Genomic DNA, 56944 nt, shown 5'->3' on the forward strand with positions numbered 1-56944 from the left:
CCACCGAGCCCTCCTGGGCCGGCGGGGCGATGAACTTCTGGCCCGCCGCCGCGGCCTGCTGCCGCGCCGCCGCGAGCTTCTTCGCGCCCTCGGCGGTCTTGTCGGCCATCACCTTCTGGAGTTTGGCCGTGTCCTCGTCGGTGCCGCCGGAGACGTACTCGGCGACGGCGATGTCCTCCAGGTAGGCGTAGGAGGAGAACGCGATCGACTGGCCGGCCCTGACCGCCGGCTTCTCGCTCGGGCGCACCAGCAGGTGCAGACCGATGGAGCGCTGGAGCGAGGTGGCGGCCTTGGCGAGCTGGATGGCGTAAACCGTACGGCCGTAGCTGGTGATGTTGCCGGTGCCGAGGCCCAGTTCGTTGGAGAACTCCATGAGGGAGTGCTGGACCAGCACATAGCCCTCTTCGGTCGCCACGGGGCCGCCGTTGCGGCCGGTCTTGTCGGGCGTCTCGACGCCCGCCGTGTACGCCGTCTTGCGGATCGTGTCCAGCTTGGGCTCTTCCGTGCGGAAGAGCCGCAGCCGCCGCTCCAGACCCTCGTCCTCGGGCATGGAGGCGACGGCGTGGTCGAACGTGGCCTTCGCGGCGTCGGTGGCCGCCCTGGCGTCCACGACGACCTTGTCGTCGCGCTTGTTCGTCAGCAGGGGCTGGGCGGTGAGGTCGCGCTCGTTGAGCAGGGCCTGGCCGTAATCGGACGCCGCCCGCACCACGAGCGCGGTCCGCTCCGCGTCCTGCGCCTCCTGCCAGGTGTCGATGGAGCCCTTGACCTGAAAGCCGCCCGTGACGAGGCCGACGAGCACGGGTATGAGGAGGATCGCGTTCAGCCGGGTCGGAACCCGCCAGTTGCGCGGGGACAGCCGACTGCCGCCGCCGGGTACCGGGGGCTTCCCTGGTGCGTCCGCAGGCGGCGCCGCTGTACGCCGCGGCGGGGTGAAGTTGCCCCGCGCCGCCTGCTCCGCGGAGCTCGTCTTCCTACGCCTCACTCGACCAACAACCTCTCGGCGTCGGCACCTACGTACGCTGTGCCGTTTTTCGTTCAGGTCCGCACTACTGGGGAGTTCAGGGAATTCCAGCACGTGAGGCGGTCCCGTTCCAAACAGTGGGAATCAGCCATTCCGAGTGGTCCATACCTCAGATAAAACGGGCATAAAGAACGAGCCCCGCCAAAAGGCAAGGGCGATGTGAGCGCAGGGATACCACCCGAACGCGTCGAGTGTTCGAGCGGCGTGAATTCTCTTTCGAAATGTTATGAACACCGGTGTGGGCTATGTCAAAAGACACAGCCCACACCGGGTCCGCGCTACGGCAACTGCCGTACGGAATCGTCTACTTGAGGCGAGCCATGAGTGCGTGTTCGACCAGAGTGATCAGCCCGCTCTTGGCATCGGCGCGGTGCCGGGCGTCGGTCGTGATGATCGGGGCGTCCGGGCCGATCTGGAGCGCTTCGCGTACTTCCTCGGGCGTATAGGGCTGGTGTCCGTCAAAGCCGTTGAGGGCGATGACGAACGGAAGTCCCGAATTCTCGAAGTAGTCGACGGCCGGGAAGCAGTCGGCGAGACGGCGGGTGTCGACCAGTACCACGGCGCCGATCGCGCCACGTACGAGGTCGTCCCACATGAACCAGAAACGGTCCTGTCCGGGCGTACCGAACAGATACAGGATCAGGTCCTGGTCGAGCGTGATACGGCCGAAGTCCATAGCCACCGTCGTGGTGGTCTTGTCCCCGGTATGAGTGAGGTCGTCGATCCCGGCGGAGGCGCTGGTCATGACGGCCTCGGTACGCAGCGGGTTGATCTCCGAGACGGCGCCGACGAACGTGGTCTTGCCCACGCCGAACCCACCCGCCACCACGATCTTCGCGGAGGTCGTCGAGCGCGCCGCTCCGCCGCTAGAGCTTGCGAAGTCCACTGAGCACCCTTTCGAGCAGTGTCACATCCGGCGTGCCGCCGGCCTCTCCGTTACCCGGCTGGTGGATGGCCACCATGCCTGCCTCGGCCAGGTCGGCCACGAGGATGCGCGCCACACCGAGCGGCATGGACAGCAGTGCCGACACCTCGGCGACGGACTTCACCTCGCGGCAGAGATGGCAGATCCTCTGGTGCTCGGGGAGCAGCCCGGCGAGATGAGCCGGATCGGCCGTCGTACTGACCAGTGCCTCGATGGCGAGCTGGTACCGCGGCCGCGTCCGGCCGCCGGTCATGGCGTACGGACGTACCAACGGCTGGTCGCCCTCATGTCCGTAGGACGCGTCGACTGAGGCGCCGTACGGATCGTGAGAGGCGGGTGGCGGGGTCATGAATCCTCCGGGCGTGACAGCAAGATGTCTGCGTGCCGTCCGACTGGGCCGGGGTGGGGCCGGTTCGCGGCCTGACGGTGGTTGGCGCTGTGGGCGGTACCTGGAAGCCTCAGTGCAGCAGGCTCCCCTGGAGCTCGGCGCGCAGGTCCGGTGTCAGTACCGTGCCTGCCCGGTCGACCAGGAGGGCCATCTCGTAGCCCACCAGGCCGATGTCGCAGTCGGGGTGTGCGAGCACCGCGAGTGAGGAGCCGTCGGAGACGGACATGAGGAAGAGGAAACCGCGGTCCATCTCCACGACGGTCTGGGTCACAGGCCCGCCCTCGAAGATCCGGGAAGCTCCCGCGGTCAGTGAGGTCAGACCCGACGCGACGGCCGCGAGTTGATCGGCACGGTCACGCGGGAAACCCTCGGACATGGCCAGCAGCAGGCCGTCGGCGGATACGACCACTGTGTGGGACACCCCGGGGGTGTTGTCCACAAAGTTGGTGATCAACCAGTTCAGATTCTGCGCCGCCTGGCTCATCGGACTCAACTAACGCTCCTGCTGGTGAGAGGGGCCGAGGTTGAAACTGCCGGTCGTCGAGCTGTCGGCGGTACGGCCGCCGGCCTGACGACCCTGCTGAATTCCCCGGCGAAGGTTGGTCAGCCGGCCGCGTACGTCATCCGGCGAACGCGAGACCTGCGGACCGGTCTGGTTGCTCTGCTCCTGAGCGGTTCCCGGTACCAGGTTGGCACGCGGGACCCGCCGAGGCAGACCTGAGGTGGTGATTCCGCCCGCGGCGGGTTTCTTGACCCGCTCGGCCTGGCGTACCAGCTCGTCATTGGGTGACGTGCGCCAGGAGGACGTGACGGCGCCGTTGCCGTTCGCGTCGCCGTTCGCCGGCTGCCGCTGCGGCATCGGCGGAGGGGAGACCGGCCGGTCCGGCATCCCCTGCGGGGCCTGCGGCTGGAAGGGCTGTTGCTGGAACGGCTGCTGCTCGGGCGGTGCCGGTACGCCGGGTACCTCGGGCTGCGCGGGGCGGCCGGGGCCGCCGCTCTGCTGCCCGTGGAACCAGTTCGTCTCCAGCGTGTCGAACAGCGGCGTACGGCCGTCGCCCGGCCCGGCCGGGGGCAGTGCCTCCGGCTGCGGCTGCTGGGGAAGCGCGCCGACCGGCGGACGCGGTGCGCCGAAGTCGGCGCGGTTCGGGCCGTTCTGGCCGAAGTCGGGACGGCCCTGGCCCTGGTCCAGGCTCGGACCGCCTTGTCCGGGCGGCGGGTTCTGGCCGAAGAGATCGGGGTTCGGGGCGCCGGGCGCCGCGGACGGCTCCGGGGGACGGGGCGCGTTGAAGTCCGGCCGGGGGAACTGTTCCGTGGACCCCTGGTCCCGGCCCTGACCCTGCCAACCGGCATTTACGTCGCCCGAGTTGGGGATCGGGTGGGAGCCCGTGTCGCTGTATCCGCTGCCGCCGCCGAAACCGCCGGGGGCGGCGTTCAGGTCCGGCCTCGGACCGTCGAAGTCGGGACGCGCGAACTCGGCGGTGGAGCCGGGCCCCTGGCCCTGGCCCGCCGACGGCCTCGCGAACTGACCGGTGTTCTCGGGCTCCTCGTGGCCGCGCGGGGTGTCCGGCGAGAACCGCCCCGGTGCGGGCTGCGCGGGCTGCTGCCCCGTACCCCAGGTGGTCGTCGCACTCGTCCCGGGACGCTGCGGGCGCTGCGGCGGCTGCGGGTTGCCCCCCGGCAGCTCGGCGCGCGGTCCGCCGGGCGGCGGCAGCTGACGGCCGCGGTCCACCGGCGGCGGTCCGCCGGCCGGCCCCGTCGCACCCTGCGGGAAGGCGCCACGGTCGCGGTTGCCGGGGCCGCCCCGTCCGTTCGGGCTGGAGAGGCTCTGACCGGGCCGGGCGAGCCGGCCACCGGCCTGCGGCACCGGACCCGACGGCCGGCCGGGGCCCGGCTGGGCCCCCTGACGGCCCGGACCCTGCTCACGGGGACTCGTACCGAACAGGCTCGGCTGTCCCGGCCCCTGCCCGGCACCCTGGCCCGCGCCCGGCCGCTGCTGATCCTGCGGCGGACCGGACTGCGGCCTGGTGGGCAGCCCGCTCTGCATCCCGTTCCTGGCCGGCAGCGCGGCACGCGGCCCCGTACCGGCACCGACCTGGCCGCGCGAGGGCGGACCGGCGAGACGTCCGCCGCCGCCCGCGCCCGCCTCACGGGCAGCAGCGCCGCCCGCGAGCCCAGCGGCGATACCGGACTGGCCGCCACCGAGGGCGCCCTGGCCGCCGGGCGACTGTCCGCCCGCGCCGCCCTGCGCGCCGGCGCCGGGGCGCGGCGGCATCTTCTTGCCGCCATTGGCGACATCGACGGGCAGCATGACCAGCGCGGTCGTGCCGCCGGAGTCGGAGGGGCGCAGCTGAATCCTGATGCCGTGCCGCAGGGAGAGCCGGCCGACCACGAACAGACCCATGCGGCGCGAGACCGAGACATCCACGGTGGGCGGCGACGCGAGCCGTTCGTTGATCGCCGCCAGGTCCTCCGGCGAGAGACCGATACCGGTGTCGTGGATCTCGACGAGCACGCGCCCGTCGGGCAGCGCGTGACCGGTGACGCGGACCTTCGTCTGCGGCGAGGAGAACGATGTCGCGTTCTCCAGCAGCTCGGCGAGCAGGTGCACGAGGTCGTTGACGACGCGGCCTGCGACCTCGGTCGTGGGCACCGAGGCCAGTTCGATCCGCTCGTACTGCTCCACCTCGGAGGCCGCGGCACGGAGCACGTCGACCAGCGGGACGGGGCGGGTCCAGCGACGGCCCGGTTCCTCACCGGCGAGGACCAGCAGGTTCTCGCCGTTACGGCGCATACGGGTCGCGAGGTGGTCCAGCTTGAAGAGCGAGGAGAGCTGGTCCGGGTCGGCCTCACGGGACTCCAGCTCGGAGATCAGCGAGAGCTGACGCTGGATCAGACCCTGGCTGCGGCGCGAGAGGTTGGTGAACATCGCGTTGACGTTGCCTCGCAGCAGCGCCTGCTCGGCGGCCAGTCGGACGGCCTCGCGGTGCACGTCGTCGAAGGCCGCGGCGACCTTTCCGATCTCGTCCCTGGAGTGCACACCGACCGACTCGACGGAGGTGTCCACGTCCTGCGGGTCGGCCTCGGAGAGCTGCTTGACCAGCTCGGGCAGCCGGTCCTGGGCGACCTTGGTGGCCGTCTCCTGGAGGCGCCGCAGCGAGCGGATCATGGAGCGGGCGACGACGAAGGCACCGACCAGCGAGACGCCGAGGACGACGAGGATCAGCGCACCGTTGATGAGCGCGTCCTGCTGCGACTTCTCCTTCAGCTGGCGCGCCTTGTTCTCCATCTCACCGAGCAGCGTCTGCTCGATGATGTTCATCGCGTTGATCTTGGCGGACGCCTGGTCGGTCCAGTCGAGGTACGAGCGGTTCGGCCGCCCCTCCAGACCGCCGGAGATGCCGAGAACCCGCTGCGCGTACTCGTCGGCCGCGTTGATCTCGGGGTTGCCCTTGCCGCTGAGCGGCGCCGTCAGCTCCTCGGCGTTGCCGCCCATCGACTCGTACAACGCGTCGAAGGAGGCGAGGGCGTTGTCGCCCTTGGTGGCCGCCGCCAGACCGTACAGCCGGTCGTTCTCGTTGAGATCGCCCTTCTGCTTCGGGTCGGCGGGGAGCGCGGAGGCGATGATCGCGCGCTGGATCGACGCGTACTCCTTGGCGGAGGAGAAGGCCGCCAGGGCGCGGGTCCGCTTGATCATGTCCGGGTTGCTGGTCGCCTGCGCCATGTCCTGGGAGAGGCTCAGCAGCGAGTCGATGAGACCGCTGTAGGCGTCGACCGTCAGGGAGTGCGTGGCGTCCGTGTCGTACGCGTCCTTGCGGATTTCCTGGATCTTGTTGACCTGGGTCGCGATCTGGCTGACGTTGGCGCGGATCGACTCCAGCGCCTGGTCGCCGTCGGTGTTCCCGATGTCGACGGTGGCGCCGAGGAACGCCTTCTTGGCCCGGTCCGTCTTCGTACGACGGTCCTGCACCTTGAAGTCGTTGGGGTTCGCGCCGTTGGTGAGCGGACCTGCCGACTCGTCACGTTCCGCCTGGAGCGCGGCGGCGAGGCTGGTCGCCTCCTTGGTCATCTTGGTCAGCAACTGCATGTGCTCCAGCTGCTTCATGTCGTTCATGGACTCGTTGATACGGAGTCCGCCCAGCGTGGTGGCCGCGACCACCGGCAGGGTGAGCAGCGCCACCAGGCGTGTGCTGATCCGCCAGTTGCGCAGAGCTATTCGCGAACCCGCGTCCGTGGACTGCGACTTGGGCGCGGTCTCCGGGGCGTCGCCACCAGGCGCCGCACCGGTCTTGGCACCCCGATCACCACCCTCGCCGACCGGACCCGGGCCCGGGTTCTGGGTGTGCTGGGGCGAGGAGCCGCGGTCGGTTCCGCCGCGGGGCTCCTGCTCCGCCGCAGCGCTGCTATCCCTCTTGAAACGTCCCTGCACTAGCGTCGCAACCTCTGGACCAGGCGTCCCCCCGCAGAACGGCGGGACGGTGTCGGCGTCGTGGAGCGCAGAGTGCGCTCCAAGGTGGTCGTTGAGTGACCGGCGATGCTCCCCTTCCCCGCATGCCACTCGGCGCCGCGTCGCGCCCTTACGCGCCGTCCTGAAGAACCCGCGGCGGTGCGTGGAATTTCAGCACAGAGCAGGATCTCCAACAAGGGCCGTGTACCTGGCTGTGACCTGTGTGACACGTTGTGAGTGACGCGTGACGATCGGTAGAAGGTGTTCGGGGAGGAAACGGACTTCCCGGAACGAGTCCCTTGTGGGTGCGGGGTGCCCCAGTCCTGATGATCAGGAGAGGAATGGCGGGTTCGGTAGCGCATTGTCCGTTTCCACCGGTCTCGACCACTGTCCCTGATGGGCGAATTGCCCGGCAGGTCGTGAGCAAACTCACATGGAGATCGCTGCTGCCTCCGGGCTTTCGCGGGGAATTAGGTGTTTAGCCTGACGCTTTACAGAGACGGCACATTCGACAACCGGCGCTCCTGAGCACCCGTACCCCGACAAGGTCTGAAGCAACCCATGAAGACGACGAAGATCTTCCGCAACACCGCCAACCCCCGCCGCACGACGCTGGCGAACCTCGACGACGCCGGGGAACTCCTCCCGCCCGTCGAGCGGGAACACTCCGTCGACCTGCCGGTCCGCACGGCCAATCCGCAGCGTACGACGCTGATCGACGCCCCCGTCGCACAGTAGGGCACGCCGCCCGGCGGCCACGCACCGCGTCGGCCGCCGCCCCTCACCGCGCCAGGCTCTAATCTGGGACGTCAGTCTCCAGTCAGCCAGCCAGCAGCAAAGTAAGGGGCGACAGCAACCCGTGCGCATCGCCAGATTCTCCATCGACGGCAATGTCGCCTTCGGCGCGGTCGAGGAGGACGGCACCGGCGGTACGGCCGCCGGCCTCGTCCTCGACATCATCAAGGGCATTCCGTACGCCGACTTCGAGCTCTCCGGCACCAAGGTCCCGCTGAGCAAGGTCAGGCTGCTCCCGCCCGTGCTGCCCAACAAGGTCGTGGCCGTGGGCCGCAACTACGCGGCGCACGCGGCGGAGCTGGGCAACGAGGTGCCCGAGGCGCCGATCACCTTTTTCAAGCCCACCACCTCGGTGATCGGCTCCGGTGACGCCATCGAGTACCCGTCGTTCTCATCGGACGTCCAGTACGAGGCCGAACTGGCCGTCGTCATCGGCCGTATGTGCCGCGAGGTCCCGCGCGAGCGCGTCAAGGACGTGATCCTCGGGTTCACCTGCGCCAACGACATCACCGCCCGCGACACCCAGCGGCGCGAGAAGCAGTGGGCCCGCGCCAAGGGCTTCGACACCTCCTGCCCGCTCGGCCCCTGGGTGGAGACCTCCATCGGTCTGCCGGCGGTCGCCGACGGCCTCGCCGTCCAGTGCACCGTCAACGGCGAACAGCGCCAACTGGGCAGCACCCGCGACATGATCCGCTCCGTCGAGGACCTCGTCGTGCACATCACCGAGGCCATGACACTGCTCCCGGGCGACGTCATCCTCACGGGCACCCCCGCGGGGGTCGGCCCCCTCAACGTCGGCGACGAGGTCGCCGTCACCATCGAAGGTATCGGCACTCTCACCAACAAGGTGATCAAGCGTGGCTAACGCGACCGTCCGCGTACGTTTCTGTCCATCGCCGACCGGCAACCCCCACGTGGGCCTGGTCCGCACCGCCCTCTTCAACTGGGCGTTCGCCCGCCACCACGGCGGCACCCTGGTCCTGCGCATCGAGGACACCGACGCCGCGCGCGACTCCGAGGAGTCGTACGAGGCGCTGCTCGACTCGCTGCGCTGGCTCGGGCTCGACTGGGACGAGGGCCCCGAGGTGGGCGGCACGCACGCGCCGTACCGCCAGTCGCAGCGGATGGACATCTACCGGGACGTCGCCGGCAAGCTGCTCGCCGCCGGCCACGCGTACCACTGCTACTGCACCCCCGAGGAGCTGGAGGTCCGCCGTGACGCCGCGCGCGCCGCGGGCCGCCCCTCCGGGTACGACGGCCACTGCCGGGACCTGAGCGCCGAGCAGAAGGCGGCGTACGAGGCGGAGGGCCGCACCTCCATCGTCCGCTTCCGGATGCCCGACGAGCCGATCACCTTCACGGACCTGGTCCGCGGCGAGCTGACCTTCACGCCGGAGAACGTGCCCGACTACGGCATCGTCCGCGCCAACGGGGCGCCCCTCTACACCCTCGTCAACCCCGTCGACGACGCGCTGATGGAGATCACCCACGTCCTGCGCGGCGAGGACCTGCTCTCCTCCACGCCCCGTCAGATCGCGCTCTACCAGGCGCTGATGGGGCTGGGCGTCGCCCACTTCGTGCCGCAGTTCGGCCACTTGCCGTATGTGATGGGCGAGGGCAACAAGAAGCTCTCCAAGCGCGACCCGCAGGCCTCGCTCAACCTCTACCGCGAGCGCGGCTTCCTGCCCGACGGGCTGCTCAACTACCTGTCCCTGCTGGGCTGGTCGTTCTCCGCCGACCAGGACGTCTTCTCCCGCGAGGAGATGGTCGGCGCCTTCGAGATCACGGATGTCAACGCCAACCCGGCGCGTTTCGACCTGAAGAAGGCCGAGGCGATCAACGCGGACCACATCCGGCAGCTGGACGTGAAGACCTTCATGGAGGCCTGCGCCCCGTGGCTGCGGGCCCCGTACGCCAACTGGGCCCCGGAGGACTTCGACCAGGCGGCCTTCGAGGCGATCGCCCCGTACGCGCAGACGCGTGTGACGGTGCTGTCCGACATCACGGCCAACGTGGACTTCCTGTTCCTCGACGAGCCGGTCGAGGACGAGGCGTCCTGGACGAAGGCGATGAAGGGCGACCCGGCCGCGCTGCTCACGACGGCCCGCGCGAAGCTGGCGGACGCGGACTGGTCGAGCGCCGAGTCCCTGAAGAACGCGGTCCTCGCGGCCGGTGAGGAGCACGGCCTCAAACTCGGCAAGGCCCAGGCCCCGGTCCGCGTCGCGGTCACCGGCCGCACGGTGGGCCTGCCGCTGTTCGAGTCCCTGGAGATCCTCGGCAAGGACCGCACCCTGCACCGCATCGACACGACGCTGACGAAGCTCACGCGGTAGCGCTCCGGACAGACGACAAAGGGGTGGCGCCCGACGGGGAGCCACCCCTTGGCCGCGTCCTACGGCGCCAGGCGCCGGTCGGAGGGCCACGAGATCGACGACGTTGATCACGACGTGCCGGTTCGACACGACGTACGTCACGAAGCCACCGGCGAACGCCGCCGACCAGCTGTTGTCGCGGTTGCTCGTCGCGGGCGGGCCGAACGGATTGACGGCGAGCCGTTTCTCCAGCACGGAGAGGGCGTCGCGTTGAGGCGCGGTCAGCGCGGCCTTGCAGCGGGCCGCCCGGTCCGCGTACCGGATCGCGTACGCGCTCACCCGTGCCCCCTCACGTCCACCGGGTTGTTCTCCGCGTCGTAGGCGTTGCCTTCCTCGTCCCGGAAGACCATGCCCTCGGTGTCGCCCTCCGACATGCGCTTGATCGTGTGCTCCACGTCGTCCAGATAGCCCGGGGTCGCGCACGCGCAGGCGAACGGGAACCACTTGTCGACGACGCCGGCCAGCGCCGCCTGGTCGAAGTCGGCCGCCGCGCTGAGCCAGTCCTGCTCGAACGCCCGCAACCAGTCGGGACGCCGCTGCAGCGCCGTGCGCACTGCCTCCGGAGTTCTCTCGCAGGCCTCCGGGTCCACTTCAGGGACCATGATCAACTCCCTCGGCGGGTGGGGGCGACGGGACGGCCATGCTAGGGCCTGCCTCCCGCGGCGCACGCTGCCGCGGAGACATCGAACCCGTACGAGTGGCCGGTACCTTCGGGGTATGCCGATCCGCGCCGTCGTCTGGGACATCGACGACACCCTCTTCGACTACACCACCGCCGACCGCGCCGGTATGCGGCTGCATCTCGCGGCCGAAGGGCTCGCCGGCCGATTCGGCACCGTCGACCGCGCCCTCGCGTACTGGCGCGAGATCACCGACATCCAGTGGCTGCGGTTCGCCGACGGCGAGACGACCTTCCAGGGGCAGCGCCGCGACCGCGTCCGGCAGTTCCTCGGTACGGAGGCGCTCGGCGACAGCGACGCCGACGCCTGGTTCGACCGCTACGTCACGCACTACGAGTCCGCCTGGAAACTCTTCCCCGACGTCCTCGCCGCACTGGACACCCTGGCCCCCGACTACCGCCAGGCCGTCCTGTCCAATTCGAGCATCCACAACCAGGACCGCAAGCTCCGTGTCCTCGGCGTACGGGACTACTTCGAGGCCGTCCTGTGCGCCGCCGAGCTCGGCGTTTCCAAGCCCGACGCCGCCGCCTTCCACGCGGCCTGCGAGGCCCTGGAACTCGACCCCTCCGAGGTCGCCTACGTGGGGAACGAACCGGACATCGACGCCGGCGGCGCCACCGCCGCCGGACTGGCCGGAGTCTGGCTCGACCGGGGGCGGCTCGGCGGCCGCCCCGAGCTCGTGACGATCACCGATCTGGGCCGCCTTCCCGCTCTGCTGCGCGGTGATACTCGTTTTGGAGCGCCGTCCCACATCGGGTAATGTTCTTCCTGCGCCACCCCAGAGACCGCGAGGTCTGGCCGGAAGGCGCAAAACCCAAACAAAACCCCCATATCGGGGGTTGAGTTTTGGTGGGCTATGGTGTAATTGGCAGCACGACGGTTTCTGGTTCCGTTAGTCTAGGTTCGAGTCCTGGTAGCCCAGCGCAGAGTTCTTCTGCAACGCCCCCGTTGTGTAGCGGCCTAGCACGCCGCCCTCTCAAGGCGGTAGCGCCGGTTCGAATCCGGTCGGGGGTACAGATCCTTCTCTCCGATTTCTTCGGGTCGCACCCGGACATGTCGATGCAGGATCGCTAGGGCCCCCGTTGTGTAGCGGCCTAGCACGCCGCCCTCTCAAGGCGGTAGCGCCGGTTCGAATCCGGTCGGGGGTACGCAGAACGCAAGGCTGAACCACCCTTGGGCTATGGTGTAATTGGCAACACGACGGTTTCTGGTTCCGTTGTTCTAGGTTCGAGTCCTGGTAGCCCAGCTCAACTCAACGCTCCACCTGCTGGCCCCCGTTGTGTAGCGGCCTAGCACGCCGCCCTCTCAAGGCGGTAGCGCCGGTTCGAATCCGGTCGGGGGTACGTGACGAAAAGGCCCTCCGCAATCGCGGAGGGCCTTCTCTCTGTCCCCAGCTCTGTCCCCGTCCCCGGGGCCGTTCGTTCGGGCGCCCTCAACTCCCGCGGCTGTATCGCCGGTTGGACTCCTCCGCCTCCGCCAGCCGGCGCAGGCTGAGCAGCACCGGCTCGTACAGCACCGTGAGCGCCACCGCCGCCTCCACCTGCTCGTACGGGTCCCCGTACCGCTCCACCATGTCGATGTCGGTGACGCCGAGTTGGTCGGCCAGCCGCCCGTACGGCAGCAGGTCTGCCAGCTCGCACGGATAGCCGGTCCTGGCCAGTCCGGCGATCGCGCCAACCAGGACGCGATACGCGGCCTCCGCGGCGCCCGACGCCAGCGCGAATGTCCAGCCCAGTTCCTCGAACAACTCGTCCGCCCGGCGCCGGGCGGCCTCCGTCTCCTCGTCCAGTTCACCGGACTCGAAGGCGGCGTCCAGCGCCCCGTCGTTGGGCAGCGCCCTGATCGCGGAGCCCAGACGCGCGTGGTGGTCGATGGACTCGTCCTCGATGGCGCCGAGGACCTCGCGCGCGGTCGCGACCGGCATCCGGCCCACCTGGATCAGCGCGCGGACGAGACGCAGCCGGCGCAGGTGCTCCTCGCCGTACGTGGACTGCGTGGCGGTGACCCGGTGGCCCGGTCTGAGCAGCCCCTCCCGCAGGTAGTACTTGATCGTGGCGGTCGGGACCCCACTGCGCTCGCTCAGCTCCGCCATGCGCATACCGCTTGCACCTTCCCTTGGAGAGTGCCACTATCTAATCATGGATAGCGGCACTCTCCAACGGGGGTGCCGCCCGTACGCCGCCGCCGCGCGGCCGTAATCAGCTGGAACGAACCGGAAGCAACCGGAACCAAGGGGGATCGTCATGCGTACAGAACTGATCGACGGCCGGATGACCGCGGACGCGAAGGGCGACGTCGTCGTCTTCCTCATCGGGATGCGCGTCAACAACTTCCGTGCCCTGCGCAGCTGGTGGCCCGTGTTCACGGCCATGCCGAGGATGCTCAAGGAGGTGTCACGGGACAAGGACAGCGGGATGATCGGCCTCCAGACGCTGATGGGCTTCCCGCGGGTGCTGTACGTCGTCCAGTACTGGGACTCGAAGGAGAAGCTGCTCGCCTACGCCTCCGCGCCGGACAGGCAGCACCGCCCCGCCTGGGCGGAGTTCAACCGGCGGCTGCGCGCCGGCAAGGGCAAGGTGGGCTTCTGGCACGAGACGTACGTCGTCCCGGCGGGCTCGTACGAGAGCGTCTACATCAACATGCCGGCGTTCGGCCTCGGCGCGGCCACGGAGGTCGTCCCGGTGGGCCGTCGCGGCGAACGGGCGGCCGACCGGCTCGGCGGGTGAGTGCCGGCGTGGTGAACTCTCCAGCTCCGTCAACTCCCCGAACACGGGGCCGGAGTTGGGGGTTCCGCGGTGCGGTGAACCGTCGGCGGGCGCGGAGCCCGGCCCCGCCCCGGTGAGCCGCCCCGCGCGGCCGATCAGCCGGTACGCCGCAGCGCCTCCGACAGCCGCCCCGCCGCGTCGATGATCGCCTGCGCGTGCATCCGGCCCGGGTGCCGGCTCAGCCGCTCGATCGGCCCGGACACCGAGACCGCCGCGACGACCCGGTTGGAGGGACCGCGCACCGGCGCCGAGACCGAGGCGACGCCCGGCTCGCGCTCACCGATCGACTGGGCCCAGCCCCGCCGCCGTACCCCGGAGAGCGCCGTCGCCGTGAACCGCGCCCCCTGAAGCCCGCGGTGCAGCCGCTCCGGCTCCTCCCAGGCCATCAGGATCTGCGCGGACGAGCCCGCCTTCATGGTGAGCGTGGAGCCGACGGGCACCGTGTCCCGCAGTCCGGACAGCCGCTCGGCCGCGGCCACGCAGATCCGCATGTCGCCCTGGCGCCGGTAGAGCTGCGCGCTCTCCCCGGTCACGTCCCGCAGATGTGTGAGCACCGGCCCGGCCGTCGCCAGCAGACGGTCCTCCCCGGCCGCCGCCGCCAGCTCGGCGAGGCGCGGGCCCAGGATGAACCGGCCCTGCATGTCCCTCGCCACCATCCGGTGGTGTTCGAGGGCCACGGCCAGCCGGTGGGCCGTGGGCCGTGCGAGCCCGGTCGCAGCGACCAGCCCTGCGAGGGTGGCCGGACCGGACTCCAGAGCGCTCAGTACCAGAGCCGCCTTGTCGAGAACGCCGACGCCGCTAGAGTTGTCCATGCAACGATACTCACGTCTCACTCTGTGAAACGCAAGTTCAATTTTCCGGGGAACTTGCCAACCTGTACGCATGGGCCCGCACCCGAACCGGGCCCGCAGCCGACGCGGGCACGGGGGACCGGCGTGGGCCCCACATATCTCCAGGACTGCCGGCGGCGCTGCCGGCCGAAGGGAAAGCGATGGGTAGGACACTCGCGGAGAAGGTCTGGGACGACCATGTCGTCCGGCGCGCCGAGGGCGAGCCCGACCTTCTCTTCATCGATCTGCACCTGCTGCACGAGGTCACGAGCCCGCAGGCGTTCGACGGCCTGCGCCAGAACGGCCGGCAGGTGCGGCGGCTCGACCTCACCATCGCGACCGAGGACCACAACACCCCGACGATCGACATCGACAAGCCGATCGCCGACCCCGTCTCCCGCGTCCAGCTGGAGACGCTGCGCAAGAACTGCGCCGACTTCGGGGTCCGGCTGCACCCGCTGGGCGACGTCGAGCAGGGTGTCGTCCACGTCGTGGGCCCGCAGCTCGGACTGACCCAGCCCGGCACCACCGTCGTGTGCGGCGACAGCCACACCTCCACCCACGGCGCCTTCGGCGCGCTCGCCTTCGGCATCGGCACCAGCCAGGTCGAGCACGTCCTGGCCACCCAGACGCTGCCGCTGGCCCGCCCCCGCACCATGGCCATCACCGTCGAGGGCGAACTGCCCGCCGACGTCACGGCCAAGGACCTGATCCTCGCCGTCATCGCCCGCATCGGCACCGGCGGCGGCCAGGGTTACGTCCTCGAATACCGCGGCTCCGCCATCGAGAAGCTCTCGATGGAAGCCCGCATGACCATCTGCAACATGTCGATCGAGGCCGGCGCCAGGGCGGGCATGATCGCCCCCGACCAGACCACCTTCGACTACCTTCGGGGCCGCGACCACGCCCCCGACGGGGCCGACTGGGACGCCGCCGTCGAGTACTGGCGGACCCTGCGCACCGACGACGACGCCGTCTTCGACGCCGAGGTCTTCATCGACGCCACCGAACTGGCCCCGTTCGTCACCTGGGGCACCAACCCCGGCCAGGGCGCGCCGCTCTCGACGCGGGTCCCCGACCCCGCTTCGTACGAGGACGCCTCGGAGCGGCTCGCCGCCGAAAAGGCCCTGGAATACATGGGGTTGACCGCGGGCCAGGCGCTGCGGGACATCGCGGTGGACACCGTCTTCGTAGGTTCCTGCACCAACGGCCGCATCGAGGACCTGCGCTCGGCGGCCTCGATCCTGGCCGGCCGCAAAGTCGCCGACGGTGTACGGATGCTGGTGGTCCCCGGCTCCGTACGGGTCGCGCTCCAGGCCGTGTCCGAGGGTCTGGACAAGGTCTTCACCGGCGCGGGCGCGGAGTGGCGGCACGCGGGCTGTTCGATGTGTCTGGGCATGAACCCCGACCAACTCGCGCCCGGCGAGCGCTCCGCTTCGACCTCGAACCGCAACTTCGAGGGCAGGCAGGGCAAGGGCGGCCGGACCCATCTCGTCTCGCCCCAGGTCGCCGCGGCTACCGCCGTCCTGGGCCATCTCGCCTCGCCCGCCGACCTGTCCGACACCCGCACCCCCGTGGAGGCCTGAGCGGTCATGGAAGCTTTCACCACACACACCGGCCGGGCCGTCCCGCTGCGCCGCGGCAACGTCGACACCGACCAGATCATCCCGGCGCACTGGCTGAAGAAGGTCACGCGTGACGGCTTCGAGGGCGGGCTCTTCGAGGCCTGGCGCAAGGACCCGGCCTTCGTTCTCAACCAGCCCGAGCGGCAGGGCGCCTCGGTGCTGGTCGCCGGACCCGACTTCGGCACCGGCTCCTCACGCGAACACGCCGTGTGGGCGCTGCAGAACTTCGGTTTCCGCGCCGTCATCTCCTCCCGGTTCGCCGACATCTTCCGCGGCAACTCCCTCAAGAACGGCCTGCTGACGGTCGTTCTGGAGCAGCGCGTCGTCGACCACCTCTGGGAACTGACCGAGGCGCACCCCACCGCGACGGTGACGGTGGATCTCGAAGCGCGTCAGGTACGCGCCGAGGGCCCCGACGGGGCCACGGTGACCGCCGATTTCGAGCTGGACGAGAACGCCCGCTGGCGCCTGCTTAACGGTCTCGACGACATCGGTCTCACCCTGAAGAACGAAGCGGACATCGCTTCGTACGAGGCCTCCCGGCCGTCCTTCAAGCCCCGCACAATTGCCGTCTGATCAGCGCTTTTACCCGTCTGCGCCCCCTGCCTCCAGGTAGGGGGCGCAGTGCCTTGTTGAGACCCCGTCGGGCGACAACTCGCCCCAGATGGCACAATCGGTGCATGGAACGCGACAGTCAACTCGAGCTTTACGGAGTGGTCGCGGACCGGCTCAAGGAAGCGCACACAAGGGTGCGCGCACTGCAAGTCCCGGAGGGCGTACGGATGGCGCTGACCCGGAAGCTGCTGGTCATCACGGCCGCGGCCAAACACGATCTCTTAGACGCGGCACGTCGTCTGGACCGTTTGATGAAGGACCTCGACGAGGGTCGATTCCCGCAAGGCGACTGAAGCCGCGGAACTCCGCGGGGTCGACTTCGTTGCGGCACTAGGGTGATTAGCCCGTTTCGTGTTTGATTTGCGGTATATATCTGCCTAACGTGCGGAAAAGCTTGAACACTTTCGTTCTGGCAATGTCTCCGAAGGGGAAGACGTGAACAAGGCGCAGCTCGTAGAAGCAATTGCGGACAAGGTCGGCGGTCGTCAGCAGGCGGCCGACGCGGTCGACGCGGTACTGGACGCTGTTGTCCGCGCCGTCGTCGCGGGTGAGCGGGTCTCCGTCACCGGCTTCGGTTCGTTCGAGAAGGTCGACCGCCCGGCCCGTTACGCGCGTAACCCGCAGACGGGCGAGCGGGTGCGGGTCAAGAAGACGTCGGTGCCGCGTTTCCGTGCGGGCCAGGGCTTCAAGGACCTGGTGAGTGGCTCGAAGAAGCTTCCCAAGAACGACGTGGCCGTCAAGAAGGCTCCCAAGGGCAGCCTCTCGGGCGGTTCTTCCGCCCGTACGACCGCCAAGGCCGCGGCCAAGAAGGCCACCGCCAAGAAGGCGACGGCGAAGAAGGCCGCGGCCAGGAAGACCGCCGTCGCGGGCACCGCCAAGAGGGCGGCCAAGAAGACCTCGGCCGCCAAGAAGACGGCGACGAAGAAGACCACGGCGGCCAAGAAGTCGGCCGCGAAGAAGTCCACCGCCAAGAAGGCCACCGCGAAGAAGACCGCGCCGGCCAAGAAGGCGACCGCCAAGAAGGCGCCCGCCCGAAAGGTGTCCTCTCGCACCACCACCGCCAAGAAGACCACCGCGAGGAACAAGTAAGCGGCACAAGCTCGTAGGGCCACTCACGCGCCGGGCCGGGCTCCCCTCGGGGAGCCCGGCCCGCGGCGTTGTGACGGCCCTCAGCGGCCCTCAGAGCGTCTGCAGCGTCACCAGGGTGATGTTGCCGCTGTTCCCGCCCTCGCGTTCGATACGGACCCGCTGGCCCGGCCGCAGCAGCCGCAGGCCGCCCGCGTCGAACGCGGCGGCGTCGAATTCCACCGGCGTCCCGTCGTCGAGCAGCACACTGCCGCTGCGGGTCTCGGATTCGAAGGTGTACGCGGTCGCCTGCATGCCCGCCAGCGTATCGGTCAGCACCCCGGCCGCGCCCCGGAGACGGGATCGCGGACCGGACCGTGGATGCCGCAGGACGGAGCGCGCACCGCGCCGTCCGGGGCGCCGTCCGACGCCGGGGCGCGAGCCGCCTGATGCCGCGCCGTGTACGGGCCGAGCCCCAGAGCGGCGGCGGCCAGCAGATCCTCTCCGGTATCGACGTCCCGCCGTACGGAATCCACACCGCCCAGGACAATTTCCACCGCGCCCGTGGACAAATGCCGGTGCCGCGAAGCCCCGCCGAATGCCGGATTCAATTCCGAGCCGCCACGGGCGGCCAGCAAAGTCGTACCGATTTCGGCGGCGTCCGCGAGAAATGCGCGCGGAAAATCCCCGGCGGCGGTGAGCACCCGCGCCAGCTCGGCAGGCCGCAGCGCCGGCAGATCGGCGTTGAGAGCCGCGACGGCAGCCCGCGGCCTGTCCGCCCTGACCGCCCGCGCGCCGTACGCCAACGCCGCGTTGAGCCCGGCCGCCGGACTGTCGGGGACGGCGCGCGCGCCCAGCGCGGTCAGTTCGGCCGCGGCCAGCGGGTCGTCGGTCACAACCACCACGTCGCGTACGACCGGGCAGGCCAGCGCCGCGGCGACGGTGTCCTGGGCGAACGCCAGCGCCAACTGGGGCCGTAGCAGCTCGCCCGTCGACACGGCGAGCCTGCTCTTGGCCACCACGAGCGGCTTGAGCGGGACCACCAGGGACCAGGCGGCCGTCGGGTCGGTGTTCGTGGCGAGCTCTCCGTCCTTACGCGTTCGGCCCTCTATTGTGGCCCGATCGCGCCGCACGGCGCGGTGGAGGGCCCACCGTGCCGCCGAAATGGGGAACGGAGCCCGCAGATCCGGTCCGCGGACCGGGGCGTACGGTGTCCACGACAGGGCAGAGGCCCGGGGCGGCACCCCGCCCCCGGCAGCCAGGCCCGGCCCAAGCCAGGCCACAGAGAAAGGTGTCCGAGTGTCCCGCCCCAGAATCGGCTTCTGGTACCGCCTGGCAGCGGTCATCGCGAAACCGCCGTTGGTCGTTCTGTTCAAGCGGGACTGGCGGGGGATGGAACACATTCCGGCCCACGGTGGATTCATCACCGTGGTGAACCACAACTCGGCTCTGGATCCCCTCTCCTACGGACACTTTCAGTACAACAGCGGCCGGGTGCCGCGACTGCTCGCCAAGGCGGCGCTCTTCGACCTGCCTTTCGTCGGCATGATGCTCCGCGGCACCGGACAGATTCCCGTCTATCGCGAGAGCTCCAACGCCCTGGACGCGTTCCGGGCCGCCGTGAACGCCATCGAGCGCGGGGAATGTGTCGCCTTCTACCCCGAAGGCACCCTCACCCGCGACCCGGACATGTGGCCGATGACCGGCAAGACCGGTGCGGCACGCGTCGCCCTCCTTACGAAGGCGCCGGTCATTCCCGTCGCGCAGTGGGGCGCCAATCTGGTGGTCCCGCCGTACGCCAAGGTGGAGAAGTCCCGATTCCTTTCGCGTCCGACGCTGCGCGTGAAGGCGGGCCCGGCGATCGACCTCTCCCGTTTCTACGGGATGGAGCCGACACCCGAAATCCTCCGTGAGGTCACCGAGGTCATCATGGCGGCCATCACCGAACTGCTCGCCGAGGTACGCGGCGAGCCGGTGCCGGCCGCACCGTACGACCACCGCAAGGTTCTGGAAGAGAAGCGGCGCAAGGCCGCGGAAGAGGGGTTGCAGTGACGCGCGTCGCGGTCTTCGGGACGGGATCGTGGGGAACGGCGTTCGCCATGATTCTCGCCGACGCGGGATGCGAGGTGACGCTCTGGGCCCGCCGCCCCGAGGTCGCCGACGCTGTCAACAGCACCCGCACCAACCCGGAGTATCTGCCGGGCGCCGAACTGCCCTCCTCGGTACGGGCTACCACCGACCCGGCGGAGGCCGCCAGGGACGCCGAGTTCACCGTCATCACCATCCCCTCGCAGACGCTGCGCGCCAATCTCGCCGCCTGGTCGTCCGCGCTGCCCCGGGACACCGTTCTCGTCTCCCTGATGAAGGGCGTCGAACTGGGCACCGCGAAGCGCATGAGCGAGGTGATCGGCGAGGTCGCCCAGGCGCCCGCCGACCGGGTCGCCGTCCTCACCGGCCCCAACCTCGCTGGGGAGATCGCCGCCAGGCAGCCCGCCGCCGCCGTCGTGGCGTGCACCGACGAGGCCGTCGCCACCCGGCTCCAGACGGCCTGCCACACGCCGTACTTCCGCCCGTACACCAACACCGACGTGGTCGGCTGTGAACTAGGCGGGGCGGTCAAGAACGTCATCGGGCTCGCCGTCGGCATCGCCGACGGCATGGGACTCGGCGACAACACGAAGGCGTCGCTGATGACGCGCGGTCTCGCCGAGACCACTCGCCTGGGGCTGGCGATGGGCGCCGACCCGCACACCTTCTCCGGACTCGCCGGAATGGGCGATCTGATCGCGACGTGTTCCTCGCCCCTCTCCCGGAACCACACCTTCGGTACCAACCTCGGGCGCGGCATGACGCTGGAGGAGACGATCGCGGCGAGCACGCAGACCGCGGAAGGCGTCAAGTCCTGCCAGTCGGTGCTCGATCTGGCCCGGCGGCACGATGTCGACATGCCGATCACGGAAACGGTCGTGAGCATCGTCCACGAAGGGAAGCCCCCGCTCGTCGCGGTGAAGGAGCTGATGGCGCGCAGCGCCAAGCCCGAACGCCGCTGACGCGGCGCCGGTCAGCGGGTAACCTCATCGCGATATGAGCAGCGAGAACCTCCCCCAGAGCCCTGAGCAGCAGCTCCGCAAGCCGCGTGTGGCGGTCGTCTTCGGCGGCCGGAGCTCCGAGCACGCCATCTCGGTGGTCACCGCCGGCGCCGTACTGCGGTCCATCGACCGTACGAAGTACGACGTGCTCCCCATCGGCATCACCACCGACGGACGCTGGGCGCTCACCGCAGACGAACCCGACCGCATGGGCATCGCCGACCGCCGGCTGCCGAGCGTCGAGGAACTGGCCGAGTCCACGGAGGGCGGCGTCGTCCTCTCCGTCGACCCGGGCAACCGCGAGGTCGTCTACAGCGAGCAGGGCTCCGTGCCGAAGGCGCTGGGCGAGGTCGACGTCGTCTTCCCGGTACTGCACGGCCCGTACGGCGAGGACGGCACCCTCCAGGGGCTGTTGGAGCTCTCCGGCGTCCCGTACGTCGGCGCGGGCGTTCTGGCGTCCGCCGTCGGCCAGGACAAGGAGTACATGAAGCGGGTGTTCCTCTCGTACGGGCTGCCCGTCGGGCCGTACGAGGTGATCCGCCCGCGCGACTGGCAGCGCGATCCGTCCGGCGCCCGGAAGAGGATCGTGGACTTCGCCGCCGAGCACGGCTGGCCGGTCTTCGTGAAGCCCGCGCGCGCCGGATCGTCCATGGGCATCACCAAGGTCGACGCCCTGGAAGGCCTGGAGGACGCGATCGAGGAGGCGCAGCGCCACGACCCGAAGATCCTCGTCGAATCGCTGCTGCGGGGCCGGGAGATCGAGTGCGGGGTGCTGGAGTTCGAGGACGGCCCGCGCGCGAGCGTGCCCGCCGAGATCCCGCCCGTCACGTCGCACGAGTTCTACGACTTCGAGGCCAAGTACATCGACGCCGCCGCCGGCCTGGTGCCCGCGCCTCTTACGGAGGAGCAGACGGCGGAGGTCCAGCGGCTCGCCGTCGAGGCGTACGACGCCGTGTCCTGCGAGGGACTCGTCCGCGCGGACTTCTTCCTTACGGAGGACGGCGGGTTCGTCATCAACGAGATCAACACGATGCCGGGCTTCACGCCGATCTCGATGTACCCGCGGATGTGGCAGGAGAGCGGCGTCGGCTACGCGGAGCTGATCGACCGGCTGATCCAGGCGGCGCTGCGCCGTCCGACCGGACTGCGCTGAGGCTCCGGTCCCGCGGCACCGCGCGGAATCGTTTCCCCGGGGCACGTACGCCCCGTGCGGGCCCGGCTAGAGACTGGGCGGGACCGTGTCGGCGACCGGTCCCGCGAAGTCCGAGAGCGGACCGGCGTCGTGCAGGTACTGGTCGCCGAGGGTGACCTCGACGTACGTCTTGCGGTACGTGGTGGTGAACCGGGGCCCCGAATCCCGTTCCTCCAGCATCCAGTTGACGCCGTCCACGTCCACCCCCTTCGCCTGGGGGTCGCTCATCCGCTCGGGCCGGGGGACGCCGCAGCGCAGTACGATCGCGGCGTCTCCCCACCCGGCGGTCAGCGCGGAATCCGGCTCCGGATCATTCCGGTCGTGCCCGTCGACGCTCTTCGGCAGCTCCTTGTCCAGTGCGCGGCAGAAAGCCGCCTCCTCCGCCGGAGGACCGGGAACCGGGACGGATGCCGGGGCGTCCGTGGAGGAGCAGCCGACTGTCACGGCGAGTACGAGGACGGCGGGCAGGCGGGCGAATCGGGGGCCGGATAGCCTGCGCAGCGGAAGGGTCACCGGCCAAGCGTAGACGGGGGCTACAGGTGCACGACCGGGCAGGTCAGGGTGCGGGTGATCCCGTCCACTTGCTGGACTTTGGCGACCACCATGCGACCGAGGTCGTCCACGGTGTCGGACTGGGCACGCACGATCACGTCGTAGGGACCGGTGACGTCCTCGGCATGTATCACTCCAGGGATCTTCGCGATGGTCTCGGCGACGACCGTCGCCTTGCCCACCTCGGTCTGAATAAGGATGTACGCCTGTACCACGGAACCTCCAGGGCGGCCACGAGGATCTTGTGGGGAGAAGGGACGCCACGGTATCGCGTCACCCAGTGCCGCGGGGAGACCTGCGCGTACGGCGGCACCGGCGGCGTGACGCACGGAGCGGTGAAGTTGACGTACGGGCCGAACGGACCGAGAGCGACGGCGGTCCACGACTGCGGGCACCGGGCCGACGCAGGGGGCCGGAACCCCGGCCGGACAACCAGGCCGGCCGGAGTTGCCGGCCGCACGACGAGAGGTGGGACTCGGTGAAGGGCACCGTGGGCGAGTTGGGGGAGTTCGGACTCATCAGGGAGCTCACTTCCCGGCTCACCACCACCCCGGCGGTCCGGCTCGGGCCGGGCGACGACGCCGCGGTAGTGGCCGCACCCGACCGCAGGGTCGTGGCGAGTACGGACCTCCTCCTTGAAGGGCGGCACTTCCGCCGCGACTGGTCGACCGCGTACGACGTGGGAAGGAAGGCCGCCGCGCAGAATCTCGCCGACATCGCGGCGATGGGGGCGGTCCCGACGGCGCTGCTGCTCGGCCTGGTCGTCCCGGCCGAACTCCCCGTCACCTGGCCCACCGAGCTGATGGACGGCATCCGCGACGAGTGCCAGGTCGCGGGCGCGGCGGTGGTCGGCGGCGACGTCGTACGGGGCGAGACGATCACCCTCGCGATCACCGCGCTCGGCGATCTCCGCAACCACGATCCGGTGACCAGGTCGGGCGCGCAGCCGGGCGATGTCGTCGCGTACACCGGGTGGTTGGGCTGGTCCGCCGCCGGGCACGCCGTGCTGTCGCGGGGATTCAGGTCACCGCGTGCCTTTGTCGAGGCGCACCGGCGGCCCGAACCGCCGTACCACGCGGGGCCGGCGGCGGCGGGACTCGGCGCCACGGCGATGACGGACGTGAGCGACGGCCTCGTCGCCGACCTCGGGCACATCGCCGAGGCCAGCAAGGTCCGTATCGATCTGCGGTCGGGGCTCATCGACATCCCGTCGCAGATGAACGACATCGGGCAGGCGGTGGGCGTGGATCCGCTCCAGTGGGTGCTGACCGGGGGAGAGGACCACGCGATCGTGGCGACGTTCCCCTCGGACGCCAAGCTCCCCGCCAGGTGGAAGGTGATCGGCGAGGTCCTCAACCCGTCGGCGCTGCCGCAGGTGACGGTCGACGGGGCGCCGTGGACGAGCAAGGGCGGCTGGGACCACTTCGGGGACTAGGGCGTGCTGGACCGGGCCGAGTAGATTCGGGGGATGCCCATATCCTCCGAGCCGGTCGCGCCCTCCGTACCCCCGGGGGCGGGCCGTGCGCCCGCCCGCGTTCTCACCGTCGCCGGGTCCGACTCCGGCGGCGGTGCGGGCATCCAGGCCGACCTCAAGACGATGCTGGCGTTCGGCGTGCACGGCATGAGCGTGCTCACGGCCGTCACGGCGCAGAACTCGCGCGGCGTGCAAGGCGCTTGGGACCTGCCCGTGGAAGCGGTACGGGCTCAGTACCGCAGCGTCGTGGACGACATCGGTGTCCAGGCGGTCAAGACCGGCATGCTCTCGTCGGCGGCGCTGGTGGAGACCGTCGCCGAACTCCTCGCGGAGACCGACGCCCCCGTGGTCGTCGATCCGGTCGGGGTCTCCAAGCACGGAGACTCGCTGCTCGCGGCCTCGGCGCTGGACTCCGTACGGAAGAAGCTGCTGCCGACGGCGACCGTCGCGACGCCGAACCTCGACGAGGTGGCGCAGCTGACCGGTGTGGAGGTGCGGGACGAGGACGGGATGCGGCGCGCGGCGGGCGCCGTGCTCAGCTTCGGGCCGCGCTGGGCGCTGATCAAGGGCGGGCATCTGCCGGGGGACGCCGTGGATCTGCTGACGGACGGCAGCGAGGAACACTGGCTGCGCGCGCCGCGTCACGACAACCGGCACACGCACGGGACGGGCTGCACGCTCGCCTCGGCGATCGCGGCGGGGCTGGGGACGGGGCAGGGGGTCCTGGAAGCCGTCGTCGCCGCGAAGAGGTACGTGACGGGCGCGATCGCGGCCGGCTTCCCGCTGGGCGGCGGTATCGGCCCCGTGGACCACGCCTGGCGCTTCCGCTGACGCCCGTTGCCTGCCGTGTGCCGACGTGGTCCGGCGGGCCAACTACCCCAACACGGTGCGGCAGTTGGGCACGACAAAAAGCCGGTCCACCGAGGTGGACCGGCTTTCAAGGCAACCGCAGGGGCTGCGCCACGACGAGAACGTCAGCGCGAGACCTTGCCGGCCTTGATGCACGAGGTGCAGACGTTGAGCCGCTTCGGCGTCCGACCGACCACGGCACGCACGCGCTGGATGTTCGGGTTCCAGCGACGGGACGTACGGCGGTGCGAGTGCGAAATGTTGTTGCCGAAGCCCGGCCCCTTGCCGCAGACGTCGCAGTTGGCAGCCACGGGTCACTCCAAAGACTTCAGATGCACTTACGGTGAATTCCGGCGCGACAGAATCTTTGACCGATGTCGGCTGCGCCGGGGGAGGTGGCCCGACTCTCGCCGGGCAACCGGAGGAGCATACAACGCCCTGTCCGGTTGAACGAAACTACCATGTCCGCACCCACCCTCGTCCCGCCCCCCTTCCCACCTGCCACTACGGTGCGGGCGGACTACTCTGCGGTGCAGTTCGCAGCCCAGGCCGCCAAGGAGGACCCCCAGGTGCCGCACATCCTCGACGCCGCAGCGGTGCGTACCTGGTGCTCGCTGGCGCTGGACGCCCTGGGCCGGGACCGCGAGGAGATCGACGCGATCAACGTCTATCCGGTCGCCGACGGGGACACCGGCACCAATCTCTATCTGACCGTGGAGTCCGCGGCGCAGGCCGTCGAGGCCGTCTTCGACGCGCACGCGACGGGCACGTCCGTACCGGACCTGCCCGACACCGTACGGGCCATGGCGCACGGGGCGCTGATCGGCGCCCGGGGCAACTCCGGGACGATCCTCGCGCAGCTGCTGCGCGGCATGGCGGAGATCCTCGGCGAAGCCCGGAAAGAGACCGCGGACGGGGCCGCCACCCGGGCCGACGGAGCGGCCGAAGGCGGCGGCGACCAGCTGGCGAGGGCGCTGCGCAGGGCGGCGCAGCTGGCGCGCGAGGCCGTCGCGCATCCGGTCGAGGGCACGATCCTCACGGTGGCGTCGGCGGCGGCGGACGCCGCGGCGCGAGCACGGGACGACGGCGCGGGAGACGCCCGTGACGGCGCGGACCAGGACGGCGCGGCGTACGGCGACGGGGCGGCCGTCCACGCGGCCTACGCCGGGGCCCGCATCGCGCTCGACGCGACGCCCGGACAGCTGGCCGTCCTCGGTCGCGCCGGTGTCGTCGACGCCGGCGGACGGGGCCTGCTCGCCGTCCTCGCCGCACTCGTCGAGGCCGTCACCGGCGACGCCCCGTCCCTCGGCGCACCGGCCGCACGCCCGCACGAACTGCCCGCCGTCGTGGAGTCCTGCGAGGCCGACGACGGCCCCGTCGGCCCCGCCTTCGAGGTGATCTACCTCCTGGAGACGGACGAGACCGGTATCGCCCGGCTCCGCCGCCGCCTCGACGCGCTCGGCGACTCCCTCGTCGTCGGCGGCGGCGACGGGCTGTGGAACGTCCACGTCCACGTGGACGACGCGGGCGCAGCCGTGGAGGCCGGCGTCGAGGCGGGACGCCCGTACCGGATCCGCATCACACACTTCGGCGCGGCGGCTGCCGGGCACCGCCGGGAGCGGGCGCAGCGCGCCGTGGTGGCCGTGGTCCCGGGCGAGGGGCTGGCCGGGCTGTGTGCCGAGGCGGGAGCCACGACGGTGCTGGCGCGCCCGGGGGAGCCACCGGCCAGCGGCGAGCTGGTCGACGCCATCCGGCGTGCCCACGCGCATGAGGTGGTGCTCCTGCCGAACGACACGGAACTGCGCCACACCGCCGCCGCTGCCGCCGAGCAGGCCCGCGCCGAAGGCATCCGGGTCGCCCTCATCCCGACCAGGGCGGCCGTTCAGGGCATCGCCGCGCTCGCCGTGCACGAGCCCGACCGCCGCTTCGACGAGGACGTAGTGGCCATGACGTCGGCGGCCGGCGCCACCCGCTACGCCGAACTGGCCGTCGCCGAGCGGCAGTCCTGGACCACGGCGGGCATCTGCCAGGCCGGCGACCTGCTCGGGCTGATCGACGGCGACGTCGCGGTGATCGGCGCCGAACTCGCCTCCACCGCCGAGGCCGTGCTCAACCGGATGCTGTCGGCGGGCGGCGAACTGGTCACCCTCGTTCTCGGCGAGGACGTACCGGACGCGCTCGCGGAGCGCCTGGAGCGCCACGTACGGGACGGGCACCTGGCCGTCGACACGGTCGTCTACCGGGGCGGCCGTCAGTCGGTGCCGCTGCTGATCGGCGTCGAGTAGGCGCGGAGCGCGGCCGTACGCGCATACCGCCCGCCTCGGCCACGGCTTGCACGGGGCGCGGTACCTGTGACGATGGTGGGTAAGCGGCTCACGACAGACGCGCGCACCGCCCGAGGTGAGAGGCCCAGCGATGGACGACCTGACCCTGATCGCCCGCAACCAGCTCGACGACGCGCGCGCCAGCGCCCACGGCCGCAGTGCGCACCTCTTCCTGCACGACGGACCGCTGCGGCAGACCGTCATCGCGCTGACCTCCGGCTCGGCCCTCGACGAGCACAACGCGCCCCCGGCGGCCAGCCTTCAGGTGCTGCACGGCCGCGTACGGCTGACGAAGAAGTCCGGCGACCAGGACATGATCGCCGGACAGGTGGGCCCGATCCCGCACGAGCGCCACGGCCTGACGGCCCTGGAGGACTGCGCCGTCCTGCTCACCGCGGTCACCGAGGTCCGGCGGTGAGCCGCTGAACCGGCCCGGACCTCTGTCTGCCCGGCCAGTCCGCATGACCCGCCTCCGACCTGGAGTTGTCCACAGGTGCGCGACGGATGTCAGTGATGTGGTGTGCAATGGATCGTGTGTCCGCGCTGGATGAATCCCTCAAGAAGACGCTCGGTCCCGCCACCGCGAAGGTGATGGCCGAGCAGCTCGACCTGCACACGGTCGGTGATCTGCTGCACCACTACCCGAGGCGGTACGAGGAGCGGGGCCAGCTCACCCGCCTCGCCGACCTCCCGCTGGACGAGGACGTCACGGTCGTCGCCCAGGTCGCCGACTCCCGCGTCCTGAAGTTCAACGGCGGCCGGGGCCAGCGGCTGGAGATCACCCTCACCGACGGCAGCGGCCGGCTCCAACTGGTCTTCTTCGGCCGGGGTATCCACAAGCCGCACAAGGACCTGCTGCCCGGCAGCCGCGGCATGTTCGCGGGCAAGGTCTCGATGTTCAACCGGAAGCTCCAGCTCGCCCATCCCACGTATGTGCCGCTGGGCAGGGACAGCGGGGACGAGGCCGTGGACGACTTCGCGGGCAAGCTGATCCCGATCTATCCGGCCTGCAAGGGCCTGGAGTCCTGGAAGATCACCAAGGCTCTTGACGCGGTGCTGCCGAGGGCCACCGAGGCCGTCGACCCGCTGCCGCCCTCGCTCCGCGAGGGACGCGGTTTCGTCACGCTCCCCGAAGCCCTCCTGAAGATCCACCGGCCCGACAGCAAGGCCGATGTCGCGGAGGCCAGGGACCGGCTCAAGTGGGACGAGGCGTTCGTGCTCCAGGTCGCCCTCGCCCGGCGCCGGCACGCGGACGCCGGGCTCCCGGCGGTGGCGCGGAAACCGGTGGCCGGGGGCCTGCTCGACGCCTTCGACGCCAAGTTGCCCTTCACCCTCACCGAGGGCCAGACGAAGGTCACCCGCGAGATCTTCGACGACCTGGCGACCGAGCACCCCATGCACCGCCTCCTTCAGGGCGAGGTCGGCTCCGGCAAGACGATGGTGGCGCTGCGCGCGATGCTCACGGTGGTGGACGCGGGCGGCCAGGCGGCGATGCTCGCCCCGACCGAGGTACTCGCCCAGCAGCACCACCGTTCGATCACCGAGATGATGGGAGAGCTCGCCGAGGGAGGCATGCTCGGCGGCGCGGAGACCGCCACCAAGGTGGTGCTGCTCACGGGCTCCATGGGCGCCGCGGCGCGCCGTCACGCACTGCTGGACCTGGCCACCGGCGAGGCGGGGATCGTGATCGGCACGCACGCGCTGATCGAGGACAAGGTGCGGTTCCACGACCTCGGTCTGGTCGTCGTGGACGAGCAGCACCGGTTCGGGGTCGAGCAGCGCGACGCGCTGCGCTCCAAAGGAAAGCAGCCGCCGCATCTGCTGGTCATGACGGCGACGCCCATTCCGCGTACGGTCGCGATGACCGTCTTCGGAGACCTGGAGACGTCCGTGCTGGACCAACTGCCCGCCGGCCGCTCCCCGATCGCCTCGCATGTCGTCCCCGCCCAGGACAAGCCGCACTTCCTGGCCCGCGCCTGGGAGCGGGTGCGCGAGGAGGTCGGCAAGGGGCACCAGGCGTATGTCGTCTGCCCCCGGATCGGTGACGGCGAGGACGAGCCCAAGAAGAAGGCCGCGGCGAAGGCGGCCGAGGCTGACGGGGACAAGCGTCCGCCGCTGGCCGTGCTGGACATCGCGAAGCAGCTCGCCGGCGGACCGCTGACCGGCCTCCGTACGGAGGTGCTGCACGGCCGCATGCAGCCCGATGACAAGGACGACGTGATGCGCCGCTTCACGGCGGGCGAGGTGGACGTCCTGGTCGCGACCACCGTCATCGAGGTCGGCGTCAACGTTCCCAACGCCACCGCGATGGTGATCATGGACGCGGACCGGTTCGGCGTCTCGCAGCTGCACCAGCTGCGCGGCCGGGTGGGCCGAGGCTCCGCCCCGGGGCTCTGCCTCCTGGTCTCGGAGATGCCGGAGGCGAGCCCCGCGCGGGCCCGTCTCGGCGCGGTCGCCTCCACCCTCGACGGCTTCGAGCTCTCCCGTATCGACCTCGAACAGCGCCGCGAGGGCGATGTCCTCGGCCAGGCCCAGTCCGGTGTCCGCTCCTCGCTGCGGATGCTCGCCGTCATCGAGGACGAGGAGGTCATCGCCGCGGCCAGGGAGGAGGCCGTCGCCGTCGTCGCCGAGGACCCGGAGCTCGACACCTTCCCGGAGCTGCGTACGGCCCTGGACGCCCTGCTGGACACGGAGCGAGAGCAGTATCTCGACAAGGGCTGAGCGGGCCTTACAGCCCCGCCCAGCGGCCCCGGCGCGCTCCCGGCGGCCACCGTGCCCGTTCCCGGCGGGCCGTGCCCCGGGTGACGCCATATCGTGGGTGGCGACGCACGGGCGGCCCGCGGCCGCTCCGGCACTCCACGAACCGAGGACCCGACACCCATGACCCGCGTGATCGCCGGTGCCGCCGGCGGACGCCGTCTCGCCGTCCCCCCGGGCAACGGCACCCGCCCCACCTCCGACCGAGCGCGCGAAGGTCTCTTCTCCACCTGGGAGGCGCTGCTCGGCACCTTCGACGGTCTCCGTGTCGCCGACCTGTACGCCGGCTCCGGCGCCGTCGGCCTGGAAGCCCTCTCGCGCGGCGCCGCGCACACCCTCCTTGTGGAGGCGGACGCGCGGGCGGCCCGCACCGTCCGGGACAACGTCCGTGCGCTCGGACTGCCGGGCGCCGAGGTCCGTACGGGCAAAGCCGAGCAGATCGTGACAGGACCGCCCCCCGGGGCCCCGTACGACATCGTCTTCCTCGACCCGCCGTACGCCGTCACCGATGACGATCTTCGCGAGATCCTCCTCACACTCCGCTCCGAGGGCTGGCTCAATGACGAAGCCGTCGCCACCGTGGAGCGCAGCACCAGAGGTGGGGAGTTCACCTGGCCGAAGGGGTTCGAACCGTTGCGGGCACGCCGCTACGGCGAAGGAACCCTTTGGTACGGTCGCGCCGCCGCACCCGAAGACGCCCGATGACCGGACCGGAGAGCGAGGGAATTCAGTTGCGCCGCGCCGTCTGTCCGGGGTCCTTCGACCCCATCACCAATGGTCACCTCGACATCATTGGCCGTGCCTCCAAGCTGTACGACGTCGTACACGTCGCCGTGATGATCAACCAGTCCAAGAAGGGACTGTTCGGCGTCGACGAACGGATCGATCTGATCCGCCAGGTCACCGCCGAATTCGGCAACGTCGAGGTCGAGGCCTTCCACGGCCTCCTCGTCGACTTCTGCAAGCAGCGCGACATCCCTGCCATCGTCAAGGGCCTGCGCGCCGTCAGCGACTTCGACTACGAGTTGCAGATGGCCCAGATGAACAACGGCCTGTCCGGCGTCGAGACCCTCTTCGTGCCGACCAACCCCATCTACAGCTTCCTCTCCTCCTCGCTCGTCAAAGAGGTCGCGACCTGGGGCGGAGACGTGTCCCATCTGCTGCCTCCGCTCGTACACGAGGCACTGACCGAGCGCCTGGGGAACAAGTGAGGGACGGGGCGCTGACCGGGGCGGCGGACCGGGTCCGCGACTGACGGCGCATCATCTGGTGTCGGGCGCGCGCCGAGTGGCCGTACAGTCGTTGCGTCCGTCTCCAACCCGGCTGTAGAGAGTGGCGAGCACACGGTGGACGTGCAGAAGAAGCTCGACGAGATCGTCGACACGGTGGGGAACGCCCGTTCCATGCCCATGTCGGCCTCCTGCGTGGTCAACCGCAGCGAACTGCTCGCGCTGCTCGACGAAGTACGCGAGGCCCTGCCAGGCTCCCTCGCCCAGGCCCAGGAGCTGCTCGGCGGCCACGAGCAGCTCTCCGAGCAGGCCCGCCAGGAGGCCGAGCGCATCGTCCAGGCGGCCCACGCGGAGCGGTCCACGCTGATCTCCGAGACCGTGATCGCCCGCACCGCCCAGGAAGAGGCGGACCGCATCCTCGCCGAGGCCCGCAGGGACGCGGAGGAGATCCGCGCCGAGGCCGACGACTACGTGGACTCCAAGCTCGCGAACTTCGAGGTCGTGCTCAACAAGACCATCGGCTCCGTGGACCGTGGCCGCGAGAAGCTGCTCGGCCGCGGCCCGGGGCTGGACGAGGAGGGGTACGCCGACGAGGACGCCCCTGAGTACAGCGCCGACCCCGACACCCTGATCCGCCGCGCGGACGACTACGTCGACGCCAAGCTCGGCGCCTTCGAGGCCGTCCTCTCCAAGACCCTCGACGCGGTCGGCCGCGGCCGGCAGAAGCTGCACGGCCGGGTCGCCACCGACGATCTGGGCCTGCACATGGCGGAGCAGGACGCGGCGGGGCACCAGGGGCACACCAGCGACGCGGACTATCTGTCCGGTCTCGCCGAGGTGTCGGGGCAGCAGTCGCCGCAGAGCGCCGGAGCCGCCGCCCACCAGGTCCCGGAGCAGCCGGTCCAGATCCCGATCCCCGCGCAGGCGCAGGCCCCGCAGCAGTACGCCGACCCCGCCGCGGCCCCGCAGCAGTACGCGGACGCGGCCTACGGCGGCTACCAGCAGCAGGACGCGTACGCCTACCAGCAGCAGGATCCGTACGCGTACCAGCAGGCCCAGCAGCAGCCGGTCTACGACCCCGCCGGCTACGACCCGAACTACAGCCAGGGCTACGGGCAGAACTACGACCAGGCGGCGCAGGACTGGCAGCAGCACCCCGACGCCCAGGCACAGCAGCAGCCTCAGCTGCCCCAGCAGCAGCCGCAGGACCCGCAGGGCGCCCTCGACGAGACCAGCCTCTTCGACACCAGCATGATCGACATGGAGCAGCTGCGCCGTTACGAGCAGGGCCGCTGAACCCGCGCGGTGCCCCGTACGCCCCCGGGGCCCGCGTCCGGCCGGATTGGGCCAACGGCGGCCCGTCAAGTATCCTGGCTCTTCGGTCGCGTGATGTCCGCGATCCGGCCGCCCCCTCGTCAAGCGACCCGGCGGGCCACCCCACGACTCGAAAGCAGGAGCAGCCCTGAACGCCCGCCTCGACCACCGCGACCCCCTCGTGTTCGACACACACGAGCTGGGTCGGCGTCCGGGCGCGCTCAAGCGGCTGACCCGCTCCGCGGCGGCGCCCAAGGACTTCGGCATCGACGGCGTGATCGGAGTGCCGGAAGGTGCGCCGATCGAGCTCAGGATGCGGCTGGAGTCGGTCATGGAGGGCGTGCTCGTCACGGGCACCGCCCGTGCGACCGCCGAGGGGGAGTGCGTAAGGTGTCTGGAGCCGGTGCGCCAGGACGTGGCAGCGGACTTCCAGGAGATGTTCTCGTACCCTGACGCCGACGACCGGGGCCGCAGCAAGCAGGCGGAACCGGCCGACGACGCCGAGGACGACGAGGACAGGTTCTTCATCGAGGACGGACTGCTCGACCTCGAACCTGTGCTGCGTGACGCGGTGGTGCTCGCACTGCCGATGCAGCCGGTGTGCCGGGAGACCTGTGCCGGCCTGTGCTCCGAGTGCGGAATCAGGCTGGACGAGAACCCGGACCATCACCACGACGCCGTCGACATCCGGTGGGCGTCACTGCAAGGACTCGCCGAAACCATCAAGGACGGCGAGAAGGACAACATGGACGGCGCCGACCCGGGTGCCGACGAGAAGCAGGAGAAGTAGCCGTGGCTGTTCCGAAGCGGAAGATGTCGCGCAGCAACACGCGCCACCGCCGGTCGCAGTGGAAGGCTGCGGTCCCCACCCTGGTTTCGTGTGAGCGTTGCCAGGAGCCGAAGCTCCAGCACATCGCGTGCCCGAGTTGCGGCACCTACAACAAGCGCCAGGTCCTCGAGGTCTGAGCGGCTGGTGAGAGGCTCGATGTCTGAACTGTCCAGTGCCAAGAAGGCAGACAACGTCAGCACAGCCTCGTCCCACACGCTTCTGGAAGGGCGGCTCGGCTATCAGCTGGAGTCCGCCCTTCTGGTACGTGCGCTGACCCATCGCTCGTTCGCGTACGAGAACGGTGGTCTGCCCACCAACGAACGGCTCGAATTCCTCGGGGATTCGGTGCTCGGTCTGGTGGTCACCGACACGCTGTACCGCATCCACCCCGACCTGCCCGAAGGCCAACTGGCCAAGTTGCGGGCCGCGGTGGTCAATTCGCGTGCGCTGGCGCAAGTGGGGCGCGGCCTTGAACTCGGCTCCTTCATCCGGCTCGGCCGTGGTGAAGAGGGCACGGGAGGCAGGGACAAGGCGTCCATCCTCGCCGACACCCTTGAAGCGGTGATCGGCGCGGTCTATCTCGATCAGGGCCTCGACGCGGCGTCCGAGCTGGTGCACCGGCTCTTCGACCCACTCATCGAGAAGTCCTCGAACCTCGGTGCTGGTCTGGACTGGAAGACCAGTCTGCAGGAACTGACCGCGGCGGAGAGTCTCGGCGTGCCCGAGTACCTCGTCACGGAGACCGGCCCGGACCACGAGAAGACCTTCACCGCTGCCGCCCGCGTCGGTGGTGTCTCGTACGGCACCGGCACCGGCCGCAGCAAGAAGGAAGCGGAACAGCAGGCCGCGGAGACCGCGTGGCGGTCCATCCGGGCCGACGCGGACGAACGGGCCACGGCGGCGAAGGCGGCAGTCGGGACCGAGGCCGCGGCCGGTGCCGGCGTCGTTTCTGAAGAGGCCGCCGACACCTCTTCGGCGACGGCTTCGGAATCCGCCGACGCGGCCAAGTCCTGACCCTGGGCTGAGCTGTTACGTTCCCTTCCCGGTGCGCCCCTTGTGTCGATACGGCACGAGGGGCGCAGCTCGTGTCCGCGCCGCCCGGCCGTCCCCAACTCCGGTCGGCGTTCCCAACTCCCGCCCCGTGTTCGGCCAGTTGCTTCCGAAGCCGCCGGACTCACCGTCCCCACCGCCCCCTGAAGGAGCATCGTGCCCGAGCTGCCCGAGGTCGAAGTCGTACGGCGCGGACTCGAACGCTGGGTCGCGGGGCGGACGGTGGCCGACACGCAGGTGCTGCATCCCCGCTCCGTACGGCGCCACGTGGCCGGCGGCGAGGACTTCGCCGCGCGCCTGAAGGGGCACCGTGTCGGTGTCGCCCGCCGCCGCGGCAAGTACCTCTGGCTGCCGCTCGCCGACACGGACTCCTCGGTCCTGGGGCACCTCGGCATGAGCGGCCAGCTCCTCGTCCAGCCGGAATCCGCCCCGGACGAGAAGCACCTGCGGATCCGGATCCGCTTCGAGGACGACCTCGGCACCGAACTCCGCTTCGTCGACCAGCGCACCTTCGGCGGACTCTCGCTGCACGAGAACACCCCCGACGGACTGCCGGACGTCATCGCCCACATCGCACGCGATCCGCTCGACCCGGAGTTCGACGACGCCGCCTTCTACGCCGCGCTGCGGCTGCGCCGTACGACGATCAAGCGCGCGCTGCTCGACCAGTCCCTCATCAGCGGCGTCGGCAACATCTACGCGGACGAGGCGCTGTGGCGCGCCAAGCTCCACTACGACCGGCCGACGGCCTCGCTGCCCCGTCCCCGCTCGGTCGAACTGCTCGGCCACGTACGGGACGTGCTGCACGCCGCGCTCGCGGACGGCGGCACCAGCTTCGACAGCCTCTACGTCAACGTGAACGGCGAGTCCGGCTACTTCGGCCGGTCGCTGGACGTGTACGGCCGCGAGGGCGAACCGTGCCGCCGCTGCGGCACCCTGATCCGCCGCCGCCCCTGGATGAACCGGTCGAGCTACTTCTGCCCCCGCTGCCAGCGCCCGCCCCGTACCCGCCCGCCCCGCCTCGCCCCGTAACGCCGCCCCGCGGTCCGGCCCCGTACCGCCGCGCGGGCCCGGGACATGGACGAGGCCCGCGACGTCGTACTGTCGCGGGCCTCGCTCGGTCGTGCGCGTGCGCGTGCACGGGGCGGCGCGGACGCCACCGCCGGTGGCTCAGAAGCCGAAGTCCTGGGTCCACCACGGGCCGCCGTCGGCGAAGTGCGCGCCGATGCCGATGGTCTTGTAGTCGCAGTTCAGGATGTTCTCCCGGTGGCCCTCACTGGCCATCCAGGACGCCATGACCGCCTGCGCGTCTGCCTGGCCCCGGGCTATGTTCTCGCCGCCCAGGTTCCTCACGCCCGCCTGGTCGGCGCGGTCCCAGGGAGTGTCGCCGTCGGGGTCGGTGTGGTCGAAGTAGCCCCGGTCCGCCATGTCCTTGCTGAACGCCTCGGCGAGACCGTTCAGAGCCTTGTCGGCGCGCAGCGGTCGGCAGCCGACCTTCGCCCGCTCCTCGTTGACCAGCGCGAGGACTTCCGCCTCGGCGCCGGACGGGGCGGTGCTGGACGGCTGCGGGGTCTGCGGCGGCGTGGTGACGCGGTCCCTGGTCTTCTCGGGCGCCGGCGCACTGCCGGCCGGCTTGGTGCTCGCCTTCTCGCTCCGGCTCCGCGTGGGGTCGCTCTCGGGCTTCTCCGGGGTCTTCGCCGACTTCGACGGGCTCGCGGAGGCGGACGGCTTGTCCGGCGTCGTCGATGCGGACTTCGACGGCTGCTTCGCCCCGTCGTCGCCGGTGCTCGGCGGCGCGGGGGCCTCGGCGGTCGGCTCGGCGGTCGAGCCCCCCTGCTGCTGGAGCTCGGGCGCGCCCGCGGTGCGGACCTGCTCGCCCGGCAGATTGCCACCGCCGACGGTGTACTGCTCCCCGCCGGGCAGCAGCCCGGACGCCACGGCTACGGCGCCCATGGCCATCGCGGCGGAGGCACCGAGCAGTCCGGTGCGTACGGGAGCACCGATTCCCTTCTTCCGGCCTCGGCCCGCGCCCCGGTGCCGACCTGCCGCACCGGCCGCGTGGTCCTCAGCGGCGGGTGCGCCGGCCGAGCGACTATGGCGTCCCATCTGCTGCGCCTTCCTCGATGTACTCAGGTGCGCGTGACTGCTCCCGCACCGCTCGCAACGACAATGCGTTTCACCCATTCGAGTGACGCTCATTGCGACGGGACTGTACGCCAAGCGGGGTGGGTGCGAAGTGCTCAGTGCCGTATTCGCCCATTAGCTTGCACGCATGAACGAAGACGTACGGATCACCGTCTGGGTGCGCGGTCGAGTACAGGGAGTTGGCTTCCGCTGGTTCACCAGGGCAAACGCTCTGGAGATCGGGGACCTCAGGGGCTTCGCGCTGAATCTGGACGACGGCAGGGTGCAGATCGTCGCAGAGGGATCACGTGATAATTGCCACCGTTTGCTGGTGTGGCTGCGTTCCGACGACACGCCCGGCCGTGTTGACGGAGTCACTGAGATTTGGGGCACACCGCGGGGCGGATACGACACCTTCGCCGTCCGGTGATCACGGCCGCCCGTGCGACGTTCCGAGAGAGCCCGAACGATCTTGACCATTCCTGGTCGATCTTGAACGGGTAGAGGTATGCCGAGATCCCGACGGCCAAGGCGCGGTCCGGCCTGCCTGTATGCCTCCGGCACATGCTTTTGGCGGGAATCCACCGATGGTTGCCAAGAAGCGGGGTCCCATGCCAAGCTGCCGCGTTAACAATGATCTCCACGCCCTCCGGGGCCGCAGGAGAGGCGGCGTCGCACCAGATGCGGACGCTCGCCCCTGGGCCGTCCGGCGATGACGGGCTGTGATCGTGTTGACCGTCAAACTTTTTGGTGAGACTCTGGAAGCCCCGCGCACCTTGGCTGTTTGGCAGTGAAAAACACAGTGCGGAAGAACCTCTGCCAGCAGTGCGGGTGCGGAAATCCCTCACGACCCACACCGCTTCGGTCGGTCACTCAGTGTGGAGGCCCATCCATCATGGCAAAGGCGCTTCTCGGTTACGTCGGCGGTTCTGACCCGCGACTCCTCGCCGAGATGCGACGGCTTCAGCAGCGCGTCCAGGACCTCGAATCCGAGCTCGTACGGATTCAGTCCGAGAACGACGCGTTGAGCGCTGCCGCCGCACAGCACCATGGCGATTCGCCGTTCGACGGCATCGACATCGATGTACCCCAGGCGGAGCCGGCGCTCACCTGACAGCAGCCCCCGTCGGGGTCAGGTGAGAAACCCTCTCGCAAGAACATGCAAGGGACGCTTCGGCGTCCCTTCTTTCTTTCCCCCTCGCCCCCCGTAACCGGTTCTTCTCACGTCTGATGTGCCCTGCTCATTCAGCGGTGAAACCGCGTTGGGTGATGTGAGGCAGGTAGAGTCCGGCGGCGTGCACCTCAAGGCCATGACCCTGCGTGGGTTCAAATCCTTCGCCTCCGCCACGACGCTGCGGTTCGAGCCCGGCATCACGTGCGTCGTGGGTCCGAACGGCTCGGGCAAGTCCAATGTCGTGGACGCGCTTTCCTGGGTCATGGGGGAGCAGGGGGCCAAGTCGCTGCGCGGCGGCAAGATGGAAGACGTGATCTTCGCCGGGACGACCGGCCGGCCGCCGCTCGGGCGCGCCGAGGTCTCCCTCACCATCGACAATTCCGACGGTGCGCTGCCCATCGACTACGCCGAAGTCACCATTACACGGATCATGTTCCGCAACGGCGGCAGCGAATACCAGCTCAACGGCGACACCTGCCGGCTGCTCGACATCCAGGAACTGCTTTCCGACTCCGGTATCGGCCGCGAGATGCACGTCATCGTCGGCCAGGGGCAACTCGATTCCGTCCTGCACGCGGACCCGATGGGACGCCGGGCATTCATCGAAGAGGCCGCGGGCGTCCTGAAGCACCGCAAGCGCAAGGAGAAGGCGCTGCGGAAGCTGGACGCGATGCAGGCCAACCTCGCGCGCGTGCAGGACCTCACGGACGAACTGCGGCGACAGCTCAAGCCGTTGGGGCGACAGGCCGCTGTGGCACGGCGTGCCGCCGTCATCCAGGCGGACCTGCGCGACGCCCGGCTGCGCCTGCTGGCCGACGACCTCGTGAAGCTGCGTGACGCCCTCCGTACGGAGGTCGCCGACGAGGCGGCGCTCAAGCAGCGCAAGGAGGAGGCGGAACTCCGGCTCAGGAACGCGCTGGCACGCGAGGCGGAGCTGGAGGAGGAAGTACGGCGGCTGGCGCCGAGGCTCCAGCGCGCGCAGCAGACCTGGTACGAGCTCTCCCAGCTGGCCGAGCGGGTACGGGGCACGATCTCGCTGGCGGACGCCCGCGTGAAGAGCGCCACCGCCACGCCGGACGACGAGCGGCGCGGGCGCGACCCGGAGGACATGGAGCGGGAGGCCGCCCGCATCCGTGAGCAGGAGGCGGAGCTGGAGGCCGCGCTCGAAGCAGCCGAGCGCGCGCTGGAGGACACTGTCGCGCACCGTTCCGACCTTGAGCGCGAGCTGGTGGCGGAGGAGCGCCGTCTCAAGGACGTGGCGCGGGCCATCGCCGACCGGCGCGAGGGGCTCGCCCGGTTGAACGGGCAGGTGAACGCCGCACGCAGCCGCGCCGCGTCGGCGCAGGCCGAGATCGGCCGCCTCGCCGAGGCCCGCGACGGGGCGCGGGAGCGCGCCGTCGCCGCACAGGAGGAGTACGAGCAGCTCAAGGCCGAGGTCGACGGCCTGGACGCCGACGACCAGGAACTGGGCGAGCGGCACGACGAGGCGAAGCGGGCGCTGGCCGAGGCGGAGCGCGCGCTGACGGCGGCGCGCGAGGCGGCCACCGCCGCCGAACGCGAACGCGCGGCTCTCTCCGCCCGTCACGACGCGCTCGCCCTGGGACTGCGCCGTAAGGACGGCAGCGGCGCGCTGCTCGGCGCACGCGACCGCATCGCCGGCGTGCTGGGTCCCGCCGCCGAACTGCTCACCGTCACACCGGGCTTCGAGGTCCCCGTGGCCGCGGCGCTCGGCGCGGCGGCGGACGCGATCGCGGTGACCGACGCGACGACCGCGGCGGACGCCATCCGCCTCCTCCGTAAAGAGGACGCGGGGCGTGCCTCCCTGTTGCTGGGCGGCGAACCGCCCGCGCGGCCGGCCGCCGTACCGGGACAGACCACGGAGCCGGACGGACCCGGCGACGGGGCCCCGGCCGACGGAATCGGCTCCGGTACGGTGCCGAGCCTGCCCGGACAGGCCGGTGCCGGGACACGGGGCGGCGACGCCGCCCCGTCCGGAGCCGTACCCGGGCAGGCGGACGGGGCGCGCGACGTACCGGGCGGCAGCGACGGCAGCGGCGGCCACGGGGCCGCCCACGCCCGCCCCGCACCCGCCGCCGCCGCGACCGCCACCGACCTGGCCGCCCCCCGCGTCGCCGACCTCGTACGGGGCCCCGACGCGCTCATGAGCGCCGTGAAGCGGCTCGTCCAGGACATCGTCGTCGTCGGCACCCTTCAGGAGGCCGAGGAGCTTGTCGTCGCCCACCCCACACTGACCGCCGTCACGGCGGAGGGCGACCTCCTCGGCGCCCACTTCGCCCATGGCGGCTCCGCCGGGGCACCCAGCCTGCTGGAGGTGCAGGCATCGGTCGACGAGGCGGCGGCCGAGCTGGCCAAGTTGGCGGTGCGGTGCGAGGAGTTGGCCGACGGTCAGCGCCGGGCGACCGGCCGCCGTACCGAATGCGCCGCGCTCGTCGAGGAGTTGGGGGAGCGGCGCCGGGCGGCCGACCGCGAGAAGTCCGCCGTGTCCGGCCGGTTGGGGCGGCTCGCCGGCCAGGCCCGGGGCGCCGCGGGCGAGGCCGAGCGGACCTCGGCCGCCGCCGCCAAGGCCCAGGACGCCCTGGACCGGGCCGCGGAGGAGGCGGAGGTGCTCGCGGAGCGCCTGCTCGTCGCCGAGGAGGCGCCCGCCGAGGAGGAGCCGGACACCTCCGTACGGGACCGGCTCGCCGCCGACGGGGCCAACGCACGCCAGACCGAGATGGAGGCGCGGCTCCAGGTCCGTACCCACGAGGAGCGTGTCAAAGGACTCGCAGGCCGCGCGGACTCGCTCGACCGGGGCGCCCGCGCCGAGCGCGAGGCGCGGGCCCGCGCCGAACAGCGGCGGGCCAGACTGCGCCACGAGGCCGCCGTCGCGGGCGCCGTCGCCTCCGGTGCCCGGCAACTGCTGGCGCACGTCGAGGTGTCCGTCGTACGCGCCGACGAGGAACGTACGGCGGCCGAGACGGCGAAGGCGGGCCGCGAACGGGAACTCCTCGCGGAGCGCAACCAGGGGCGGGACCTCAAGAGCGAACTCGACAAGCTCACCGACTCGGTGCACCGTGGCGAGGTCCTGGGCGCCGAGAAGCGCATGAGGATCGAGCAGTTGGAGGCGAAGGCCCTGGAGGAGCTGGGCGTCGAGCCGGCCGGGCTGATCGCCGAGTACGGCCCGGACCAGCTCGTACCGCCGTCCCTGCCCGCCGAGGGCGAGGAGTTGCCGGAGGACCCCGAGGACCCGCGCAACCAGCCCCGGCGGTACGTACGGGGCGAGCAGGAGAAGCGGCTCCGGTCGGCCGAGAGGGCGTATCAGCAACTCGGGAAGGTGAACCCGCTCGCCCTGGAGGAGTTCGCGGCGCTGGAGGAGCGGCACAAGTTCCTTTCCGAGCAGCTCGAAGACCTCAAGAAGACCCGCGCCGATCTGCTCCAGGTCGTCAAGGAGGTCGACGAGCGGGTCGAGCAGGTCTTCACCGAGGCGTACCGGGACACCGCCGTTCAGTTCGAGGGAGTCTTCTCGCGGCTCTTCCCCGGGGGCGAGGGGCGCCTCATCCTTACGGATCCCGACAACATGCTCACCAGTGGTGTGGACGTCGAGGCCCGGCCGCCCGGCAAGAAGGTCAAGCGGCTCTCCCTGCTGTCGGGCGGCGAGCGGTCGCTGACCGCCGTGGCGCTGCTGGTGTCGATCTTCAAGGCGAGGCCGAGCCCGTTCTACGTGATGGACGAGGTCGAGGCCGCGCTGGACGACACCAACCTTCAGCGGCTGATCCGGATCATGCAGGAGCTCCAGGAGAGTTCGCAGCTGATCGTGATCACCCATCAGAAGCGCACGATGGAGGTCGCCGACGCGCTGTACGGCGTCTCAATGCAGGGTGACGGCGTCTCCAAGGTGATCAGCCAGCGCCTGCGCTGAAGGCGCTCCCCCCCGACGCCGGCGATCCTGCCGCCCCCCCCGAACGGCCCAGGGCAGGTGGTGGACGGGGCGGTGCCGTGCCCCACTGGGAGAACTTCGCGTCCAGACCCGGCGCGCCCGCTCCGGGGCGGCGACAGGAGCCCATGCGACGAGTACCGCCCAGTCGCCGCGGCCCGGGGTGAACCGTCCCTTCCGGAGCACCTCGGCCATGTCGTCTTCATCACGGCGTCGCTCGGACTGGCGGCCTGGGCGTTCTCGCAGAAGAGCAGCACCGACATCTCCATCCCCAACACGCAGGGCACGGTGGCACTCGCCGCCGCCCACTCCTTCGTGCTCTTGTTTCGCGCTGTCCTGGGCACTCGTCGTCCGGGTGCTGCTCGGCGAGATGTTCCCCGGCAGGATCCGGGCCGCCGCGCTGGGCGTGGCCGTGTCGGCGCAGTGGATCGCCAACTGGGCCGTCACCGACTCGTTCCCGACCTGTCCGACTGGGATCTCTCGGGCGCGTAAGTGATCTACTCGGCCTTCGCGCTGCTCTCGATCCTCTTCGTACTGAAGTGGGTTCCCGAGACCAAGGGCAAGGCGCTGGAGGAGATGGGCTGACCAGCCCCGTTCCAGGGATCGTGCGCCCCGTCGGGGCCCGGACTCTCCCCACCGCCCCATGGCGGCCGTCGCCTGCGAAGATGACGTGGTGGACATCGTCATTCTTGCCGTAGTCATCGCCCTGGTCGTCGTCGGCGTGATCAGCGGGTTCGTGGTCACCAGCCGCAGGAAGAAGCAGCTGCCGCCCAAGGCACCGTCGAGCACGCCGACCATCACGACCCCGCCCGCCGAGCCGCACGTCGGCGACGAGGCGGGGCCGCCGCGGGAGGAACCCCGCCGCACCATCGAAGAGGTGGGCCTCCCCGAGGCGACCGCGACGCCGCCCGCCGTCGAGGACCCCGTCGTGGCCGCCCCGCCGTTGGCGATCGAGGTCCCGGAACCGTCCGCGGGCCGTCTGGTCAGACTGCGGGCCCGGCTCGCCCGCTCGCAGAACACCCTCGGCAAGGGGCTCCTCACGCTGCTCTCGCGCGAGCACCTCGACGAGGAGACGTGGGAGGAGATCGAGGACACCCTGCTCACCGCCGACGTCGGCGTCGCACCCACGCACGAGCTGGTGGAGCGGCTGCGCGAGCGGGTCAGGGTGCTCGGTACGCGTACGCCCGACGAACTGCGCGCACTGCTGCGCGAGGAACTGCTCGCGCTCCTGCGTACGGACTTCGACCGCGCCGTGAAGACCGAGAGCGGTCTGGACACCCCGGGTGTCGTGATGGTCGTCGGCGTCAACGGCACCGGCAAGACCACGACGACGGGCAAGCTGGCGCGGGTGCTGGTGGCCGACGGCAGGTCGGTGGTGCTCGGCGCCGCCGACACCTTCCGCGCCGCGGCGGCCGACCAGCTCCAGACGTGGGGCGAGCGCGTGGGCGCGCGTACGGTGCGCGGCCCCGAGGGCGGCGACCCCGCGTCGATCGCCTTCGACGCGGTCAAGGAGGGCATCGCCGAGGGGGCCGACGTCGTCCTGATCGACACGGCGGGGCGTCTGCACACCAAGACCGGGCTGATGGACGAGCTCGGCAAGGTCAAGCGCGTGGTGGAGAAGCACGGTCCGCTGGACGAGGTGCTGCTGGTCCTGGACGCGACGACGGGGCAGAACGGCCTCGTACAGGCGCGGGTGTTCGCCGAGGTCGTGGACATCACCGGCATCGTGCTGACCAAGCTGGACGGCACGGCCAAGGGCGGCATCGTGATCGCGGTCCAGCGTGAACTGGGTGTGCCGGTCAAGCTGATCGGGCTGGGCGAGGGGCCTGACGACCTGGCGCCGTTCGAGCCCGAGGCGTTCGTCGACGCGCTGATCGACGGCTGACGGGCGCGCCGTCTGCGCGTCGTCGGCTGACAGCCGCCGCCGTACGGGGCGCGTACGGGGCGCCGTACGCACGGTAGGCGCCGTACGAGGAAAGGGCCCTCCCGCGTGTGCGCATGCGGTGGGGCCCTTCGTACGGAGGCCACGGGGCGCGGCCGGGGTGCCGGACGGCGGGGTCAGTCGCCGACGGGCGAGCGGTGGCAGACGTACGCCAGTGTCCCGAGCAGCAGCCGCGCCTGCGGCGGGTCCGCCGCCGTGTCCAGGACCGGTGCCCGGAGCCAGCGGACGGGCCCGAGGCCGCCGAGGTCGGACGGCGGGGCGGTGACATGGGCGCCCTCGCCCAGACAGCGCAGATCGAGACCGGCGTCGTCCCAGCCCATCCGGTAGAGGAGTTCGGGCAGTTCGGCCGCGGCGCCCGGTGCGACGAAGAAGTGCGCGCGCCCTGTGGGGGTCGCGGCGACGGGGCCCAGCGGCAGCCCCATCCGCTCCAGCCTGATCAGCGCGCGGCGGCCCGCCGGTTCGGCGACGTCGATGACGTCGAAAGTGCGCCCCACGGGCAGCAGAACGGCGGCCCCCGGCGTCTCGGACCAGGCCTTGGCGGCATCGTCCAGCGTGGCGCCCGCGGGGACTTCCAGCGCGTGGTCCAGCGGATGGGCGCCAGGGGCGCGGCATCGGGCGGCGCCGCAGGAGCAGCGGCCCGCCTCGGCCCGTGCGCCGGGGACGACGTCCCAGCCCCAGAGCCCTGTGTACTCGGCCACCGTCGTGCACTCAATAGCGCGGCCGCGGCGCCGTGAACCGGACCGCATCTCCCGGATTCCGCCGATCGTGAAGCCCATGCCCCCTCCAACGGGTCGAACTCATCGGTAGTTACGACTCGGAGTCGCTTGGTGACCCTCCGTCGATTTCTTGGGGTTCGGCTTCGCCCCGGCGGCGCGCGGTGACACCCGGGGTGGCGTGTCCGGCTCCGTGCGCCCCCGCGCGCAACGCTCCACCGGTTCCTGCTCGTCGCTCGTCAAGTGAATCGCGCCCGGCCGCAGGCGAGTTCATTTGAAGGGGTGGCGAATGGTGGCGTTTAGGGAATGGCCCTCGCGGGAGGGGTGATCGTAGGATTACTTTGAGTACACGAGCGGTGGGAAGTCGCACGTTCGTGGTTATGCCGCAGGCAACTCGGTTTCCTGTTCGAAGGGGCGAGATCTCCGGACAGACGACCGTAACTGACGGCATTCTGGTAGAAGTTCGCGCGACAGGGCTTCAGTGGAAGGGGGCGTTCCAGTGGGCGGCAGCGGCGCAGACGGTACGGCCACCGGCAAGCGCCCGAACGAGCAGTTGAGTTCATGGTTCAGGCGCAGCGGCTGGTCCAAGGGCGAACTCGCGCGCCAAGTCAACCGCAGGGCCCGTCAGATGGGCGCGCACCACATCAGCACCGATACTTCGCGGGTGCGCCGCTGGCTCGACGGCGAGCAGCCGCGGGAGCCCATCCCGCGCATTCTCTCGGAGTTGTTCTCCGAGCGCTTCGGCGCCGTCGTCGCGGTCGAAGACCTCGGACTGCGCTCCGCCCACCAGTCCCCCTCGGTGTCCGGCGTCGATCTGCCCTGGGCGGCGCCCCAGACCATCTCTCTGATCAGCGAGTTCTCGCGCAGTGACCTGATGCTGGCCCGGCGCGGCTTCCTCGGGACGTCGCTCGCGCTCGCCGCCGGCCCCGCCCTCATCGAGCCGATGCAACGCTGGCTGGTGCCCACATCGCCGGCCGACCAGGACGACGCCGGGCCCCCGGGGGCGCGCCGCCACTCCCGGCTCTCCATGCCGGAGTTGGAGCTCCTGGAGTCCACCACGGTGATGTTCCGTCAGTGGGACGCACAGTGCGGCGGCGGTCTGCGCCGCAAGGCGGTCGTGGGCCAGCTCCACGAGGTGACGGACCTTCTTCAGGAGCCGCAGTCCGACAGCACCGCGCGGCGGCTCTTCAGGTGCGCGGCCGAACTGGCCGAGCTGGCGGGCTGGATGAGCTACGACGTGGGTCTCCAGCCCAACGCCCAGAAGTACTTCGTGCTCGCCCTGCACGCCGCCAAGGAGGCGGGGGACAAGGCCCTCGGGTCGTACATCCTCTCCTCGATGAGCCGTCAGATGATCCATGTCGGCCGCCCCGACGACGCGTTGGAGCTCATCCATCTCGCCCAGTACGGCAGCAGGGACTGCGCCACGGCCCGTACGCAGTCGATGCTGTACGCGATGGAGGCGAGGGCCTACGCGAACATAGGGCAGCCGGGCAAGTGCAAGCGCGCGGTGCGCATGGCGGAGAACACCTTCGCCGACGCGGGCGACGACGGCGAGCCGGAGCCCGACTGGATCCGCTTCTTCTCCGAGGCCGAGCTCAACGGCGAGAACGCGCACTCCTATCGGGACCTCGCCTATGTGGCAGGGCGGAGCCCTACGTACGCCTCGCTCGCCGAGCCCGTCATGGAGCGCGCCGTCCAGCTCTTCGAGAAGGACGAGGAGCATCAGCGGTCGTACGCGCTGAACCTCGTCGGAATGGCCACGGTCCACCTTCTTAAGAGGGAGCCCGAGCGGTCGACCCCTCTTATCAAGGAGGCGCTCGGCATCGCCAGGAAAGTACGCTCCGAGCGCGTCAGCACCCGATTGCGCAGAACGGTTTCCGCGGCCACCCGGGACTTCGGTGAGCTCTCCGAGATCAGCCAGCTCACCGAGCAGCTCACGGAAGAACTCCCGGAGTCCGCGGAAGCGGTCTGACCGCCCCGTCGAGAGCGCCGCGAAAGTCCGTCGGCTTTCCCTCGGAGCCCCCCGTCCCCCCCCCGCGTACCCCGCGTCTCCGGCCGCGGCACTCGCCCGTACAGCCGACACCGCTTCCCCGTGCCACGTCACACGGGTGACTGTCGGCGCCGGATTCTGCCATCACCGCACCTCGCGACACGGCAGTTCATCCAGGCGTAACACGCCGGTCGACTTCGTCACTGTCGCGAAACATCGGGCGGCATCGACCGAAATCACCCCACGTCAATCTCCTCACCACCAGTCGGCCCAGAGAAGTAAGAGCATCCGCACCGGGCCGTATTTCCCACCCACGAGGAGACGCCGGCCTTGAATGGCGCAGATACCGCATTCGTATTGATCAGTGCCGCGCTCGTCATGTTGATGACGCCCGGCCTGGCCTTCTTCTACGGCGGCATGGTCCGGGTGAAAAGCGCCCTGAACATGCTCATCATGTCCTTCATCTCTCTCGGCATCGTCAGCTTGCTGTGGGTGCTGTACGGGTACTCGCTCACCTTCGGTGACGACATCGGTGCAGGACTGCTCGGCAACTTCGACCACATCGGTCTGAAGGGCATCAACGCCGAGACGCTCACGGGCGGCACCGAGGGAATCCCCGTCTACGCCTTCGCCCTCTTCCAGCTGATGTTCGCCGTACTGACCCCGGCGCTCATGAGCGGCGCCCTCGCCGACCGCGTCAAATTCACCGCCTGGTCCCTGTTCATCGCCCTGTGGGTCACCGTCGTGTACTTCCCGGTCGCGCACTGGGTGTGGCAGGCCGACGGCTGGCTCTTCAAGCTGGAAGTGATCGACTTCGCCGGCGGTACGGCGGTCCACATCAACGCCGGTATCGGAGCACTCGCCGCCGTCCTTGTCGTCGGCAAGCGCATCGGCTTCAAGAAGGACCCGATGCGGCCGCACAGCCTGCCGCTGGTGGTCCTCGGCGCCGCGCTGCTGTGGTTCGGCTGGTTCGGCTTCAACGCCGGCTCCGCACTCGCCGCCAACGGCACGGCCGCCATGATGGCCTTCAACACACAGATCGCCACCGGCGCGGCCATGCTCGGCTGGCTCATCTATGAGCGCATCAGGCACGGCGCGTTCACCACACTCGGCGCGGCCTCAGGAGCCGTCGCCGGTCTCGTGGCGATCACCCCTTCTGGCGCGCACGTCAACCCGTTCGGCGCGCTGCTCATCGGCGTCGTCGCCGGAGCGGCCTGCTCGTGGGCCGTCAGCCTCAAGTACAAGCTGGGCTACGACGACTCACTCGACGTGGTCGGCGTCCACCTCGTCGGCGGCGTCATCGGCACCCTGCTCGTCGGTGTCCTCGCCATCGACGGCGTCGGCGGGGCCTCGCAGCTCGGCAAGCAGGCGATCGGTGCCTTCTCGGTGATGGGCTACTCCTTCGTCGTCTCCTGGATCCTTGCCAAGATCGTCGATGTCACCATCGGCTTCCGGGCCTCCGAGGACGACGAGACCAGCGGTGTGGACATGGCATTCCACGCGGAATCCGCCTATGACTTCAGCGCGGTGGGAGGCTCGCCCTCGAGCCGGAGCAGTGCGACCGCTACGGACAAGGACCTCGGCGCCGCGGCGCGGAACAAGAAGGTGGACGTATGAAGCTCATCACCGCAGTCGTCAAGCCACACCGACTGGACGAGATCAAGGAGGCACTCCAGGCCTTCGGTGTCCACGGGCTGACGGTCACGGAAGCCAGCGGTTACGGTCGGCAGCGCGGCCACACCGAGGTCTACCGGGGCGCGGAGTACACCGTCGACCTCGTGCCGAAGATCCGCATCGAGGTGCTGGTCGAGGACGGTGACGCCGAGCAGCTCATCGAGGTGGTTGTTAAGGCCGCCAGGACGGGCAAGATCGGCGACGGCAAGGTGTGGAGTGTGCCGGTGGACACGGCGGTCAGGGTACGTACGGGGGAACGCGGCCCGGACGCCCTCTGACCCGGATCCGGTCCGATCCAGGTCCGATGCCGGCGGCGTGCTCGGTGAGCGGGCACGCTCCGGCGCCGGGCGCACTCCGTCGAGGAGCGCGCCCGGCGCCGTCGGCGTTCCGGAGACGGAGCGCGGAGCCGACGCCCAACTCGTGACGACGTCGCGCGAGTTGTGAACCGAGCGCGCTCGGAGATACGGACGACGCGCGCAGCGAAACCGGGCGTCCCGCACGCGGGACGCCCGCCGAAAGACGGGACCTGCCGGGTGACCACCCCTGACGAGACGACCGGACAACCCGACCCCGGACCCAGCGGCTACGCGGCGGCCCGACTGCGCCTTCTCCACGACAAGACGCCGTCCGGGCCGCCGCGCCGCGCCGCGCTGGCGCGGCTCACGGACGACTGGCTGCACGCCCTGTTCACCGCCGCGGCCCGCGCGGTCGGCGTCCAGGGAGCGTCCCTCGTCGCCGTCGGCGGCTACGGACGGGGCGAACTGTCCCCCCGCAGCGACCTCGACCTTCTCCTCCTGCACGACGGCAGCTCCGACGCCGCGGCCATCGCCGCTCTCGCGGACCGCGTCTGGTATCCCGTGTGGGACCTGGGGCTCGCCCTCGACCACTCCGTACGGACGACGGCCGAGGCCCGCAAGACCGCAGGCCAGGACCTCAAGGTGCAGCTCGGGCTCCTCGACGCCCGTCATGTCGTCGGCGACCCGGCACCGACCGCCGCCCTGCGCACCGCAGTACTCGCCGACTGGCGCAACCAGGCCCCGAAACGCCTTCCCGAACTCGACGAACTCTGCCGCGAACGCGCCGAGCGCCAGGGCGAGTTGCAGTTCCTTCTCGAACCCGACATCAAGGAGGCACGGGGCGGGCTCAGGGACGCCACCGCGCTGCGCGCCGTCGCCGCGTCCTGGCTCGCCGACGCCCCCAGGGAGGGCCTCGCCGAGGCACGCCGCGCGCTCCTCGACGTACGCGACGCTCTGCACCTGACGACCGGCCGGGCCACGGACCGGCTCGCGCTCCAGGAGCAGGACGGCGTCGCCGCGGAGCTCGGCGTGCGCGATGCCGACGAACTCCTGCGGCAGGTCTACCAGGCGGCCCGCACCGTGTCGTACGCCTCCGACGTCACCTGGCGCGAGGTCAACCGCGTCCTGCGCTCCCGCGCCGGCCGCCCCCGGCTCCGTTCCCTCCTCGGCGGCAGCAGGCCCGCCCCGGAGCGCACGCCGCTCGCCGAAGGTGTCGTCGAGCAGGACGGCGAGGCCGTACTCGCCAGGACGGCGCGCGCCGAACGCGACCCCGTCCTGCCGCTGCGCGCCGCTGCAGCCGCCGCGCAGTCCGGGCTGCCGATCTCGCCCTACGTCGTCCGGCGGCTCGCCGCCGCGCACCCGCTGCCCGCCCCGTGGCCCGCGGCGGCGCGCGAGGAATTCGTCACGTTGCTCGGGGCGGGGGAGCCGACCGTCCCCGTCTGGGAAGCGTTCGAGGCCGAAGGGCTCATCACCCGCCTCATCCCCGAGTGGGAGCACGTCCGCTGCCGCCCCCAGCGCAACGCCGTCCACACCTGGACGGTGGACCGCCATCTCGTCGAGACCGCGGTCGAGGCCTCCGCGCTGACCCGGCGTGTGAGCCGCCCCGACCTGCTCCTGGTCGCCGCCCTGCTCCACGACATCGGCAAGGGGCTGCCGGGCGACCACTCCGAGGCCGGGGAGCCCGTCGCGCGCACCGTGGCGCTGCGGATCGGCTTCGACCGCGCCGACGCGGACGTCGTCGCCGCCCTCGTACGCCACCATCTGCTGCTCGTTGAGACAGCGACGCGGCGCGACCTGGACGACCCGGCCACCGTCAGCTCCGTCGCAGAGAAGATCGACTCGCTGTCCACCCTCGAACTGCTGCACGCGCTCACCGAGGCCGACGCGCTCGCCACCGGGCCCGCCGCTTGGTCCGCGTGGCGCGGGTCCCTCGTCACGGACCTCGTCGGCCGCGTCGCCGCCGCTCTCGCCGGCAGGGCGCCCGCCGCACCGCGCCCCGTCGTGACCAGCGCGGAGCAGGAACGCCTCGCTGTCGAGGCGCTGCGCACCGGCGGCCCCGTCCTGTCCCTCCACGCCCACCCGGAACCTTCTCAGGAGGACGACGAACCGGAGCCGGTCGGCGTCGAACTGCTCATCGCACTCCCCGACCGCCCCGGCGTCCTGCCGGCCGCGGCAGGGGTTCTCGCGCTGCACCGTCTCACCGTGCGGGCGGCCGATCTGCGCATCGTCGAACCTCCCACGGCGCTCGGTGACGCCTCCGACGTCCTGCTGCTCACCTGGCGCGTCGCGGCGGCGTACGGCTCCCTGCCGCAGGCGACGCGGCTGCGCGCCGACCTCGTACGCGCCCTGGACGGTTCGCTCGACATCCGGTCCCGGCTGGCGGAGCGCGAGGCGTCCTATCCCCGGCGGCGCGGGACCCAGGCTCCGCCGCCCCGTGTGACGGTGGTGCCGGACAGCTCGGAGCTCGCCACCGTCATCGAGGTGCGCGCACAGGACGCCCCGGGTCTGCTGCACCGGATCGGGCGGGCGCTGGAGGAGGCGGCGGTACGGGTCCGCAGCGCGCACGTGTCCACTCTGGGCGCGAACGCGGTGGACACCGTCTACGTCACGCGCCCCGACGGGGCCGTCCTGACGGACGGGGAGGCGGCGACGGCCGCGAAGATGGTGGAGGAGGCCCTGCGCGGTTGACGCGTGGGTCACGGAGCGCCGCGGGACGGAGCGGCGCAGCCCGTTGCCGAACGGGGCGGCAAGCTGCCGTCGTACGGGGCGGCGCGACGCCGAGGCGGAGGGCCCCGTACGGGGCCTTCACAACGGGCAGGGCCCGCCTTCCCGGCCCGGCCGGATACCCTGGAGAGCAATCCACTCTGCCCCCGACCCCTGAGGACCTACGAGCGCCGTGTTCGATACCCTCTCCGATCGCCTCTCAGCGACTTTCAAATCCCTCCGCGGCAAGGGGCGGCTGTCCGAGGCGGACATCGACGCCACCGCACGCGAGATCCGTATCGCGCTCCTCGAGGCGGACGTCGCGCTCCCCGTGGTCCGTGACTTCACCGCGAAGGTCAAGGAACGGTCGCGCGGCGAAGAGGTCTCGCGGGCGCTCAACCCGAGCCAGCAGATCATCAAGATCGTCAACGAGGAGCTCGTAGGCATCCTCGGCGGCGAGACGCGGCGCCTGCGCTTCGCCAAGCAGCCGCCCACCGTGATCATGCTCGCGGGTCTCCAGGGCGCGGGCAAGACGACCCTCGCGGGCAAGCTGGGCCTCTGGCTCAAGGGGCAGGGCCACTCCCCGCTGCTGGTCGCGTGTGACCTCCAGCGTCCCAACGCCGTCAACCAGCTCGCCGTCGTCGCCGAACGCGCGGGCGTCGCCGTGTACGCCCCCGAGCCCGGTAACGGCGTCGGTGACCCGGTCAAGGTCGCCGAGGACTCGATCAAGTACGCGAAGGACAGAGTCCACGACGTCGTCATCGTCGACACCGCCGGCCGTCTCGGCATCGACGAGGAGCTGATGCGCCAGGCCGCGGACATCCGCGACGCCGTCAGCCCCGACGAGGTCCTGTTCGTCGTCGACGCCATGATCGGCCAGGACGCGGTCAACACCGCCGAGGCCTTCCGCGACGGCGTCGGCTTCGACGGCGTCGTGCTGTCCAAGCTCGACGGCGACGCCCGCGGCGGTGCCGCGCTCTCCATCGCGCACGTCACCGGCAAGCAGATCATGTTCGCCTCCAACGGTGAGAAGCTGGACGACTTCGACGCGTTCCACCCGGACCGCATGGCGTCCCGCATCCTCGACATGGGCGACATGCTCAGCCTCATCGAGAAGGCCGAGCAGACCTTCAGCCAGGCCGAGGCCGAGAAGATGGCCCAGAAGCTGGCGAAGGGGCCGAAGGAGTTCACGCTCGACGACTTCCTGGCGCAGATGGAACAGGTCCGGAAGATGGGCTCCATCTCGAAGCTGCTCGGGATGCTGCCCGGCATGGGGCAGATGAAGGACCAGATCAGCAGCATCGACGAGCGGGACGTCGACCGTACGGCAGCGATCATCAAGTCCATGACGCCGGGCGAACGGCACGAGCCGACCATCATCAACGGCTCACGCCGGGCGCGTATCGCAAAGGGTTCCGGCGTCGAGGTCAGCGCCGTGAAGAACCTGGTCGAGCGGTTCTTCGAGGCCCGCAAGATGATGTCGAAGATGGCGCAGGGCGGCGGGATGCCGGGAATGCCGGGCGCTCCGGGTTCGGGCGGCGGGCCCGGCCGGCAGAAGAAGCAGCAGAAGCAGGCCAAGGGCAAGCGGCGCTCCGGCAACCCGATGAAGCGCAAGGCCGAGGAGCAGGCGGCCGCGGCGCGGCGCGAGGAGGCGGCGCAGGCGGGCGGCGCGTTCGGTCTGCCGACGGCGGAGGCGGACAAGAACTTCGAACTGCCCGACGAGTTCAAGAAGTTCATGGGCTGAGGCCCGACTTCGGGCGGGGGGAGGCGGCGCCGCGCCGACAACGCCGGGACGGCGCCGTGTCTACTGTGGCGGCCCTGCCGGGCGGCCTGACGGCCCGCCGAGGAGCGTCGCCCCCGTCGTGAGGGCGTCCGCGTCCAGGCCGAGGGCCGCCGCGGCCGTCGCCCCTACGTCCGCCAACGTCGCGGCGTCCGGGAGGAGTTCGATCCCCGCGGCGTCGGGGCGGTGGATCAGGACGGGGACGTACTCGCGCGTGTGATACGCGTGGCCGATCGTCGGGTCGTTGCCGTGGTCGGCCGTGACGATCAGCCGGTCGCCGGGGCCCGTGAGCAGCCCCGTCAGCTCGGCGAGCCCCACGTCGACCCGCTCCAGGACGCTCCCATAGCGCCCCGTGTCCTGCTGATGGCCCGCGAGATCGGTCTCCTGGACGTTCGCGACCACGAGGCCGCCTTCGCCGCCCCGTACCGCCGCCAGAGTGTGCTCCAGTACCTCCTCCGTCGCGACGGCGGGGCGCCGTACGGCGGCTTCGCACGCCAGGATGTCCGCCGCCTTGCCGACGAGGGTGACCGGGAGGCCCGCGCGGGCGGCGAGGTCGGGCAACTGCCGGGTGTGGTCGAGGTCCACGCCCAGATGGCGCACCTGGAGCCCGCCGTTGCGGTAGAAGCCGGTGGCCGGCGTGTCCAGCCCGACGGTGCCGCCGTCACCGTCTCGTACGTACGTGGCGAGCGGCCCGTCCGCGTGGCCCCCGACGGCGATGACGCGGGCGACCGGCGAGACCGCCCGTACCGTACGGGCGATGGAGAGGATGCCGTCGAAGGACAGATCGTCCAGGCGGCCCGAGGCGTTCCAGTTGATGCCGGGGTCGGCTTCCAGGTTGTCGTGGACCAGGACGGCGCCGTCGACGAGCAGCAGCGGCTGCCCCCGCAGGGGTTCGACGAGGTGTCCCTCCGCCTTCAGCGCGCCGCTCACCTCGTCGAGATGCCCGGCCAGCGTGGCCACCGTCACCCGGCTGAAGTCCGCGCCCATCATGGTCTGGTGTCCGGCGAAGGTGTCGGCGCCGGGGTAGCCGAGGGCGGCCCGCCCCGCTGCGACGGGGCGGCTGGTCCGGCGGGCGAGATCCGGATGCGGATGGACGAGGCCGAGCCCCAACTCCCCGAGCGCGGGCAGCCGGAGCGGCCGGCCCAGTGCCGCGCGGCAGTGGTCGAGGACGTGCCCGCAGGTGTCGGCGGTGAGATCGCGGGGCCGCAGTGTCCCCGCGTCCGGCATCGCACCGACTCCGAACCCGTCGATGACGACGATCACGGTTGTGCTCATGGCGCTCGGCTCCTTACCGGGCCCGGCCCTGGGCGTCGTACAGGCCGGTCAGCCGGGGTTCTCCGGTGGAGAGCCCGGCGACGACCGCGACGGTCGAGCGCGTGACGAAGATCTGGGTGCGGAAGGCGAGTACGGCGGTGTCCCCGACCTCAACGTCCGCGGCGTCGGTGGGGCGTTGGAGCAGCCGGTAGTAGTCGATGTTCTCCGCGGGCGCGTCCTGTACGGGCAGACGCAGCCCGGTGCGCGGCAGGAGGGCGTCGTGGATGCGTGCGCGCGGGTAGAAGCCGCCGCCGTGGATCGCGGGCCGTCCGTCGGCGAGGGTGTGGGCGACTTCGCTGATGTACACGTAGGCGGGGCGTTCGGGCTGCTGGTGGTCGACCGCGTGCAGTGGGGTCGTCCCGGTCAGGGCGTGCCCTGGTTCGCCGTGCGTGGCGCCCAGCTCGGCGAGGAGGGGCAGGGTGGCCACGGAAGTGGCGCTGGGAGCGCTGAGCTTGAGCCCTTCGTGCCCGCGCGCGGACAGCAACTCGCGTGCCGTGATCGCGAGTTGGAAGTTCTCTGTCGGGGTCGGCACGCCGGTCAACGGGTCGCACAGCACACAGGGGAACGCGGTGACGCCCGCGATCCTGATGCCCGGGAGCGCTTCGGCCGCCGCCGCGAAAGCGTCGAGCCCGGCGAGCGGCACGCCGCCCTCCTGCCCTGGATAGACCTTGTCGGTGCCCTCCAGTCGTACGAGGACGTCCTGGACGAAGCCGAGCTGCCGGGAGGCGTCCGAGACGGCGCGGGCGTTGGCCAGGTCGAAGACCGTCACCGCCTCCGGCCGCCGCCCGAGCGTCTCGGGCAGCAGACGGGGCGGGATCTGCACGAGATGCCCCACGTTGCCGGCCCGTGCCCCGGCCTCGTGCAGCACGCGTGCCTCGTACGGATCGATCGCCGCGAATCGGGGGATGTGCCGGGCGATCGCCCGGATCAGCGCCGGATTGCGGCCGATCTGCTTGACCACGAACCAGAGCGACAGGCCGAGCCGTTCGGCTTCACCGGCCAGCAGCGCAGCGTTGGCCTCCACGGTGTCGGCGTCGATCACGTACGTGTCGGGCGGTACGGCGCCGGAGCGGTGCAGCGAGACCGCCACGTCGACGAGCTCGGGGTTGCGGGCCAGGACGGCGTCCAGGAACACGTTCAGTCCTTCAGGTCGTGCAGCGAACGGCGGAGGATCTCGATCACCAGATCGGCGCCGGCCCGCATCGGGTTGATCCGCACGGTCCGGTCGGCGAGCTCCGGAGCGTCGTCGAGGGACGAGCTGGACAGCCGGTAGAAGAGCGGGGCGATCTCGTAGCGGGAGTTGGAGCCTACGGGGTACGGCGCGGCGCCGTGGCGTGCCGCGGCGGCGGGCAGTTCGCGCGCGACGGGGCGGTCGAGGCGTACGAGCAGACAGCGGTCCTGCGCGTTGGCGATCCGTACCTCCGCCACGCCGGGCACCTCACCGGCGGCGAGGCGGTCCGCGATCTCGGAGCCGACCTGCGACTGGACGGCCCACATGACGGGGACGTGGGTGAGCGCGCGCAGCGCGTCGAGCGCCTGGTGGCCCTGCACCTGGCCGCCGCCCGAGTAGTTGTCGGCGCGCACACGCTCCACGAGGTCGGCTGCCCCGACGACGGCGCCGACCCCCTCCGGCCCGTGCAGCTTGAAGAGCGAGAAGCACGAGGCGTCGGCGCCCAGCTCCACACCGGCCGACGGGGCGCGCATGATCGCGTAGTTGTCGTCCACGATCGTGCGCACCCCCGCGGCGCGGCAGGTCGCGAGGACGTCCCCCGCGTCGTACGAGTCGGCGAGCCGCTGCCGGCTGTGCTGGACGTACGCCCAGCCGAACTCACCCGAGTCCAGGGCCCGGCGCAGCGCCGCGGCGTCGTTGAAGTCCGCCTCAACGGTGCGGACTCCGAGCCCACGCAGCGTCACCGCGGTCGTGCGGTAGACCGGCGCCCGGTGGATCAACAGCGGGTCGCCGGGGCCGACGGCGCCCTGGAGCACGGCGCGGATGGCGCCCGTACCCGCGCCCTGCACCAGCGCGGCGTCCTCGGCACCGAAGAAGTCGGCCAGCACCGCCTCGACCCGCGCGGTGGTACGGGGCCGGCCCAGGTCCGGCACCACGCCCGCGTCCGCTTCGAAGAGCTGCTGACCCTCGAACTGCGCGGCGGTGCACTCCAGCAGCCGGAACTGCATCCGGACCGCGTCGTCCAGCGGGATCGTCGCCAGGGGGAAGGTCCGCGGCAGTTGTACCGGCATCTCAGCTCTCCTTCGTGTCCGCACCGGTCAGGAACCGGAGCGGATTGTGCCGTGTCATCAGATCGATCAGGTCCTCGTCCACACCGGCCGCGCGCACCCGGGGCAGGAAGGACCGGAAGAGATGCCCGTAACCCTGGCCGCCCTCCGAGCGCAGATACGCGTGCCGGGAGATGTCGCAGCTGAGCAGTACCCGATCGGCGTGACCGGCCTCCAACAGCGCCAACAGGAGGCGCAGTCGCACGGTGTCGCTCTGGTAGCTCTCCTTGCCGACGGTGTCGAAGGCGACGTACGCCCCGCTCGCCGCCAGCTCACGGTGCACCGCCGGGGCGTCGAGCAGGTCCTGGTGGCCCAGCGAGATCCGGTGGGGGGCGAGCCCCGCGCCGGTGAGCAGCTCCAACTGCGCGAGCCCGCCGCGGCCGAGCTGTGCGTGAGTGGCGACCGAAAGCCCCGTGGCGAGCGCGGCGTGCGCCGCAGCCAGCAGGGCGCGGGTCTCCGGCCCGGTCGGTGAGTCGCCATGGCTGCCGATCTCGCCGAGTACGCCGGGGCGGATCCCGGTGTCGCCGAAACCGTCGTCGATCTCCCCTACGAGCGTCGCGGTCAGCTCCTCGACGCTCGCACCGTCGAGCTCCGCGGGGTGGAACGGCTCGTAGTACCAGCCCGTGGCGGCCACCACCGGCACCCCCGACGCCGCGGAGATCCGGGCCAGGGCCTGCGATTCGCGGCCCATGCCCCGGCAGGTCAGCTCGACGACCAGGCCGAGGCCGTACTCCTCGCGCAGGGCCGTCAGTTCCGCGACGACGGCGGGCCTGTGCAGGTCCGCGTCGAGAACCGCCGCGCCGTCGTCACCGGCGTGGTCGAGATCGAGCACGAGGTGT

The 56944-nt window shown here is 70.8% G+C and carries 52 protein-coding genes, 5 tRNA genes and 1 pseudogene (1 of these 58 cut by a window edge); 39 read left to right on the plus strand and 19 right to left on the minus strand.

All coding sequences use genetic code 11. The annotated features are described in order from the left end of the window. The 5 genes from ACFWV8_RS07690 to ACFWV8_RS07710 form a co-directional block, all read right to left on the minus strand. Positions 1-982, minus strand: a 982-nt coding sequence (locus ACFWV8_RS07690; RefSeq protein ID WP_384198867.1) for a nitrate- and nitrite sensing domain-containing protein, incomplete at its 3' end; no start/stop codon positions are given. 343 nt (positions 983-1325) lie between these two features. Then, on the minus strand, positions 1326-1907 hold the full coding sequence (locus tag ACFWV8_RS07695) for an ATP/GTP-binding protein (RefSeq protein WP_078074889.1): 582 nt from the start codon (positions 1905-1907) through the stop codon (positions 1326-1328). Further along, on the minus strand, positions 1888-2295 hold the full coding sequence (locus ACFWV8_RS07700; RefSeq protein WP_189105262.1) for a DUF742 domain-containing protein: 408 nt from the start codon (positions 2293-2295) through the stop codon (positions 1888-1890). Before ACFWV8_RS07700 ends, ACFWV8_RS07695 begins: the two co-directional genes overlap by 20 nt. 109 nt (positions 2296-2404) lie before the next feature. Continuing rightward, entirely contained in the window at positions 2405-2818 is a 414-nt protein-coding gene (locus ACFWV8_RS07705; RefSeq protein ID WP_023538416.1) for a roadblock/LC7 domain-containing protein, read from the minus strand. Between the two features lie 9 nt (positions 2819-2827). Next, the gene (locus tag ACFWV8_RS07710; RefSeq protein ID WP_384198868.1) at positions 2828-6760 is read right to left on the minus strand and encodes a nitrate- and nitrite sensing domain-containing protein; all 3933 of its coding nucleotides are present in this window, start codon (positions 6758-6760) and stop codon (positions 2828-2830) included. A gap of 579 nt (positions 6761-7339) precedes the next feature. Here ACFWV8_RS07710 and ACFWV8_RS07715 point away from each other — a divergent pair. The 3 genes from ACFWV8_RS07715 to gltX all read left to right on the plus strand — a co-directional run bounded on the left by ACFWV8_RS07715 (position 7340) and on the right by gltX (position 9906). Then, positions 7340-7516: a hypothetical protein gene (locus ACFWV8_RS07715; protein WP_384198869.1), complete on the plus strand. Its 177-nt coding sequence runs from the start codon at positions 7340-7342 to the stop codon at positions 7514-7516. Positions 7517-7637: 121 nt separating this feature from the next. Beyond that, entirely contained in the window at positions 7638-8438 is an 801-nt protein-coding gene (locus ACFWV8_RS07720) for a fumarylacetoacetate hydrolase family protein (RefSeq protein ID WP_384198870.1), read from the plus strand. Continuing rightward, entirely contained in the window at positions 8431-9906 is a 1476-nt protein-coding gene (gene gltX, locus ACFWV8_RS07725) for a glutamate--tRNA ligase (RefSeq protein WP_384198871.1), read from the plus strand. Before ACFWV8_RS07720 ends, gltX begins: the two co-directional genes overlap by 8 nt. 314 nt (positions 9907-10220) lie before the next feature. On the opposite strand, the gene ACFWV8_RS07730 is transcribed toward gltX, so the two are convergent. Next, complete coding sequence (locus ACFWV8_RS07730; protein ID WP_384198872.1) at positions 10221-10547, minus strand: hypothetical protein; 327 nt, start codon at positions 10545-10547, stop codon at positions 10221-10223. 115 nt (positions 10548-10662) lie between these two features. On the opposite strand from ACFWV8_RS07730, the gene ACFWV8_RS07735 reads away from it, so the two are divergent. From ACFWV8_RS07735 to ACFWV8_RS07760, 6 genes are all read left to right on the plus strand, one after another. After that, a complete protein-coding gene (locus ACFWV8_RS07735) occupies positions 10663-11385 on the plus strand; it encodes an HAD family hydrolase (RefSeq protein ID WP_384198873.1) in 723 nt (240 codons plus the stop codon). A gap of 90 nt (positions 11386-11475) precedes the next feature. Then, a tRNA-Gln gene (locus ACFWV8_RS07740) sits at positions 11476-11547 on the plus strand. A 19-nt stretch (positions 11548-11566) separates the two neighbouring features. Then, positions 11567-11639 (plus strand) — tRNA-Glu (locus tag ACFWV8_RS07745). Positions 11640-11700: 61 nt separating this feature from the next. Beyond that, positions 11701-11773 (plus strand) — tRNA-Glu (locus tag ACFWV8_RS07750). Positions 11774-11799: 26 nt separating this feature from the next. Then, positions 11800-11871, plus strand: a tRNA-Gln gene (locus tag ACFWV8_RS07755). A gap of 24 nt (positions 11872-11895) precedes the next feature. Beyond that, positions 11896-11968: transfer RNA gene (locus ACFWV8_RS07760), tRNA-Glu, on the plus strand. A gap of 89 nt (positions 11969-12057) precedes the next feature. On the opposite strand, the gene ACFWV8_RS07765 is transcribed toward ACFWV8_RS07760, so the two are convergent. Continuing rightward, positions 12058-12723 (minus strand): MerR family transcriptional regulator, encoded by a 666-nt coding sequence (locus ACFWV8_RS07765; protein ID WP_384198874.1) that lies wholly within the window; start codon positions 12721-12723, stop codon positions 12058-12060. Between the two features lie 145 nt (positions 12724-12868). Between ACFWV8_RS07765 and ACFWV8_RS07770 the strand changes: the two genes are divergently transcribed. After that, positions 12869-13351 carry a DUF4188 domain-containing protein gene (locus ACFWV8_RS07770; RefSeq protein WP_384198875.1) on the plus strand — a complete coding sequence of 161 codons (483 nt, stop codon included), beginning with the start codon at positions 12869-12871 and terminating at the stop codon, positions 13349-13351. A gap of 134 nt (positions 13352-13485) precedes the next feature. On the opposite strand, the gene ndgR is transcribed toward ACFWV8_RS07770, so the two are convergent. Then, positions 13486-14202, minus strand: a complete 717-nt coding sequence (gene ndgR, locus ACFWV8_RS07775; protein WP_329381031.1) for an IclR family transcriptional regulator NdgR — start codon at positions 14200-14202, stop codon at positions 13486-13488. A 179-nt stretch (positions 14203-14381) separates the two neighbouring features. Here ndgR and leuC point away from each other — a divergent pair, with 179 nt between their 5' ends. The 4 genes from leuC (at position 14382) to ACFWV8_RS07795 (ending at position 17549) form a co-directional block, all read left to right on the plus strand. Continuing rightward, a complete protein-coding gene (gene leuC, locus ACFWV8_RS07780; protein WP_384198876.1) occupies positions 14382-15806 on the plus strand; it encodes a 3-isopropylmalate dehydratase large subunit in 1425 nt (474 codons plus the stop codon). Positions 15807-15812: 6 nt separating this feature from the next. Further along, positions 15813-16421: a 3-isopropylmalate dehydratase small subunit gene (gene leuD, locus ACFWV8_RS07785; RefSeq protein ID WP_384198877.1), complete on the plus strand. Its 609-nt coding sequence runs from the start codon at positions 15813-15815 to the stop codon at positions 16419-16421. 104 nt (positions 16422-16525) lie between these two features. Then, on the plus strand, positions 16526-16753 hold the full coding sequence (locus ACFWV8_RS07790) for a hypothetical protein (RefSeq protein WP_147878303.1): 228 nt from the start codon (positions 16526-16528) through the stop codon (positions 16751-16753). Positions 16754-16895: 142 nt separating this feature from the next. Next, positions 16896-17549 (plus strand): HU family DNA-binding protein, encoded by a 654-nt coding sequence (locus tag ACFWV8_RS07795; RefSeq protein WP_384198878.1) that lies wholly within the window; start codon positions 16896-16898, stop codon positions 17547-17549. Between the two features lie 90 nt (positions 17550-17639). Here ACFWV8_RS07795 and ACFWV8_RS07800 read toward each other — a convergent pair whose 3' ends face one another. Further along, positions 17640-17840 (minus strand): hypothetical protein, encoded by a 201-nt coding sequence (locus ACFWV8_RS07800; RefSeq protein ID WP_384198879.1) that lies wholly within the window; start codon positions 17838-17840, stop codon positions 17640-17642. Between the two features lie 17 nt (positions 17841-17857). Beyond that, positions 17858-18637: a 2-phospho-L-lactate guanylyltransferase gene (cofC, locus tag ACFWV8_RS07805; protein ID WP_384198975.1), complete on the minus strand. Its 780-nt coding sequence runs from the start codon at positions 18635-18637 to the stop codon at positions 17858-17860. A 187-nt stretch (positions 18638-18824) separates the two neighbouring features. On the opposite strand from cofC, the gene ACFWV8_RS07810 reads away from it, so the two are divergent. From ACFWV8_RS07810 to ACFWV8_RS07820, 3 genes are read left to right on the plus strand one after another with little or no spacing between them, the layout of a single operon-like run. Beyond that, the gene (locus ACFWV8_RS07810; protein WP_384198880.1) at positions 18825-19577 is read left to right on the plus strand and encodes a lysophospholipid acyltransferase family protein; all 753 of its coding nucleotides are present in this window, start codon (positions 18825-18827) and stop codon (positions 19575-19577) included. Then, entirely contained in the window at positions 19574-20575 is a 1002-nt protein-coding gene (locus ACFWV8_RS07815) for an NAD(P)H-dependent glycerol-3-phosphate dehydrogenase (RefSeq protein WP_329381017.1), read from the plus strand. The genes ACFWV8_RS07810 and ACFWV8_RS07815 overlap by 4 nt, the downstream gene beginning before the upstream one ends. A 34-nt stretch (positions 20576-20609) precedes the next feature. After that, complete coding sequence (locus ACFWV8_RS07820) at positions 20610-21767, plus strand: D-alanine--D-alanine ligase family protein (RefSeq protein WP_329381014.1); 1158 nt, start codon at positions 20610-20612, stop codon at positions 21765-21767. 66 nt (positions 21768-21833) lie between these two features. On the opposite strand, the gene ACFWV8_RS07825 is transcribed toward ACFWV8_RS07820, so the two are convergent. Both ACFWV8_RS07825 and ACFWV8_RS07830 read right to left on the minus strand, forming a co-directional pair. Next, entirely contained in the window at positions 21834-22319 is a 486-nt protein-coding gene (locus ACFWV8_RS07825) for a DUF3515 domain-containing protein (RefSeq protein WP_384198881.1), read from the minus strand. A gap of 20 nt (positions 22320-22339) precedes the next feature. After that, positions 22340-22573, minus strand: coding sequence for an Lrp/AsnC family transcriptional regulator (locus ACFWV8_RS07830; RefSeq protein WP_189105243.1), 234 nt, complete (start codon positions 22571-22573; stop codon positions 22340-22342). Positions 22574-22836: 263 nt separating this feature from the next. Between ACFWV8_RS07830 and ACFWV8_RS07835 the strand changes: the two genes are divergently transcribed. Further along, entirely contained in the window at positions 22837-23793 is a 957-nt protein-coding gene (locus ACFWV8_RS07835) for a thiamine-phosphate kinase (protein WP_329381009.1), read from the plus strand. A gap of 33 nt (positions 23794-23826) precedes the next feature. After that, a complete protein-coding gene (gene thiD / locus ACFWV8_RS07840) occupies positions 23827-24663 on the plus strand; it encodes a bifunctional hydroxymethylpyrimidine kinase/phosphomethylpyrimidine kinase (RefSeq protein WP_384198882.1) in 837 nt (278 codons plus the stop codon). A 143-nt stretch (positions 24664-24806) separates the two neighbouring features. On the opposite strand, the gene rpmB is transcribed toward thiD, so the two are convergent. After that, positions 24807-24992, minus strand: a complete 186-nt coding sequence (gene rpmB, locus ACFWV8_RS07845) for a 50S ribosomal protein L28 (protein WP_003957616.1) — start codon at positions 24990-24992, stop codon at positions 24807-24809. Positions 24993-25211: 219 nt separating this feature from the next. On the opposite strand from rpmB, the gene ACFWV8_RS07850 reads away from it, so the two are divergent. The 10 genes from ACFWV8_RS07850 (at position 25212) to mutM (ending at position 35216) form a co-directional block, all read left to right on the plus strand. Further along, positions 25212-26966, plus strand: coding sequence for a DAK2 domain-containing protein (locus tag ACFWV8_RS07850; protein WP_384198883.1), 1755 nt, complete (start codon positions 25212-25214; stop codon positions 26964-26966). Between the two features lie 130 nt (positions 26967-27096). Beyond that, positions 27097-27423, plus strand: a complete 327-nt coding sequence (locus tag ACFWV8_RS07855) for a cupin (protein ID WP_329381003.1) — start codon at positions 27097-27099, stop codon at positions 27421-27423. A 107-nt stretch (positions 27424-27530) separates the two neighbouring features. Further along, complete coding sequence (recG, locus tag ACFWV8_RS07860) at positions 27531-29726, plus strand: ATP-dependent DNA helicase RecG (RefSeq protein WP_384198884.1); 2196 nt, start codon at positions 27531-27533, stop codon at positions 29724-29726. A 159-nt stretch (positions 29727-29885) separates the two neighbouring features. Then, complete coding sequence (gene rsmD / locus ACFWV8_RS07865; RefSeq protein WP_329380999.1) at positions 29886-30467, plus strand: 16S rRNA (guanine(966)-N(2))-methyltransferase RsmD; 582 nt, start codon at positions 29886-29888, stop codon at positions 30465-30467. Between the two features lie 26 nt (positions 30468-30493). Continuing rightward, on the plus strand, positions 30494-30973 hold the full coding sequence (gene coaD / locus ACFWV8_RS07870; RefSeq protein ID WP_329392238.1) for a pantetheine-phosphate adenylyltransferase: 480 nt from the start codon (positions 30494-30496) through the stop codon (positions 30971-30973). Between the two features lie 135 nt (positions 30974-31108). After that, positions 31109-32287, plus strand: coding sequence for a cell division initiation protein (locus ACFWV8_RS07875; protein WP_384198885.1), 1179 nt, complete (start codon positions 31109-31111; stop codon positions 32285-32287). 199 nt (positions 32288-32486) lie between these two features. Further along, on the plus strand, positions 32487-33095 hold the full coding sequence (locus ACFWV8_RS07880; protein WP_329380995.1) for a DUF177 domain-containing protein: 609 nt from the start codon (positions 32487-32489) through the stop codon (positions 33093-33095). A 2-nt stretch (positions 33096-33097) separates the two neighbouring features. Continuing rightward, positions 33098-33271, plus strand: a complete 174-nt coding sequence (rpmF, locus tag ACFWV8_RS07885) for a 50S ribosomal protein L32 (protein WP_003965982.1) — start codon at positions 33098-33100, stop codon at positions 33269-33271. Between the two features lie 19 nt (positions 33272-33290). Beyond that, complete coding sequence (gene rnc, locus ACFWV8_RS07890) at positions 33291-34148, plus strand: ribonuclease III (protein ID WP_384198886.1); 858 nt, start codon at positions 33291-33293, stop codon at positions 34146-34148. Between the two features lie 192 nt (positions 34149-34340). After that, a complete protein-coding gene (gene mutM / locus ACFWV8_RS07895) occupies positions 34341-35216 on the plus strand; it encodes a bifunctional DNA-formamidopyrimidine glycosylase/DNA-(apurinic or apyrimidinic site) lyase (RefSeq protein ID WP_384198887.1) in 876 nt (291 codons plus the stop codon). 138 nt (positions 35217-35354) lie between these two features. Here mutM and ACFWV8_RS07900 read toward each other — a convergent pair whose 3' ends face one another. Continuing rightward, on the minus strand, positions 35355-36290 hold the full coding sequence (locus tag ACFWV8_RS07900; RefSeq protein WP_384198888.1) for a CAP domain-containing protein: 936 nt from the start codon (positions 36288-36290) through the stop codon (positions 35355-35357). A 166-nt stretch (positions 36291-36456) separates the two neighbouring features. Here ACFWV8_RS07900 and ACFWV8_RS07905 point away from each other — a divergent pair, with 166 nt between their 5' ends. The 5 genes and pseudogenes from ACFWV8_RS07905 to ftsY all read left to right on the plus strand — a co-directional run bounded on the left by ACFWV8_RS07905 (position 36457) and on the right by ftsY (position 43301). Continuing rightward, positions 36457-36738 carry an acylphosphatase gene (locus tag ACFWV8_RS07905; RefSeq protein WP_384198889.1) on the plus strand — a complete coding sequence of 94 codons (282 nt, stop codon included), beginning with the start codon at positions 36457-36459 and terminating at the stop codon, positions 36736-36738. A 465-nt stretch (positions 36739-37203) separates the two neighbouring features. Next, entirely contained in the window at positions 37204-37422 is a 219-nt protein-coding gene (locus ACFWV8_RS07910; protein ID WP_189105231.1) for a hypothetical protein, read from the plus strand. A gap of 181 nt (positions 37423-37603) precedes the next feature. Next, entirely contained in the window at positions 37604-41401 is a 3798-nt protein-coding gene (locus ACFWV8_RS07915) for an AAA family ATPase (protein WP_384198890.1), read from the plus strand. A 231-nt stretch (positions 41402-41632) separates the two neighbouring features. Then, positions 41633-42001: pseudogene (locus ACFWV8_RS07920) on the plus strand (MFS transporter); the annotation flags it as partial. 88 nt (positions 42002-42089) lie between these two features. Further along, the gene (ftsY, locus tag ACFWV8_RS07925) at positions 42090-43301 is read left to right on the plus strand and encodes a signal recognition particle-docking protein FtsY (protein ID WP_384198891.1); all 1212 of its coding nucleotides are present in this window, start codon (positions 42090-42092) and stop codon (positions 43299-43301) included. Between the two features lie 173 nt (positions 43302-43474). Here ftsY and ACFWV8_RS07930 read toward each other — a convergent pair whose 3' ends face one another. Next, positions 43475-44134 (minus strand): bifunctional DNA primase/polymerase, encoded by a 660-nt coding sequence (locus ACFWV8_RS07930; protein WP_384198892.1) that lies wholly within the window; start codon positions 44132-44134, stop codon positions 43475-43477. A 436-nt stretch (positions 44135-44570) separates the two neighbouring features. On the opposite strand from ACFWV8_RS07930, the gene ACFWV8_RS07935 reads away from it, so the two are divergent. The 5 genes from ACFWV8_RS07935 to ffh all read left to right on the plus strand — a co-directional run bounded on the left by ACFWV8_RS07935 (position 44571) and on the right by ffh (position 52478). After that, a complete protein-coding gene (locus ACFWV8_RS07935; protein ID WP_384198893.1) occupies positions 44571-46043 on the plus strand; it encodes a hypothetical protein in 1473 nt (490 codons plus the stop codon). 348 nt (positions 46044-46391) lie between these two features. Further along, positions 46392-47678, plus strand: coding sequence for an ammonium transporter (locus ACFWV8_RS07940; RefSeq protein WP_329380973.1), 1287 nt, complete (start codon positions 46392-46394; stop codon positions 47676-47678). After that, on the plus strand, positions 47675-48013 hold the full coding sequence (locus tag ACFWV8_RS07945) for a P-II family nitrogen regulator (protein ID WP_189105224.1): 339 nt from the start codon (positions 47675-47677) through the stop codon (positions 48011-48013). The genes ACFWV8_RS07940 and ACFWV8_RS07945 overlap by 4 nt, the downstream gene beginning before the upstream one ends. A gap of 255 nt (positions 48014-48268) precedes the next feature. Continuing rightward, positions 48269-50719: a [protein-PII] uridylyltransferase gene (locus ACFWV8_RS07950; RefSeq protein WP_384198894.1), complete on the plus strand. Its 2451-nt coding sequence runs from the start codon at positions 48269-48271 to the stop codon at positions 50717-50719. Positions 50720-50927: 208 nt separating this feature from the next. Beyond that, on the plus strand, positions 50928-52478 hold the full coding sequence (gene ffh / locus ACFWV8_RS07955) for a signal recognition particle protein (protein WP_384198895.1): 1551 nt from the start codon (positions 50928-50930) through the stop codon (positions 52476-52478). A 60-nt stretch (positions 52479-52538) separates the two neighbouring features. On the opposite strand, the gene ACFWV8_RS07960 is transcribed toward ffh, so the two are convergent. The 4 genes in view from ACFWV8_RS07960 to ACFWV8_RS07975 are tightly spaced (at most 13 nt apart) and all read right to left on the minus strand, a layout consistent with a single transcriptional unit that may run on beyond the window. Continuing rightward, on the minus strand, positions 52539-53789 hold the full coding sequence (locus ACFWV8_RS07960; protein ID WP_384198896.1) for a phosphopentomutase: 1251 nt from the start codon (positions 53787-53789) through the stop codon (positions 52539-52541). Between the two features lie 13 nt (positions 53790-53802). Continuing rightward, the gene (locus tag ACFWV8_RS07965; protein ID WP_384198897.1) at positions 53803-54963 is read right to left on the minus strand and encodes an alanine racemase; all 1161 of its coding nucleotides are present in this window, start codon (positions 54961-54963) and stop codon (positions 53803-53805) included. 2 nt (positions 54964-54965) lie between these two features. Next, complete coding sequence (locus tag ACFWV8_RS07970) at positions 54966-56069, minus strand: aminotransferase class V-fold PLP-dependent enzyme (RefSeq protein ID WP_384198898.1); 1104 nt, start codon at positions 56067-56069, stop codon at positions 54966-54968. A 1-nt stretch (position 56070) separates the two neighbouring features. Next, a protein-coding gene (locus ACFWV8_RS07975; protein ID WP_384198899.1) for a phosphotriesterase crosses the window boundary here: on the minus strand, positions 56071-56944 show its 3' portion. 122 nt of this gene lie beyond the right edge of the window; only the last 874 of its 996 coding nucleotides appear in the window; its start codon lies beyond the right edge, outside the window; it ends in the stop codon at positions 56071-56073.

It is taken from the genome of Streptomyces sp. NPDC058665, from assembly GCF_042714995.1.
Lineage (GTDB): Bacteria > Actinomycetota > Actinomycetes > Streptomycetales > Streptomycetaceae > Streptomyces.

Excerpts from the sequence above, each read along its gene's own strand:
- ACFWV8_RS07700 (WP_189105262.1), bottom strand. The coding sequence starts at position 2,295 with ATGACCCCGCCACCCGCCTCTCACGATCCGTACGGCGCCTCAGTCGAC.
- ACFWV8_RS07705 (WP_023538416.1), bottom strand. The coding sequence starts at position 2,818 with ATGAGCCAGGCGGCGCAGAATCTGAACTGGTTGATCACCAACTTTGTG.
- ACFWV8_RS07715 (WP_384198869.1), top strand. The coding sequence starts at position 7,340 with ATGAAGACGACGAAGATCTTCCGCAACACCGCCAACCCCCGCCGCACG.
- ACFWV8_RS07730 (WP_384198872.1), bottom strand. The coding sequence starts at position 10,547 with ATGGTCCCTGAAGTGGACCCGGAGGCCTGCGAGAGAACTCCGGAGGCA.
- ACFWV8_RS07735 (WP_384198873.1), top strand. The coding sequence starts at position 10,663 with ATGCCGATCCGCGCCGTCGTCTGGGACATCGACGACACCCTCTTCGAC.
- ACFWV8_RS07765 (WP_384198874.1), bottom strand. The coding sequence starts at position 12,723 with ATGCGCATGGCGGAGCTGAGCGAGCGCAGTGGGGTCCCGACCGCCACG.
- ACFWV8_RS07770 (WP_384198875.1), top strand. The coding sequence starts at position 12,869 with ATGCGTACAGAACTGATCGACGGCCGGATGACCGCGGACGCGAAGGGC.
- ndgR (WP_329381031.1), bottom strand. The coding sequence starts at position 14,202 with ATGGACAACTCTAGCGGCGTCGGCGTTCTCGACAAGGCGGCTCTGGTA.
- leuC (WP_384198876.1), top strand. The coding sequence starts at position 14,382 with ATGGGTAGGACACTCGCGGAGAAGGTCTGGGACGACCATGTCGTCCGG.
- leuD (WP_384198877.1), top strand. The coding sequence starts at position 15,813 with ATGGAAGCTTTCACCACACACACCGGCCGGGCCGTCCCGCTGCGCCGC.
- ACFWV8_RS07790 (WP_147878303.1), top strand. The coding sequence starts at position 16,526 with ATGGAACGCGACAGTCAACTCGAGCTTTACGGAGTGGTCGCGGACCGG.
- ACFWV8_RS07800 (WP_384198879.1), bottom strand. The coding sequence starts at position 17,840 with ATGCAGGCGACCGCGTACACCTTCGAATCCGAGACCCGCAGCGGCAGT.
- ACFWV8_RS07820 (WP_329381014.1), top strand. The coding sequence starts at position 20,610 with ATGAGCAGCGAGAACCTCCCCCAGAGCCCTGAGCAGCAGCTCCGCAAG.
- thiD (WP_384198882.1), top strand. The coding sequence starts at position 23,827 with ATGCCCATATCCTCCGAGCCGGTCGCGCCCTCCGTACCCCCGGGGGCG.
- ACFWV8_RS07855 (WP_329381003.1), top strand. The coding sequence starts at position 27,097 with ATGGACGACCTGACCCTGATCGCCCGCAACCAGCTCGACGACGCGCGC.
- recG (WP_384198884.1), top strand. The coding sequence starts at position 27,531 with ATGGATCGTGTGTCCGCGCTGGATGAATCCCTCAAGAAGACGCTCGGT.
- rsmD (WP_329380999.1), top strand. The coding sequence starts at position 29,886 with ATGACCCGCGTGATCGCCGGTGCCGCCGGCGGACGCCGTCTCGCCGTC.
- rnc (WP_384198886.1), top strand. The coding sequence starts at position 33,291 with ATGTCTGAACTGTCCAGTGCCAAGAAGGCAGACAACGTCAGCACAGCC.
- ACFWV8_RS07900 (WP_384198888.1), bottom strand. The coding sequence starts at position 36,290 with ATGGGACGCCATAGTCGCTCGGCCGGCGCACCCGCCGCTGAGGACCAC.
- ACFWV8_RS07905 (WP_384198889.1), top strand. The coding sequence starts at position 36,457 with ATGAACGAAGACGTACGGATCACCGTCTGGGTGCGCGGTCGAGTACAG.
- ACFWV8_RS07910 (WP_189105231.1), top strand. The coding sequence starts at position 37,204 with ATGGCAAAGGCGCTTCTCGGTTACGTCGGCGGTTCTGACCCGCGACTC.
- ACFWV8_RS07930 (WP_384198892.1), bottom strand. The coding sequence starts at position 44,134 with ATGGGCTTCACGATCGGCGGAATCCGGGAGATGCGGTCCGGTTCACGG.
- ACFWV8_RS07945 (WP_189105224.1), top strand. The coding sequence starts at position 47,675 with ATGAAGCTCATCACCGCAGTCGTCAAGCCACACCGACTGGACGAGATC.
- ACFWV8_RS07960 (WP_384198896.1), bottom strand. The coding sequence starts at position 53,789 with ATGAGCACAACCGTGATCGTCGTCATCGACGGGTTCGGAGTCGGTGCG.
- ACFWV8_RS07970 (WP_384198898.1), bottom strand. The coding sequence starts at position 56,069 with ATGCCGGTACAACTGCCGCGGACCTTCCCCCTGGCGACGATCCCGCTG.